Source organism: Prevotella sp. tc2-28, assembly GCF_900107705.1.
Taxonomy (GTDB): domain Bacteria; phylum Bacteroidota; class Bacteroidia; order Bacteroidales; family Bacteroidaceae; genus Prevotella.
Genome location: NZ_FNRE01000010.1, coordinates 1 through 57671, shown reverse-complemented (window position 1 = coordinate 57671; position 57671 = coordinate 1). Strand labels below are relative to the sequence as shown.

52 protein-coding genes and 1 pseudogene (1 of these 53 running past the window's edge) are annotated in these 57671 nt (G+C 43.7%); 20 read left to right on the top strand and 33 right to left on the bottom strand.

The annotated features are described in order from the left end of the window. From nusA to BLU47_RS09885, 6 genes and pseudogenes are all read right to left on the bottom strand, one after another. Positions 1–805, bottom strand: the 5' portion of a protein-coding gene (nusA, locus tag BLU47_RS09910; protein ID WP_091961912.1) for a transcription termination factor NusA. Its footprint begins 452 nt before the window's first position; the window shows 805 of its 1257 coding nt (coding positions 1–805); its start codon is at positions 803–805; its stop codon lies beyond the left edge, outside the window. Between the two features lie 32 nt (positions 806–837). After that, entirely contained in the window at positions 838–1311 is a 474-nt protein-coding gene (gene rimP, locus BLU47_RS09905) for a ribosome assembly cofactor RimP (RefSeq protein ID WP_091962127.1), read from the bottom strand. Positions 1312–1429: 118 nt separating this feature from the next. Beyond that, positions 1430–2458, bottom strand: coding sequence for an aminotransferase class I/II-fold pyridoxal phosphate-dependent enzyme (locus BLU47_RS09900; RefSeq protein WP_091961909.1), 1029 nt, complete (start codon positions 2456–2458; stop codon positions 1430–1432). Continuing rightward, positions 2455–3243, bottom strand: a complete 789-nt coding sequence (locus BLU47_RS09895; RefSeq protein WP_091961906.1) for an ABC transporter ATP-binding protein — start codon at positions 3241–3243, stop codon at positions 2455–2457. Before BLU47_RS09895 ends, BLU47_RS09900 begins: the two co-directional genes overlap by 4 nt. Positions 3244–3266: 23 nt before the next feature. Next, complete coding sequence (locus tag BLU47_RS09890) at positions 3267–5882, bottom strand: DEAD/DEAH box helicase (protein ID WP_176780539.1); 2616 nt, start codon at positions 5880–5882, stop codon at positions 3267–3269. A gap of 4 nt (positions 5883–5886) precedes the next feature. Further along, a pseudogene (locus BLU47_RS09885) lies at positions 5887–6312 on the bottom strand (hypothetical protein); the annotation flags it as partial. 97 nt (positions 6313–6409) lie between these two features. Here BLU47_RS09885 and BLU47_RS09880 point away from each other — a divergent pair. The 4 genes from BLU47_RS09880 (at position 6410) to BLU47_RS09865 (ending at position 10526) form a co-directional block, all read left to right on the top strand. Next, complete coding sequence (locus BLU47_RS09880; RefSeq protein WP_091961898.1) at positions 6410–8524, top strand: recombinase family protein; 2115 nt, start codon at positions 6410–6412, stop codon at positions 8522–8524. A gap of 661 nt (positions 8525–9185) precedes the next feature. Then, on the top strand, positions 9186–9464 hold the full coding sequence (locus tag BLU47_RS15285; protein ID WP_091961897.1) for an NUMOD3 domain-containing DNA-binding protein: 279 nt from the start codon (positions 9186–9188) through the stop codon (positions 9462–9464). Beyond that, complete coding sequence (locus tag BLU47_RS09870) at positions 9428–9640, top strand: hypothetical protein (RefSeq protein WP_143025533.1); 213 nt, start codon at positions 9428–9430, stop codon at positions 9638–9640. The genes BLU47_RS15285 and BLU47_RS09870 overlap by 37 nt, the downstream gene beginning before the upstream one ends. Positions 9641–9881: 241 nt before the next feature. Then, entirely contained in the window at positions 9882–10526 is a 645-nt protein-coding gene (locus BLU47_RS09865; RefSeq protein ID WP_176780538.1) for a recombinase family protein, read from the top strand. 515 nt (positions 10527–11041) lie between these two features. On the opposite strand, the gene BLU47_RS14565 is transcribed toward BLU47_RS09865, so the two are convergent. Further along, positions 11042–11245, bottom strand: a complete 204-nt coding sequence (locus BLU47_RS14565) for a hypothetical protein (protein WP_143025532.1) — start codon at positions 11243–11245, stop codon at positions 11042–11044. A 125-nt stretch (positions 11246–11370) separates the two neighbouring features. On the opposite strand from BLU47_RS14565, the gene BLU47_RS09855 reads away from it, so the two are divergent. Together BLU47_RS09855 and BLU47_RS09850 are read left to right on the top strand one after the other, a co-directional pair. After that, positions 11371–11793, top strand: a complete 423-nt coding sequence (locus tag BLU47_RS09855) for a hypothetical protein (protein ID WP_143025531.1) — start codon at positions 11371–11373, stop codon at positions 11791–11793. Between the two features lie 44 nt (positions 11794–11837). After that, complete coding sequence (locus BLU47_RS09850) at positions 11838–12239, top strand: hypothetical protein (RefSeq protein ID WP_143025530.1); 402 nt, start codon at positions 11838–11840, stop codon at positions 12237–12239. A gap of 243 nt (positions 12240–12482) precedes the next feature. Here the strand turns inward: BLU47_RS09850 and BLU47_RS09845 are convergent, their stop codons facing one another. The 7 genes from BLU47_RS09845 to BLU47_RS09815 form a co-directional block, all read right to left on the bottom strand. Beyond that, positions 12483–13307 carry a DUF3108 domain-containing protein gene (locus tag BLU47_RS09845; RefSeq protein WP_091961882.1) on the bottom strand — a complete coding sequence of 275 codons (825 nt, stop codon included), beginning with the start codon at positions 13305–13307 and terminating at the stop codon, positions 12483–12485. A gap of 16 nt (positions 13308–13323) precedes the next feature. Beyond that, positions 13324–15291, bottom strand: coding sequence for an Ig-like domain-containing protein (locus BLU47_RS09840; protein ID WP_255402152.1), 1968 nt, complete (start codon positions 15289–15291; stop codon positions 13324–13326). Between the two features lie 68 nt (positions 15292–15359). Next, positions 15360–16856, bottom strand: a complete 1497-nt coding sequence (locus BLU47_RS09835; RefSeq protein WP_091961880.1) for a GH3 auxin-responsive promoter family protein — start codon at positions 16854–16856, stop codon at positions 15360–15362. 117 nt (positions 16857–16973) lie between these two features. Beyond that, entirely contained in the window at positions 16974–18017 is a 1044-nt protein-coding gene (rnc, locus tag BLU47_RS09830) for a ribonuclease III (RefSeq protein ID WP_091961877.1), read from the bottom strand. Further along, positions 18007–19269 (bottom strand): beta-ketoacyl-ACP synthase II, encoded by a 1263-nt coding sequence (gene fabF, locus BLU47_RS09825; RefSeq protein ID WP_091961874.1) that lies wholly within the window; start codon positions 19267–19269, stop codon positions 18007–18009. Before fabF ends, rnc begins: the two co-directional genes overlap by 11 nt. 139 nt (positions 19270–19408) lie before the next feature. Beyond that, positions 19409–19645 (bottom strand): acyl carrier protein, encoded by a 237-nt coding sequence (locus BLU47_RS09820; protein WP_006947693.1) that lies wholly within the window; start codon positions 19643–19645, stop codon positions 19409–19411. Between the two features lie 148 nt (positions 19646–19793). Next, a complete protein-coding gene (locus BLU47_RS09815) occupies positions 19794–20798 on the bottom strand; it encodes a 4-phosphoerythronate dehydrogenase (protein ID WP_091961872.1) in 1005 nt (334 codons plus the stop codon). 777 nt (positions 20799–21575) lie between these two features. Here BLU47_RS09815 and BLU47_RS09810 point away from each other — a divergent pair. From BLU47_RS09810 to rd, 3 genes are read left to right on the top strand one after another with little or no spacing between them, the layout of a single operon-like run. Continuing rightward, positions 21576–22178, top strand: a complete 603-nt coding sequence (locus BLU47_RS09810) for a DUF4254 domain-containing protein (protein WP_091961869.1) — start codon at positions 21576–21578, stop codon at positions 22176–22178. A gap of 57 nt (positions 22179–22235) precedes the next feature. Continuing rightward, positions 22236–23300: a glycosyltransferase family 9 protein gene (locus BLU47_RS09805; protein ID WP_091961866.1), complete on the top strand. Its 1065-nt coding sequence runs from the start codon at positions 22236–22238 to the stop codon at positions 23298–23300. Positions 23301–23304: 4 nt separating this feature from the next. After that, complete coding sequence (gene rd, locus BLU47_RS09800) at positions 23305–23466, top strand: rubredoxin (protein ID WP_091962121.1); 162 nt, start codon at positions 23305–23307, stop codon at positions 23464–23466. 74 nt (positions 23467–23540) lie between these two features. On the opposite strand, the gene BLU47_RS09795 is transcribed toward rd, so the two are convergent. The 13 genes from BLU47_RS09795 to BLU47_RS14975 form a co-directional block, all read right to left on the bottom strand. Continuing rightward, positions 23541–24566, bottom strand: coding sequence for a virulence RhuM family protein (locus BLU47_RS09795; protein ID WP_091961863.1), 1026 nt, complete (start codon positions 24564–24566; stop codon positions 23541–23543). A 192-nt stretch (positions 24567–24758) separates the two neighbouring features. After that, positions 24759–25676, bottom strand: a complete 918-nt coding sequence (locus tag BLU47_RS09790; RefSeq protein ID WP_091961860.1) for a helix-turn-helix transcriptional regulator — start codon at positions 25674–25676, stop codon at positions 24759–24761. 60 nt (positions 25677–25736) lie between these two features. After that, entirely contained in the window at positions 25737–26438 is a 702-nt protein-coding gene (locus BLU47_RS09785) for a hypothetical protein (protein WP_091961857.1), read from the bottom strand. A gap of 7 nt (positions 26439–26445) precedes the next feature. Further along, the gene (locus tag BLU47_RS09780; RefSeq protein WP_176780537.1) at positions 26446–26889 is read right to left on the bottom strand and encodes a hypothetical protein; all 444 of its coding nucleotides are present in this window, start codon (positions 26887–26889) and stop codon (positions 26446–26448) included. A gap of 18 nt (positions 26890–26907) precedes the next feature. Then, positions 26908–27684, bottom strand: coding sequence for a tetratricopeptide repeat protein (locus BLU47_RS09775; protein WP_091961852.1), 777 nt, complete (start codon positions 27682–27684; stop codon positions 26908–26910). A 97-nt stretch (positions 27685–27781) separates the two neighbouring features. After that, positions 27782–28906 carry a hypothetical protein gene (locus BLU47_RS09770; RefSeq protein WP_091961849.1) on the bottom strand — a complete coding sequence of 375 codons (1125 nt, stop codon included), beginning with the start codon at positions 28904–28906 and terminating at the stop codon, positions 27782–27784. Positions 28907–28932: 26 nt separating this feature from the next. After that, on the bottom strand, positions 28933–31386 hold the full coding sequence (locus tag BLU47_RS09765) for a hypothetical protein (protein ID WP_091961846.1): 2454 nt from the start codon (positions 31384–31386) through the stop codon (positions 28933–28935). Positions 31387–31404: 18 nt separating this feature from the next. Continuing rightward, positions 31405–32349, bottom strand: coding sequence for an exonuclease/endonuclease/phosphatase family protein (locus BLU47_RS09760; RefSeq protein WP_091961843.1), 945 nt, complete (start codon positions 32347–32349; stop codon positions 31405–31407). Between the two features lie 192 nt (positions 32350–32541). Further along, positions 32542–33147, bottom strand: coding sequence for a hypothetical protein (locus BLU47_RS09755; RefSeq protein ID WP_143025529.1), 606 nt, complete (start codon positions 33145–33147; stop codon positions 32542–32544). A gap of 18 nt (positions 33148–33165) precedes the next feature. Continuing rightward, positions 33166–33402, bottom strand: a complete 237-nt coding sequence (locus BLU47_RS09750; RefSeq protein WP_091961838.1) for a hypothetical protein — start codon at positions 33400–33402, stop codon at positions 33166–33168. A 15-nt stretch (positions 33403–33417) separates the two neighbouring features. Beyond that, on the bottom strand, positions 33418–33876 hold the full coding sequence (locus BLU47_RS09745; protein ID WP_091961835.1) for a SprT-like domain-containing protein: 459 nt from the start codon (positions 33874–33876) through the stop codon (positions 33418–33420). 3 nt (positions 33877–33879) lie between these two features. Then, positions 33880–34662, bottom strand: coding sequence for a M48 family metallopeptidase (locus BLU47_RS09740; protein ID WP_091961832.1), 783 nt, complete (start codon positions 34660–34662; stop codon positions 33880–33882). A 5-nt stretch (positions 34663–34667) separates the two neighbouring features. Beyond that, on the bottom strand, positions 34668–35405 hold the full coding sequence (locus tag BLU47_RS14975; RefSeq protein WP_218131543.1) for a YaaW family protein: 738 nt from the start codon (positions 35403–35405) through the stop codon (positions 34668–34670). A 376-nt stretch (positions 35406–35781) separates the two neighbouring features. Here BLU47_RS14975 and ychF point away from each other — a divergent pair, with 376 nt between their 5' ends. From ychF to BLU47_RS09720, 3 genes are read left to right on the top strand one after another with little or no spacing between them, the layout of a single operon-like run. Beyond that, positions 35782–36882, top strand: a complete 1101-nt coding sequence (gene ychF / locus BLU47_RS09730; RefSeq protein ID WP_091961828.1) for a redox-regulated ATPase YchF — start codon at positions 35782–35784, stop codon at positions 36880–36882. 8 nt (positions 36883–36890) lie between these two features. After that, a complete protein-coding gene (gene lgt, locus BLU47_RS09725) occupies positions 36891–37745 on the top strand; it encodes a prolipoprotein diacylglyceryl transferase (protein ID WP_369796975.1) in 855 nt (284 codons plus the stop codon). A gap of 3 nt (positions 37746–37748) precedes the next feature. Continuing rightward, positions 37749–39524, top strand: coding sequence for a sensor histidine kinase (locus BLU47_RS09720; RefSeq protein WP_091961826.1), 1776 nt, complete (start codon positions 37749–37751; stop codon positions 39522–39524). On the opposite strand, the gene mutS is transcribed toward BLU47_RS09720, so the two are convergent. Beyond that, positions 39513–42137, bottom strand: coding sequence for a DNA mismatch repair protein MutS (gene mutS, locus BLU47_RS09715; RefSeq protein WP_091961824.1), 2625 nt, complete (start codon positions 42135–42137; stop codon positions 39513–39515). The genes BLU47_RS09720 and mutS overlap by 12 nt on opposite strands. A gap of 123 nt (positions 42138–42260) precedes the next feature. Here mutS and leuS point away from each other — a divergent pair, with 123 nt between their 5' ends. From leuS to BLU47_RS09695, 4 genes are read left to right on the top strand one after another with little or no spacing between them, the layout of a single operon-like run. Further along, positions 42261–45110 (top strand): leucine--tRNA ligase, encoded by a 2850-nt coding sequence (leuS, locus tag BLU47_RS09710; protein ID WP_091961821.1) that lies wholly within the window; start codon positions 42261–42263, stop codon positions 45108–45110. Positions 45111–45123: 13 nt separating this feature from the next. Then, positions 45124–46656, top strand: coding sequence for a non-canonical purine NTP diphosphatase (locus tag BLU47_RS15185; RefSeq protein WP_091961819.1), 1533 nt, complete (start codon positions 45124–45126; stop codon positions 46654–46656). Beyond that, the gene (locus tag BLU47_RS09700) at positions 46653–48542 is read left to right on the top strand and encodes a type IX secretion system anionic LPS delivery protein PorZ (RefSeq protein WP_091961816.1); all 1890 of its coding nucleotides are present in this window, start codon (positions 46653–46655) and stop codon (positions 48540–48542) included. The genes BLU47_RS15185 and BLU47_RS09700 overlap by 4 nt, the downstream gene beginning before the upstream one ends. Continuing rightward, positions 48518–49525, top strand: coding sequence for an acyltransferase family protein (locus BLU47_RS09695; protein WP_091961813.1), 1008 nt, complete (start codon positions 48518–48520; stop codon positions 49523–49525). Before BLU47_RS09700 ends, BLU47_RS09695 begins: the two co-directional genes overlap by 25 nt. On the opposite strand, the gene BLU47_RS09690 is transcribed toward BLU47_RS09695, so the two are convergent. Genes BLU47_RS09690 through nadA form a run of 3 tightly spaced genes read right to left on the bottom strand, consistent with a single transcriptional unit; the run spans position 49454 to position 52984 of the window. Further along, complete coding sequence (locus BLU47_RS09690) at positions 49454–50455, bottom strand: acyltransferase family protein (protein WP_091961811.1); 1002 nt, start codon at positions 50453–50455, stop codon at positions 49454–49456. The two genes, BLU47_RS09695 and BLU47_RS09690, sit on opposite strands and share 72 nt — an antisense overlap. 3 nt (positions 50456–50458) lie before the next feature. Then, a complete protein-coding gene (locus BLU47_RS09685; RefSeq protein ID WP_176780535.1) occupies positions 50459–51976 on the bottom strand; it encodes a phosphoethanolamine transferase in 1518 nt (505 codons plus the stop codon). Positions 51977–51994: 18 nt separating this feature from the next. Continuing rightward, complete coding sequence (nadA, locus tag BLU47_RS09680) at positions 51995–52984, bottom strand: quinolinate synthase NadA (protein WP_091962115.1); 990 nt, start codon at positions 52982–52984, stop codon at positions 51995–51997. Positions 52985–53378: 394 nt separating this feature from the next. On the opposite strand from nadA, the gene BLU47_RS09675 reads away from it, so the two are divergent. Beyond that, positions 53379–53912, top strand: a complete 534-nt coding sequence (locus BLU47_RS09675) for an RNA methyltransferase (RefSeq protein WP_091961806.1) — start codon at positions 53379–53381, stop codon at positions 53910–53912. A 599-nt stretch (positions 53913–54511) separates the two neighbouring features. Further along, on the top strand, positions 54512–54670 hold the full coding sequence (locus tag BLU47_RS14800) for a hypothetical protein (protein ID WP_176780534.1): 159 nt from the start codon (positions 54512–54514) through the stop codon (positions 54668–54670). Positions 54671–54703: 33 nt separating this feature from the next. On the opposite strand, the gene BLU47_RS09670 is transcribed toward BLU47_RS14800, so the two are convergent. Continuing rightward, positions 54704–56077, bottom strand: coding sequence for an ATP-binding protein (locus tag BLU47_RS09670; RefSeq protein ID WP_091961803.1), 1374 nt, complete (start codon positions 56075–56077; stop codon positions 54704–54706). A 537-nt stretch (positions 56078–56614) separates the two neighbouring features. Here BLU47_RS09670 and BLU47_RS15180 point away from each other — a divergent pair. Together BLU47_RS15180 and BLU47_RS14795 are read left to right on the top strand one after the other, a co-directional pair. Beyond that, the gene (locus tag BLU47_RS15180; protein ID WP_255402159.1) at positions 56615–56755 is read left to right on the top strand and encodes a hypothetical protein; all 141 of its coding nucleotides are present in this window, start codon (positions 56615–56617) and stop codon (positions 56753–56755) included. 11 nt (positions 56756–56766) lie between these two features. Further along, positions 56767–57246: a putative polyvalent protein kinase domain-containing protein gene (locus tag BLU47_RS14795; protein WP_255402158.1), complete on the top strand. Its 480-nt coding sequence runs from the start codon at positions 56767–56769 to the stop codon at positions 57244–57246. 63 nt (positions 57247–57309) lie between these two features. Here the strand turns inward: BLU47_RS14795 and BLU47_RS14790 are convergent. Then, a partial coding sequence (locus BLU47_RS14790; RefSeq protein WP_255402149.1) for a PDZ domain-containing protein occupies positions 57310–57671 on the bottom strand: 362 nt, incomplete at its 5' end.

Sequence of the window (57671 nt, the reverse complement as noted above, 5' to 3'; positions counted from 1 at the left end):
CATGAACACGGCTACCCTTGACACCTACGCAGGCTCCTACAGGATCGATGCGGTCATCATAGCTCTCTACTGCAACCTTGGCACGCTCACCCGGCATACGAGCAATGCGGCGGATGGTAATCAGACCATCGTTAATCTCAGGAACCTCAGCTTCCAAGAGGCGCTCGAGGAACTGCGGACTGGTACGGCTCAGGATGATACGAGGATTATTGTTCTCGTTCTGGACCTCTTTAACGATGGCGCGTACTGTTTCGCCTTTGTGGTAGCTGTCGGAAGGAATCTGCTCTGCTTTCGGCAGATGGAGCTCATTGCCCTCATCGTCGATGAGCAGCACCTCGCGTTTCCACATCTGGTAAACCTCAGCGCTTACAATCTGACCAACCCTATCCTTATATTTATTATATAATGAGTCATGCTCCAACTCCAAAATCTTTGAAGCCAGTGTCTGGCGCAGGTTCAGGATGGCACGACGACCAAACTTCTGGAAATCTACTTCCTCTGATACTTCCTCACCAATCTCATAGTCGGGCTCTATTTTCTGGGCCTCAGTCAGACTGATTTCCTTATTCTGATCTTTCACTTCACCATCAGCAACCACGATACGGTTGCGATGAATCTCAAAGTCACCCTTGTCAGGATTTACAATCACATCGTAGTTCTCGTCAGAACCGAACATCTTGGCTATCACGTTGCGGAAACTTTCCTCCAGCACGCTCACCAAGGTTGTGCGGTCGATGTTCTTAGTCTCTTTAAACTCTTGAAAGGTCTCAATCATTGAGGGGCCTTTCGTACTTTTTGTTGCCATATCTTGATTTTTTTTTATTTTAATTACGCTTTTTATTTGAAGTTCAGCATATACTTGCAGTATTTTACCTCACCGATGGCGAACGTCTTGTCTGCATCCACCAATACAGGGCGTTTCTTGCCCTCTACGTGTTGCTTCTCCTTGACGGTAACTACAAACTGAGTGCCGTCTTCACTGATTTCTTTCAACAGACCTTGAACCTTCTGTCCGTTCTGATCCAACACCTCAACCTCTTTACCAATATGATTGCGATACTGTTGTATCACCTTAAATGGCTGCCCAATTCCCGCTGAACCGACTTCCAGTTCATAGTCGCCAAGCTCCTCGCCCAGCTTCTCCTGCAGGAAACGGCTCAGGTCAGCACAATCCTCAATCCACACACCGTCGGTGTGGTCAATCTCAATAACAATACGGTCGTCAGGAGTCATCTCTACATCTACCAGATAGTAGTCACCCTGCTCCAACCATTCCTCCACTGTTGTCTTAATGACGTTCTTGTCTATCATAAATTGTTTGTTAATTAAAACAAGAATGAGAGGCTTCGTAAAGCCCCTCATTCCTCTGAACGCTGCAAAATTACACATTTTTCTCGAATCCTGCAAATATTTTAGCGCTTTTTCGCAATTATTCCTTATTTATTCCACTGATATACTGTTTAATAGCCGCTACGAGGCTGTCATTTTCATCAGGTAACTGTGTTGTGACACGAAACAGTCGGTTGGATAATCCATCGAAATTCTGGCAGTCGCGAATCAGCATGCCATACTCATGAACCAGGTAGTTTTTCAACTCTGTAGAGGTGCCTTTACTGATTTCGCATAACATATAATTGGTCTTGGTCTCAAAGACTCGTAGGTCCTTGATTTTGCGTAAAGCACTGCGGAAGCGATGTGTCTCAGCCAAATGGGCATCCAAATCGGTAATGGCAGGTTCGCCGTGTTCTATGAGGAACTTTCCTGCTTCAATGGCTAAAGCACTGAGAGACCAAGGACGCTGGAGATTGCGCAACAACTGGATAACATTAGGATGACCCGTGATATAGCCTAACCTTAATCCCAAGGCACCATAAGTCTTTCCTATCGAATGAAGTATCAAGAGGTTTTGCAACGACTGCACCTCCTGGGGTACCAACAGTTCTTCCTTGGTATAAGCCTCCAAGGACTGGTCCACTACAAAGTTATAGCGAGGAGAACGACGAACCACATAATCCACAAAGCCCTTCATCAGCACATTACCTGAAGGTGTGTTAGGATTACATATCCAGTAGACACGATCTTTGGGCATGGTCTGCATCTCGTCACTCGTCTCGTTGGAAACAATATGCTTGTTAAGACGACAAGCTCGGGCATATTCCGAATAAGTGGGTTGGGGAATGATAGAAGCACTATGATGAAACAGTCTGGCTATCAGGTGAATAGCCTCTGTAGCACCATTGGTCACCATCACGGCATAGGGAGAAATACCCAACTTCTTGGCTATCAGCTTTTCCAACTGCTTGGGCTGGGGTTCCGGATAGTTGTTGATGATCTGAAATCGCTCCATCAGGTATTCCTTCAGCGCAGAATGGTCAGCATGTAACCATGCAGCGGAGCTGAAATTCATCTTCACCAAGTCACAATAGCGGTATATGTCATCTCTGTGGATACTTGTCATTTTGTGATATGTATCGTTAAAGACTCTTTGTCAAAGGTAATGCCGTCATGGTCAATAAAACGGCTGAGTGCACCTTCGTCTGCCAGTTGGCGAGGCGTTCCGACACTCAGATGTCCTGGTTCCATCAGCCATATTTTATCAGCTAATTGCAGCGATAGCTCCACATCATGGGTGGAGAGAAAAATAGTTTTCTGCTCCTCCAGAGCCAGTCTGCGCAACAACTGCATCGTTTCCACCTTACTGGGAAAGTCGAGGAAGGCTGTTGGCTCGTCTAAATATATAATAGGTGTCTGCTGTGCCAGTGCCTTGGCTATCATCACCTTCTGTCGCTCACCATCGCTCAGTGTATAAACCATCCGACCTTGCAAGTTCTCGATACCCACCAACTGGATGGCCTCACCCACTATCTTTTTGTCCTCATCGTCCAAGGTTCCCCAGAAACCCGTATAGGGAGAACGACCCATTCCCACCAATTCCTCTATGGTCATGTTCTGCACATCCGGCTTTTCCGTTAGTACGATACCAATGAGACGACTCAACTGCTTGTCAGTTAAGGAGGTAATGGACGATGGAGGCTGAGTGCTGGATATGACTATTTCACCTTCCAACGCGGGCTGGAAGGCTGAAAGAGTGCGCAATAAGGTCGATTTACCAATACCATTACGTCCTAACAGACAAGTCAACTCACCATTGTTGATGGTGGCATTCAGTCCGCTGGCAACTACCTTTTCATTGCCCTTCGTGAGATAGCCGATGCTTAGGTTTTGTAATACTACGCTTTTCATAGATGGTGACAAAGTTACGTAATTTATATGGAATAACGATTCAATAACTCGTTAAAAATATCATTCCGACGTAAAACATCGGCATTTCCCGTCATCAGTAATTGCTCACGGGCACGCGTCATCGCCACGTTCAACTTGCGGTCGATGACTCTTCCGGCTTCCTCAAAGCACTGCGATGTTAGGAATTCCAGATCGGCTGCCGACTGGGCACCGATGGAGTAGATGATGACATCGCGTTGTGACCCTTGGTAGCGCTCCACGGTATCTATGCTGATATCGAGCAAGGCAGGGATACCTACCTTCTTCATCTCCTGCCGTATCTGGGCTATCTGGTAACGATAGGTCACAATGACACCGATGGAATGGTCGGCATCAAAGTGGTCGACACCTATCTGCCGATAGATGCGCCTCAACAAGTCTGCCACCATCACTGCCTCATCAGTTGACGGCAGGAATAGCACACGATGCTGCTTTAACAGGTCGTCCGTTGCATCTTCTGATGGCGTGTGATAAGCTAAGGAAGTTGCTAACTGATGGGGACAAGGCACGGGCTGCAATTGTTCGCTATGATAGAACATCTCGTTGGGAAAACTAGCGATATCCGGGTGCATGCGCCCCTGGTGGTTTAGGATACCTGTAAACTCCTGGCGTCCTGCTTCGCGCTCTTGCTGCAACAGTCGTTCGAACAACGACAGCCGGCAGGCATGCAGGTGCAGATCGTCGTCAGCTTGCTGAACGACGGCAGGCAATTGCTTGTGGTCGCCTATCAGTATGAAGCGGTCTATCCGTTCAGAGGACAGTAGTCCGATAATATTTGGCTCCAGAATCTGTGAGGCCTCATCGACTATACACAAAGAGAAATGTTTAAGCGCAAGGATAAACGGTCGAGCCTGTAAGGTGGACGTTGTAGCCACCACGATAGGCACCTGCTCTAATCGCCGTCTGATATCACTGAGTTTAGGATGGTCTGCAAAGGCTCTACTCAACAGCCTGTCAGCATAGCGTGGGTCGCAAGATGCCTCATTACCCAATCGCAGATAGTCTTGTCCGCTACCCTCCAACATGCCGCATATCTCGTCGACAGCACGATTGGTATAAGCGGTTAATAAGAGGTGAGAGGTGGGAGGCAAGAGCGGAGAGGACAGTTCTTCCTGGACCAAGAAGCGCAAGGCCATTGAGGTCTTTCCCGTTCCCGGAGGACCTTGCAACAGGAAATAGTCGCGCGATTGCTTGGCACGCAAAAGGATATCGTCATAAAAAGGATGGTAACTGTGGCTGAGCTTTAGCGACGTGTCACGACGGGGCTCACGGTGGCCGAGCAACAGGTCACGTTTGTCGGGGGATGCCTTACAAAAGGCCATCAGGCTACGCAGTGAGGTCGTCGTGGTCATGTCCGACGAGGCATGTTCGATGGCAAAGGTTCCCGTGTCAAAGAGGTTCGGATGGTGTTGCGGATCGTTCAGCCGGACGGTTATCTCGTCGTCGGTCAGTCGGGTGATGACACCTTTATATAATATATGGGCACTGACGTCGGGCTTATCCGTATAGCGATACAAATAGACGGCATCGCCACGTCGGTAGTCTATCTCGCCCCAGTCGCGCTCGTCGGGTGGAGGACATTTCAGCTCCACCGTGTCAGGCTGTTGCGTCACGGAGCCATCGGGTCTCAGACCAGTCAGGACAGGCAGTTCGCCTCTCAACGTGACAGCGGCTAGCTGTTCGCGATAGACGAAGGTGACCATTCGCTCGACATAGTCCTGCAGCTGTGGTGTCAGGTTATGCAGAGGTTGGAGCACCCGCTCCATTTCAGGACGGATATAGCGGAAGAAGAAGTCGGCTTTCTGTTCCTTTTCCAACAGCACGTCGGGTTGCAACAGGGGTAGCACACTTGCAAAGCCTTCGCGGGCAATCTTTATCTCGAGGGCTACGATGCGGTTGCGCAGGCGGATGGCTTCACGGAACAGCTCGTCGTTGTTCGGCACGTCGAGCAATCCCTGAGCAGCAGGATATTTCGAATAGAGCAAACGCACGTCAACCCCGTCGGCCTCATGCTGGAAATTGTAGCGTAGCACACCGTAATAGAGCAACACCTGCACGAAATGCGCCTCGCGATAGCTTACCCATTTCTTGCCTGACTTCTGTTCTACCAACAGTCGTAGGTCGTCAGTCATCAGGTCCACACGTCCTTTGAGTCCCAGTTGCTTGCAAACGAACGAGGGCTCTAGCAATGCCTTGTCGCGGTCATAGTTCCTAAAGAGGATGTCTACCGACTCACGGATATGCTGTACCTGCTGCTGGGCATCGCGCTTGAACTGCTCCGCGCTGAACCCCTCGCAAGTACAGAACTGCAAGGCCTGCTCGCAGAACGAAGTCTGCAGCATATTGCGGAAATCAGCATCGGGTTGGTGTATGATGTCGTCGAGTGCCGTACCGGCAAAGTTACCTAACAGGATAGGTTGCGTGTTTGTCGTGGGCTTCAAACGGTTGATAATGTAGGTCAGAGGGTGGTGTCCATAGTCCTGAAAACAGGCTGCCAGCGACGAGATATCGACCAGCACGTCAGGCTCCACCACCTCAAGTCCGTCATCCAATCTGCTAATCTCCAGTCCCTCGAACAACTGCGTTTCCTTGTCTTCCAAAGCACTAAACGATTTTAAAACGCACCCGGAACGAGTGCTCGTGTTCATCCCAGTTAGTACCCAACATCTCAAAGCGGCCTATCTGCGACGTGGAGCGCACATGCCGACCAATACACGGACAGACGTCGTAGTCGCCGATGCGCACCAGTCGGATGGTCTCTGACGCATTGGCGGGCAGTCGGTTGGCGTCGATGCCCTCGGGCAGTTCGTCGCGGGTTACAAACTCGAAGGTGACGGGCAGGTCTTCGTCGATGAGCCGCTGCATCTCCTGCTCGATGGCGCGTTCCTCCTGACGGGAGGGCTTATGGTCGAGATAGAAACTCATCTTGCTCTTCTTGCGCTCGATGTGGGCATTATACGACCGTTCGCAGCCAAAGAGCCGGATCATCGTCTGGTTCAGCAGGTGCTCCGCCGTATGTGCTGGCGGAAATGACACATCCCTTTCTTCGATTATTTCAATATTATTTTGTAACTTTGCAGCCATAAAACTGTCATTATCATTATTTCGGGGACAAAGGTACAAAAAAATGGGAAAAATAGCAATTTATTGTCGAGTTTCTACAGAACAACAGTCAACAGACAGACAAAAACAGGAATTAACGAAGTATGCAGCAGAGAAATTAGAAAGACCTGTCGCAGACGAAGACATATATACCGACGTAATCTCTGGATATAAGAAAGGTGAGTTAAGACCAGAATATTCCAAACTTAAAACAGAGGTTGAGGCTGGTAACATCGATACCATTTTATTTTCGGAGTTCACGAGAGTAAGCAGGACCGCCAATGAGTTACTAAGTGAAATTCAGTTTTTCCAGGAACATGAAGTATCCACATATTTCCAGAAGCAAGACCTATGGGTAAAATGCGCTAAGGACTTCAAAAGTCCTATTGATTCCATGAGTTCAAATGTACTACTCCATCTACTTGCAGTAATGGCAGAGTATGAGGTAGAACTGTTTAATGAGAGAAGTCTTAGCGGAAAGATAAACAAAATAAAGAATGGTAACGGTGGTGGATTAGAAAGAGCATTTGGGTATATGCATAATGAGAAAAAACAGATAGTCATCAATCCCAAAGAGGCAGAAACGGTAGTACGAATCTTCGATATGTATGCGAATGGATATAGTACCATTCAGATATGCCAAATCCTTGACTCCGAAGACAAGGAAGAGAGTCGTCCACCATATTATAATCAGATTAAACAGTTTAAAGCCAATAGGGAGAAGAAAGGTCTTGCACCTAAAGAATACAAGAGATTTGACCCAGACCATCTTACATGGAGAACGTCATCATTAAGTCGTATATTACACAATGAGTTGTATAAGGGCATTAAGGTTATCACTATGTATAAGCCAGACCCAAAGAACACGACTCCAATTCATAAGAGGACAGACAGGGGTGAACCTGTTTTGAAGTATAAGGAGGTGGATGAAAACTTACGCATTATCTCTGACGAACTGTTTGAACGAGTAAAACAAAGGCTCCTAAAAGCCCATTATAACAAGAACAATGCGATGCACCGACCCAACCTTTTAAAAGACAAAATACTGTGTGGAGAGTGCGGGTCTAACTTTTCCGTAGGAAAGCAAACAAACACCGCCACGAATTACAAGACTGACCCACGAACATATAGGTGCTATGGTGTAGTCAAGCGTAAAGACCATCCACGAATTTGTAGTGAAGGTATGGAGACTCGCCAGTGCCGTCTCGATGGACTTGTTCTACAGTTATCGTTATATATGTTCGCACAAATCGATATCGAACAGTCGAATCAGAAGCAAGTGTTACGTCTCCAAGCAGAGATAGACGATTTAATTAGGGTTAAGAGTGCAGAAGAAAAGCAATTAAACGAACTCACGACATCCTATCAGACTGCAATGGAACGTTATGCCTTTGCGAAAGGCTCTAACGACAAATTTAAGGAATTGATGAGCAAGGCAACTGCAGACTACGAACACCAGGCAACAAAGTTCACTAACGACATTATCAAATACGGAAAGGATATTGCATCGAAAAGAGTCACCATTGATAAACTAAACAAGTTATCTGCATCATATTCCAGCATCAAGAATAGGACTCATGAGATTAGGAACAACAAAGAATTGGTCAAACACATGATTGATGAGTACGTAGCCAGTATAACCTCATACAAGATACACCACCTATGGAACTTAATTATTATCAAATACACGAACGATGAAGAATTTTGGGGTACTATTAAGAATGCCAGATACAAGAACAATGAGACATTCTATGACAGCTCTGTATGTCAGTATGGAATTGAATTTAAAAGTTGGATGATAAACAATGGCGAAAAGTGTTTTTGTTATGACAAGGAGAGTCATACTGTAACATATAACGGCAAGAGTTCCATATATAAGAACCTTCCTGCTGGGACATACAAATACGAGGAGTTACAACAATTATTGGAACAGCAGGAGTGGATTGGTAGTTACCCTTTATATTTCTATGAGGGAGCCACAGATGCCACACAAACAGATGAGAGTGAATTAAACATCATGAAGCAAGAGATAACCCCCAAAGAAGAAATTGACTGGTCGAAACATAATGATGAAGTTTTGGAAAGATTGAGAAGACAAAAGGAACAAGAAGAAATGCTCCAGGCGTTCACGGAGAAATGAAGGTGGGCCGTCTATGTAAGCTTATTCATTTCCGTGAACTTGACAACTCATTAACTCATGGCATCAGATTGAAAAAAAATTCTGGTGGTCCAAATTTGATGGTTCATAGGACCACTTCCAATAAGACACAATCCACCTTTTTATCTTCCATATATCCCCACCCCTCCAGGGTAGACTCATTTGAGCAATTGAGATGATATAAGAAAGATATATGGTCACTGTTCTGATACAGTGCAGCACACTTTGTTGCCTCTTCCACCTACTTCCGTAGGCACTGAATCGGTTCCCAGCCTATCAGTCTTTAACAACACTATGAGATTCTTGTCCTTAATCGCTTACGCTCTGGAATCAAAGGACGTTAGGTGCTAAACGTTGCCCTCACATGAGACAAGACATAGCGGAGTGTACACGCTACTTTTTTGCTGGTGTAGCCTCAACCATAGTTTCTTTTAAGTTAATCAGAACTTGTTGCAGTAGATGAAACTAATAATAACTACCTGGACTATTGCAACTCTTTTCCGTCCTATATTTAAAACATATTGACAAAAGTAAAATAAACAAGAGTATCTCTAATCTTTTTTACTTCTACTGATATTTATAACAAGAGGTCATATCATATTGAGTTCATATTAATAAATATTACGATAATCATAAAAGTAAAATGAATAGTACAAATATTAGTCAAGTAAGGAAAGATAGGCATGGGTCCAATAATCCGATGTGGGGAAGAAAACACAGTGATGAAGCTCGTCGCAAACAAAGTGAGGCGGCCCAGAAAAGAAACCAGGAGTTCCAAAAATGGAAGGCCGCAAACAGACCACTAACAATGGATGAGTTTTTAAGTTCTCAGCCCATGAGAGAACATATAAACACAATAATTAAAGAAGAAATAAAGAAAGTCATATGGATAGGATTAGACAACAGTACATCGACCTTGTGACACGTTTCCAGGAAGCAAGATGGATTTCCGTACAATACTGGATGCTCCAGGACTTCAAGGAATGGTACGACAATCATCAAGACACGCTCACCGAAGAAGAAAAAATGTTTCTTAATGAGAATATTCGGCTAAAGCCAAGAAAAAAGATAATCACACGAACACACTTAACCACGTAGCGCAAACACATTGTGCAGCATCAACATTGCACTATTCCTTTGTTCAAAGGTTATTGAGCGCAAATAACATCTGTTTTTCGTCTTCATCCTTGGCAGCTGGTTCAAAAATGTTTATGGTTCAAATAATTCCATAATCGATATTTGAACCATATTAATTTTTTGGACCAAAATATTCTTTGATTTATTTGGTCTTTTTAAGTATTATTTGTAACTTTGCACCAGAAATAAAACATTTTGAATTATGACTGGTATAATTTACGCAAGAGTTTCAAGCATTGGTGACAGACAGAATACCGAGCGACAGATTGAGGATTTAACCAAGTATGCAGAAAATAACGGCATCGACCTGGTGAAGGTCTTTTCTGAGAAAATTTCTGGTGCAAAGAAAAACAATGAGCGTGCCGTATTGATGGAGTGCTTTGAGTTTGCTGAGGCTCATAGTATAGATGTTATATTGGTAAGTGAATGTAGCAGAGTTGGTAGGGCCATCTGGGAAGTGCTGGAGAGTGTAAAGTACTGTGTCGACAGGCATATTGATATGTTCTTCCAGAAAGAGAATCTACACATCTTCGATGATAATGGTGAAGTGAATCCCTTTATGGCAGTGTATATTAGTTGCCTTGGTATGTGTGCACAAATCGAAAGACAAAATATCATGTTCCGTCTTAACTCTGGTCGCAAACTTGCCATTGAGAAAGGAATCAAGATGGGAAGAAAGGTTGGGAGTACCAAGAGTCGTGAGCAGAAAGAAAGTGAGTACAAGGACATCATCAAACTCTTACGCAAGGGCTACTCTGTAGCCTCAACCTACGCCATAGCCAAAGAGAAAGGAATCAAATGCAGCATCAGCACTATCAAACGAGTTAAAAAAGAATTCATAATGTAAATTTATATTAAAAACATCTTAAATTGAGCGTTCGGCCCAGGAAAATGTGTATCTTTGTAAAACCCTTCCATATGGAAGGGTGACATATTGAGAAAGCGCATTTCGCAATTTCTGACCGTGTGAACTTGGACACTTCACCAAATGGCTACGAGCCATCGTTAAATCAGAAATGTGGGAAGAACGCTCTTCTTGGTTTGTATTCCGTATTCCACGAGATACATCCGAGTGGGGTTTGTTCATTCTCCTTATCTATTTAACGGGGAGTCCAAGCCCTACACGGTGGATAAGAGGATGAGGGCTCCACTTTCTATTTATGCCTAGGACAATAACTACTAACCGCACCAACTGAGCCAAAGGCGCACATATTGTTGTAGATGCAACATACATACAGGATTAGAATGAGTGCAACACTACAGGTAATTCTGGGAGTTGTATTCCTCACGTTTGGCTGTTTTATCTATCTTTTGTTCAGGACCAAGACACTCAACATATACCACTGGTGTACATTTCTGGGATTATCCAGTTTCATTGACCATGAAAGAGCCTGGGTTAGTGATTGGAACATACCAGATTTCGTCAGATACAGCCTGCCAGATGGTCTGTATTGTGCAGCCTATATTCTTATCATTGATGCCATCTGGAAAGACGATGACAGTCTCATCAAACACCTCGTCATTGCACTTGTACCATTGGTTACTATCACCAGTGAAATTTTCCAATACTTCGGACTGGTCAAAGGTACATTTGACTTATGTGACTTATTGTTTTATTCAACCCCCATTATTGCATATTACCTAAGCAAATATCATTCATACAAGTTAAAAAATTTTAAGCATAAATGATTATGAAAAAGTATTTTTTGACAATGACAATAATGGTAATCTTTGCAATTGGCTTCGCTGCATCTGACGAATCAAACTCGTCAAGTAGTACCAATGGCGACATTTTTAACCCATTTACACAAACTAAGCAGGAACAGGAAGTTCTAAAACATGAGACTGAAGAAGAGAAAGTAGATGAGAAACAAGAAAAAATAAAGAAAATTGCCAATATAGCATACAATAAAGGTTGGAACCGTAGAATGAAATCAAGAGAGTTTCCTGACCCAAGAGGAGAAGCCCATATGGAATATACTATGAGATATGGGGTCGAGCCAACGGAGCCTGGAGAAGAAGAAAGATGGAACATCTTCGTTGACAACTATGTCAAAGGCTACAATGATGCCTGGGAAAAAATTAGGAAGGATATGCATTCAGATGATTTATAAATAATCACAGTTCATTTAAGTTAAACATTTAAAAGTTATTATTTATGAAAAAGTATTTTTTTACAGCGGCAACAGTAGCTTTATTTGCTATTGGTTTTGCAGCTTCCGATGAGGAGACAAGTTCAAGTAATTCGAGCAGTGAAAGTTCTGTTCCCCAGACAGAGCAAAAGCAAGAAACTGAGGCTGAACGCCAAGCACGAGAAGAGAAAGAGAGAGCAGCAAAAATCAAAGAACTTGAAGAAAAAGGTTATAAAGCTGGATATAAAGCAGGATTTTCAGCAACTCCTGCCATATATAGGACAACTGATGCAAAAAAACAGGGTAAGATATACTATTCAGCAGGATTTAGCACCCCTACATCTGAAGAAGAATTAGAACTTTGTAACTTATTCGCAGAAAAATATGAAGAAGGTTTCGAAGCAGGATATAGGGCAGGACAAGAATGAATCAAGGGCATATCTGTCTCGGCATAATAAGTTTAATTCTTAAATAATCAAAAAAGTTCCTCCATGATATTGGGGGAACTTTTATTATAACTTATTGAAAGAAAACCGTTTAAGTTAAGGATATGTTATGCTCAGCGGTATGTGCTGGCGGAAACTCTTCCTTGTTATGTTCGTTTAATACAAAATCGTCGGCCATACGCTCGTCATTTTACACTGATGCTAGCACCTATATATATTAGGCGTTTAGTCTACCTTCGACTCCATCGGGTTACGCAAGCCTTTAAAACCTGTCAGGTAGGCCTTTGCTGAGCCAAACGACAGGAACATGTCGAGGCGGACGGGCAAGTGGTTCTTGTCGTCGGTGACGTAGAATCGGATAAGCTCGTGGTTCTCACCGTCCTCACGCTCGATGAAGGAGAAGACGAGACAACGGTACTTGTCGTTGGAGTTCTTCATCTTCAGCGTGGTGGTGCCTCCGAACTTCAACCATGAGTTGGCTATCTTGCTGGCATCGGCAATGGGAAGGGGTATCTTGTCACCCTCCTTGAGCTTTGAGGCATCGAAGTTGCGAGCCCGCAAGTAGATGCTCATCATGTCGTAGATGCAGTCCTTGTATTCCATCTCTTTCCAGCTATGATCTCCACTACTGGAAATGGCATGCGTCTTCAAATGACAGTTGCCCTTGGGGTAGGAATACCATAACTCGTCGACATAATAGCGGCTACCCTCACGCGCTCCTTTACGGAAATAGAGAGGCGCCAGGTCCATGTCGGTATAGCACAACAAAGTGTCGCGCATGACGAACACATTGTCAAGCTTGTCGTTGCCTCGCGTGATGAGACTGCAACGAAAGGCTGGCTGTCCTTGATGGCGCGACTTGACGGTCGACATCGAAGCGGTGCCTACCTTGACCCACACGAACTTCCAGTTGAAGTAGAGGTCGTAGCCCAAAAACTCGCCCGACTTGAAGGCGGTATTCTCTATGCCGCACTGTGCATAAAGCGGTGAGAGGTGGAAGGTGAGCGGTGTGAGCATCACCCATGCTATGATTAATAAGCGCTTTTTCATTTCTATATTGCTTGGTTTAATTCACGACTTGTTGTTTCTTAACATATTCGATGCCTAACTGACGGGCACGCTCAGCATTGCGGTTCTGCTTGCGCTTCTTCTCCTTGTCAGGCTTCTGTTGGATAATCACAGCAGGCTTCTGCTGGTTGCGCGGACGTTCTGTCAGGTTCCACTGGAACGTGAGGTCGAACTTTGCCTTGCACTCTATCTCACGAGGATAGTAATAGACTGCTTCTGCCTGCAGGTCTTCCCTGTAGTTTCCAGTATCCCAGATGCCGTTTCCGTTGCTGTCGGCGAAGGCACGCATATAATAGACACCAGGGGTGATATAGTAGAACTGGGCCGAACCGTCTTGCTCCATGTGAGCTTCCTGGACGACCTTGTCGCTCTTGTCCAGCAACTGGGCGACAACCTGTTTCTCCGTAATGCCGCTCAACTGCATCTGCAGCGTGGTGTATTCGTCGAGCGACTTGACCTTGATACCTTCCTTGTAGGGCTTGGAAGCCAATCCGTAGATGTCGACAAAGGCTGCTGAGTCTATCTCCAGACTATACTCCGTTTCCGGATGCCAGTCGACCACCATTTCATAACGTCGCAACATGGAGTCGCACCGATGAAACTCGAAAGGTGCCCTATACCATAATGAGTCTATCTTGGAATAGAGGTGGATGGCTGCTGTATCCAGTTTTTCCAACGGGCTTGGCGATTCAATGAACACACTGCGATTGGGGTCCATCGACTGTGACACTTCGTATCTCATCTCCAATGGCTTAGCGGGGAAGATGCTGTCATAAGGCTCCTCGCGTTTCTTCCGCTTTTCCTGTTCTTTCTGCCACTCGTCTATCTCCTTCTGCTTAGCTTTCAACCGTTTGGCATAGGATGTCTTGGCTACCATTTCGAGGGTGTCCAGCTGGGTGACGAGATTGCCCAGGGTGTCAGTCATCAGGTATTCCATTGACAATTGCAGGGTGTCTTGATTAACCAGCATCGTGTCGCGCAACCAGTAGGTCAGCGTGTCCTTCTTCAAACTGGTCTCCACGATGAAGGCAGAGTCGGCATTGAAGTTCAGTCCACGCAGCACGGGCAACTGTTCGTTGCCATAACTGAAAAAGACACCTATGCGGTCGGGGTCCTTGCGCTCCGTCTTCAGCAGGTAGCGGTCGGACTGTATCTCCTTGAAGGCCAGCATCACGATATCGTCAGGATAGAAGTGGGTGTAAGGCACCTGCAAGATATTGTCGATATGCAGGGTATCGCGCCAGATGGTATCTTGACGGGTATCGGGCTTCCACGAAGGGGTATAGGTCTCGTGCGAGAAAGCAATCATCTCACTCTTCTGAGAGAACTTATAGTTGGCATCCATATCCTGCAGGGCATAGACGCGATAGACACCAGGAGCCACTCCACGAATGGAGAAATGTCCTCTGCCGTCTGTTCGGGCTATGCGAAGCAACGGCTTGGTGAGAAAAGCGGAATCTGCCAAGTCGGCATAGAGCCCGACACTGATACCCTTGACGGGTTCCAGGTTGGAGGCGTCAAGCACCGTGCCAGCCACCTCAAAGGTATCTATCTGCTCACCTGTCGAGAACGTATAGGTATAGTTGCCCAACGGGTTATCCTCATTATTGTCGGTGATGGCGTCGCTGAAGTCTATGGTATAAGTGGTGTTGGGAACCAGCGAGTCCTTCAGTGCAATAACTATTTTCTTGCCCTTTGCCTGTATCTCTGGCATCTCCATTTGGGGAGGCGACACGATGACATTCTGTGTGGGATCGGCCAGTTTGATAAACTCGTCGAAGTATATGGTCATCTTCTGGTCCGTCACGTTAGTAGCCTGCTCGGCAGGGATACTGTAGAGCACGCGGGGTGGGTCGTCGTCAAACCATCCGCCATCTGGCGATCCCATGCGGGCACAGCTCGAAATGAGTAATGAGAAATGAGAAATGAGAAATGCTATACACAGCATTTTCATTAATGTTCTCATTGTCATCAACCTTTTTCTCAGGCTTATCAATTTCTCATTCTTCATTTTCATTTCTAATTTCTCATTACTCATTTCTCATTTAGTTTGAGAAGTTGTTCGATATGCTCACGGGAATTACTCAGGCGTGGTACTTTGTTCTGGCCTCCTAACTTGCCGCGCTGCTTGAGCCAATCGTTAAAAAGACCCTTTCGCGCTTGGATAATCTCCAGAGGCTGCAGGGTGATGTCCTTGTATCGCTTGGCCTCGTAGTCGCTGTTCAAGTCTTGCAACTTCATGTCCAGCAAGTGAGCAAACTGCTGGATGTCACGAGGTGGATGAGAGAACTCGATGAGCCACTGGTGACGACACTTGGCATTGGCATCCATAAAGACGGGAGCTGCCGTATATTCCAACACCTCGGCACCTGTCTGTTCGCAGGCATAGGCCAAACCACGCTCAGCATTGTCAACAATGAGTTCCTCGCCAAAGGCATTGATAAAGCTCTTGGTGCGCCCGGAGATGACAAACTTATAAGGGTTGACAGAGGTGAAGCGGACTGTGTCGCCTATCATGTAACGCCACAAGCCACACGAGGTGGATATCAGCATGGCGTAGTTCTTGTCTTTCTCCACACCCCACAACGGCACGATATCACCTCCGTCCATCGGCTGGAATTCATAGAACACGCCGTAGTCGAGCATCAGCAACATAGACTTGTCGGCAGGGTCGTCTTGCAATCCGAAGAAGCCCTCAGAAGCATTATAAGTCTCCATATAATGCATGTTAGGCGACGTGATAAGCTGCTCATACTGCTTACGGTAAGGCGTAAAGGCCACACCTCCGTGGAAGAACACTTCCAGGTTAGGCCACACCTCTTCCAGATGGGTCTTCCCCGTGATTTCCATCATGCAGTTGAGTACGGAGAGCATCCACGAAGGAACACCACTGATGTTGGTGACATTCTTGTTCATAGCCTCACGGGCTATCCGTTCACGCTTTACCTCGAAATCGCTAAGCAATGCGGTCTGCTTCTTTGGAACACGCACCAGGTTGGCTAACGGGTTGATATTCTCAATCAGGATGGCTGAGAGGTCGCCTACCAACGAACCTGGCAGGTTATAGTTGGGGGCATGACTGCCTCCCAATATCAAGGCGCGCCCGTCGAACAGGCGACTCTTTGGATTGTTCCGCAGATAGAGTGCCACCGAGTCATAGCCACCGGCATAGTGAATCTTCTGCAGACCCTCGTCGCTGACGGGAATAAACTTCGACTTGTCGTTAGTCGTTCCACTCGACTTGGCATACCACTTCACACGACCTGGCCATAGCACGTCAGCTTCACCATAGCGCATACGGTCAATCTGTCCTTTCAACTCCTCATAGGTGTTGACGGGATTATATTTCACGAAATCCTCGTAACCCTTGATGGTGGCAAAGCCGTGCTCACGCCCATATTCAGTGCCTTTGGCAGCCTTTAACAAATGGGTAAGCACCTGACGCTGCAACTGCTCGCCTTGTGTCTGGTGTTTCTCCAATTCGTGCATTCTCGGCACGAAGATATGTCTTACTAAATTTGTTAAACTCATCGGTTATGCTTCTATACAAGGCGCAAAGGTAAGCATAAACTTTGGGAATGCCCTTAATTTTACCATTTTTAATAGTCATTCCGCCTGACTTTTACACTTGAAGTCGGGCGGAATGACTCATTTTTCCATTTCCGAAAAGGCAGCAGCCTCAGCTTCAGCAATGATTTCCTCACGGGTCTTTTCGCGTGGCTTAGCACTGATGTCGTCAAGGGTGAACTCGTCGTGCAAGGCCTGATACTGGGCGGCATCAGACTGGATGACGGTTTCGTTACTGACCGCCTGTTTCTTGCTCTTCGTTTCTTCCTCTCTCTTTGTCTCGATGATAAAGTCTTCCTGTTCTTTTTCCGGATCAGGGACACTCATCACAGGTTCCTCTTCCATCTTCGTGCGGTCACCCTTTGCAGCAAAGACGGCATCAATGAACTGAGGTTCACGGCGCAGACGCTGAAGGGTATCCTTAGAGGCTTTTTGCTGACTCTCTTTCTTGGAATAGCCTGTTCCTACACATCCCTCCAAGCCTTCGATGAACACCTGGGTGGTAAAGACGGGACTCTTGTTCTCGTCGCGTTCCTGCTTGATGTCGCGGAACTCCATCTTCACACGGTTCTTCTGGCTCCATTCCAACAGCTTCGACTTGAAGTTGACCTCCTTGTAAGCTACCTTGTCGATATTGATCAGATGAGCCAGGATGCGCTTCTCCATGAATCGCATGCAGGCATCATAGCCTCGGTCCAGGTAGATGGCACCTACCAAAGCCTCGAAAGCATTGCCGTTCATATAGCTGTTGTGCGACGTGTTGTGACCAGCAAACTTAATCAGGTCGGAAATACCCATTTCCTTGGCCAACTTGCCCAGCGTGTCGCGACTGACGAGCTTCGAACGGGTGTTAGTCAGGAAACCTTCGCGTTTGCCCTCAAAATGACGGAACACGATATCACCCACTACAGCATCCAAGATGGCATCACCCAGGAATTCCAGTCGTTCGTTATTGACAGGACGCCCTTTCTCGTTGCGCTTGGAAGCACTCTTATGGAGCAGTGCTTGCTTGTAGAGGTTGATATTGCGGGGATAGAAACCCAGAATGTCGTAAAGGGCAGAAAAAAGCTCCTTCTCCTTGCGGAAAGGGAGCTTTATTCTATCAATGATGTCGTTAACCCACATACTTTTTAAATACTACGCAGGCATTGTGACCACCAAATCCGAAGGTATTGCTGAGTCCGGCACGAACCTCGCGCTTCTGGGCCTTGTTGAAGGTGAAGTTGAGGTTGTAGTCAATCTCCTCGTCCTCATCGCCATCCTCATGGTTGATGGTGGGAGGTACAATATCGTTCTGGACAGCCAGGATGGTTGCCATAGCCTCAACGGCACCGGCAGCACCCAGCAGGTGACCAGTCATTGACTTGGTTGACGAGATGTTCAACTTGAAGGCTGCATCGCCAAACACGTCCTTGATAGCCTTAGCCTCAGAGATGTCACCCACGTGAGTAGAGGTTCCGTGAACGTTGATGTAGTCAATATCCTCTGGCTTCATGCCGGCATCTTCCAAAGCATTCTGCATCACGAGCTTAGCACCAAGACCTTCTGGGTGAGAAGCGGTGATGTGGTATGCATCGGCACTCATGCCGGCTCCTACCATCTCTGCATAGATCTTGGCACCACGAGCCTTGGCGTGCTCCAGTTCCTCGAGAATCAGACAGCCGGCACCTTCGCCCATGATGAAACCATCACGAGAGGCACTGAACGGACGGCTGGCCTTCTCGGGCTCGTCGTTGCGGGTTGACAGGGCCTTCATGGCATTGAAACCACCAACACCCGTCTCGCAAACGGCTGCCTCAGCACCACCGGCAACGATGGCATTGGCCTTACCCAGACGAATCAGGTTGAAGGCATCAGCCAGTGCATTCGAAGAAGAAGCACAGGCAGAAGCCGTGATAAAGTTGGGACCGTGGAAACCGTACATGATGGAAATCTGTCCGGCTGCAATGTCTGCAATCATCTTCGGAATGAAGAATGGGTTGAACTTTGGACCATCCTCACGATGAGCACCATAGTAGGTAACCTCTTCCTCAAACGTCTTGATACCACCAATACCTACACCATAGACAACACCTATGCGGTTCTTGTCCTCTGACTCCAGATCCATTCCTGAATCTTCTACGGCCTGCTTGGCAGCAATAATAGCCAACTGGGTATAGCGGTCCATTTTACGTGCCTCCTTACGATCAATATAAGCATTGACATCCAAGTTCTTTACCTCGCAGGCAAACTGCGTCTTGAACTTAGAGGCATCGAAAAGGGTAATAGGTGCAGCACCGCTCTTACCTGCCACCATAGCCTCCCAAGTGTCCTTGGGATTGTTGCCAAGTGGAGTAACGGCACCCATACCTGTTACTACTACTCTTTTTAATTCCATATTTTTTTATGTTTATGCCCCCTAAGTTAGGGGGCTGGGGGTCTGAACAAAAAAATCCCCCTAATTATTGAGTTGAGGGTCTGAGAGGAACTTATTATGCCTTTTCAAACCCCCAACCCCCTAACTTAGGGGGCTCAAATTATTTTGCGTTCTCCTCGATGTAAGCGATAGCATCACCAACAGTACCAATCTTCTCAGCCTTGTCGTCGGGGATAGAAATACCGAACTCCTTCTCGAACTCCATGATGAGCTCTACGGTATCCAGAGAGTCTGCACCGAGATCGTTAGTGAAACTTGCTTCGGGCTTAACCTCTGCCTCATCAACACCGAGTTTGTCTACGATAATAGCCTTTACTTTGCTTTCAATTTCTGACATAATTTTCTTCTTTAAAATGTTAATAAATGATTTCTTTATTCTGAAAACTTCACAAAATGTGTCGCTTAGCGGGTGCAAAGTAACACATTTTTATTGACTTACGCAAATTTTAATGGTAAAAAAACACTCTTTCTTGCACAAACACATATTAATTGTGCAATTTTTCTCGCCTTATCGGGTAGTCATTACGTAACTTTTCAAAATCTGAGGGCGAGGTTTTCAGTCGAAAACTGTCCTCAAGGGGGTTGTAAAAATCCAAAGAACCAGCGGTTTTATCCATCACAACGGGCAGGGATGGTGGCACTATCTTTCCGGGATTAGGCAGATGGAAATGACGACACAAGGCATCAATGACCATATTGTCGGCATTTACCTTGCCATCTGCTGAATAGCCAGCAATGTGGGGAGTGCCGATAAACACGCGTTGCAACAACGTCTGGTTCAACAGGGGCTCGTGCTCCCATACGTCAATGACGGCATCGGCTACCCTACCCTCCTCCAAGGCTGACAGCAATGCATCATTGTCGACAACGCCTCCGCGACTGGTATTAATTAGATAAGGTACACGAGGCAATCGGTGGAAAAAATCCTCGTCGGCCAGATGCCAGGTAGCATAGCGTCCCTCACGCGTCAACGGAACATGAAAAGTGATGACATCACAAGCCTGTTCTATCGTTTCCATCGTGACAAAACCTGCTTTTCCCAAAGGGGGATCACACACCAAAGTGCGCATCCCTAACCGTTCTGCAACGTCTTTGACCTTTGAACCTACATGCCCACAACCGACAATACCTATCGTACTGTCTTTCAGCGAGATGCCTTTCTGTTGCTGCAACAGTAACAGCGAGCACTCCACATACTGAGCCACCGATGCGGCATTACATCCAGGACAGTTCGTCCACACAATACCTGCACGCTGCATGTAGTCGACGTCAATATGGTCGAAGCCGATGGTAGCAGTAGCCACAAACTGCACCTTACTACCTGCCAACAACTGCTCGTCACATCGGGTACGGGTCCTGACAATCAACGCATCAGCATCCTTCACGTCGTCAGCCTTGATGTCAGCACCACGCATACTGACCACCTCGTCAGCCAGCATCTCCAACTTCTCACGGATATAGGGTATCTTATCGTCTACTACTATCTTCATCTTACAAGCATATTTTTTCCCATTCTGCAAAGATACTACTTTTTTCTCAATCGTCAAACAATTATTTTCCTTTTTAGTCACCAACAACTGACGGATTAAGCAAATTCCCCTGGAAAATATGTGGTAAATAGAGGTTGTTTTTGCAAAAAATATTTTTTAAAAACAAGAAATAGCCTACATGCCTACACAGATTTTACTTAATCGGTTGATTATTAGTTGATTGTGAAAAAACAAGCCTACACAAAGCCTACACAAAGCCTACATGATTTTGAGGTTTTTCGGCAAAAAACACTCGAAATAGGAAGGGCTACTATACGAGGGAGCAGAAATGGAAACAAGGAATCGGAAGGATTAGCATGAAGAGTAGTAGTGAAATTCTCTAGAGAATTTTCAGCTTACTATACGACGTAGCTTTTGCTGGTAGGCGAGGGAATGCTCAAATTCTCTAGAGAATTTAGAAGAAAAGACTAAAGGGAGATTTTCCTGGTTTAGGATTTATATTTTGCGGGAAGCCTATGTAGGATTTGTGTAGGCTTTATGTAGGAATTGTGTAGGCTTTGTGTAGGCTTTGTGTAGGCTTGACAACCGCTACTTTCCTTTGTCTATCGGCATTTGAGTCCGATTCTGTGTAGGCATGTAGGCTGTTTTGCATTTTTCAAAAAAAAATTCTTGCAAGTTGTGTAATGAAAGTGCATTAAAAACAAAAAATATGAAAATATTTTGATATATCGGAGATTCTGCGTATCTTTGCCGCATAAATGTAAACACAAAAGTTATATGTCATTCACAAAAGAAGCAAATAAGGTCTTCAATCAGGCCATTCGTGACTATCATTTGAAGGACCATGTAGACACACCAATCAACAATCCTTATGAGCGCGACTCCATTGAGTACAGCCTCTATTTGAAATGTTGGATTGACACCGTACAATGGCACTTGGAGGACATCATCCGAGATCCCCATATAGACCCTAACGAGGCATTAGGGTTGAAGCGCCGCATCGACCGTTCGAACCAAGACCGCACCGACTTGGTGGAAGAGATTGACAGTTATTTCCGTCATCTTTATTCTGACGTCACCATACAACCAGAGGCACGCCTGAACACGGAGAGTCCCGCATGGGCCATCGACCGTCTGAGCATCCTGGCCTTGAAGATATGGCACATGAAAGAGCAGACGGAGCGCACGGATACTGACCAGGAGCACATTGACAAATGCAAGGCGAAGCTTGACGTGCTGCTGGAACAGCAAGTGGACCTGTCAACAGCCATTGACCAGCTGCTGGAGGACATTGAGGCAGGCCGCAAATACATGAAGGTATATCGCCAGATGAAGATGTATAACGACCCCAGCACGAATCCGATACTTTACAAGAAGTGAGAGGTAAGAGGTTAGAGGTAAGAGGTAAGAAATGAGAGGTAAGAGACATAAGGAGTCATGAAGAAAGAGCATATACTCGTCATCCGATTCTCGTCAATGGGCGACGTAGCCATGATGGTACCAGTGGTCTATTCACTGGCCCGTCAGTATCCGCACGTCCGCATCACGGTGCTCAGTCGCGCCTTCGCACGCCCGTTGTTTGAGGATCTGGCTCCCAACGTCAACTTCATGGTAGCTGACCTGAAACGCGAATATCGTGGTATCACAGGACTGAATGCCCTCTACCGTCGACTGGCTGCCAAGCAGTTTACTGCTGTTGCCGACCTGCACAACGTGCTACGCTCAGAGTATCTGCGCTTTCGATTCAATATCGGCCGCTACCGGGTGGCACATATCAACAAGCACCGAAACGGGCGTCGTCGCATCACATCGACACGCTCAAAACGACTGGAACAGCAACCCACATCCTTCGAAAACTACGTTGAAGTTTTCAAGAAACTGGGCTATCCCGTAAACATCCAGTTCAAGAGCATCTTCCCCTATGGTGAGGGAGGAAACCTGAACCTGCTGCCCAAGGGCATGAACGTGAAGAACGACTTCGAAGAATGGATTGGCATCGCCCCGTTTGCTGCCCATGAAGGCAAGGTCTACCCTCCCCGACTGATGCATCAGGTGATAGAACAACTCATGCAACAACACCCCAAAGCCCGCATATTCTTCTTCGGACGCGGTCAGCAGGAAGAGCAATACTTCACAGAGTGGTGCCAGCAGCATAGCCAATGCACCTATGTGTCTAAAAACGTAGACTCACTGCATCAAGAGCTCATCCTGATGAGTCATCTGGACGTGATGATTTCCATGGACTCCTCGAATATGCACCTGGCCTCGCTGACAGGAACACCCGTTGTCAGCATTTGGGGAGCGACCCATCCATATGCCGGCTTCTTAGGATGGGGACAAACCGCCGAAAACGCTATACAGATAGACCTTGAATGTCGTCCGTGCAGCATCTTCGGACAAAAGCCCTGTCGTCGCGGCGACTATGCCTGCATGAACCGCATTGCCCCAGAGACCATCATTGAGAGAACAAACAACATATTACTAACAAAAAACAATGCTTAAGCTTATGAAAAAGTACATTTGCGACACCTGTGGTTACGTGTATGACCCAGAAGTAGGCGACCCCGACAGCGGCATCGCTCCCGGAACAGCCTTTGAAGACATCCCCGAAGACTGGGTATGCCCCATCTGCGGTGTAGGAAAAGACGAATTCTCACCAGAAGAATAAATGAAAAGTGAGCCCACCCTTTGGTTGGCTCACTTTTTCTTTTAAACCTGCTCGTCGTTCATTGCCCCAATGATTTACTCGCCTTCAAAAGGTAATTCACCCAAATACTTGTCAAAGTCGCTTTGAAACAAGCGATCCTGTACGATGCGATACTTCTCAAATTCAGTCTCGGCATGTTCCTTAGCTTCTTCAGCTGTTACAGAACCTGCTGTTTGCAGCACTTCATTACCACCAGCCGACAAGATAGTATCAATCTGTTTGGCCCAGTCTTCCATTGTCATAGGAATATGGCGTTTTGCCATACGCTCTGCCAGTTCAAGAACACCATTCACCAACTGTCCCATGTCTGCCAGTTCCATCTCTTTTAGGTAGTTCTTGGCTATCGACACATCCGTCTTGACGATTTTGCCGTCAGGTGCATTTTCCCAGGTCGTTAACCCCATGTGCTCTTGTTCTGCATCAGCTCTTTCTACTATTAGTTCCGCCGCTGTACGTCCATGAACAGCATAGTGCATCTTATTTTGCATCATCTTGAAGAAGAGTCTTGTCGTTGGCGCATCACGATTGTAATCAATTGCTGTTGCATAGATGTCCGTCAGTTTCTGATAGAAACGTCGCTCAGACAGACGGATCTCACGAATCTCCGCTAACAGGTGCTCGAAGTAGTCCTCATCCAAGAACGTTCCGTTCTCCATTCGTTTCCTGTCCAGCACATAACCACGAATAGCATATTCACGAAGCACACTTGTTGCCCACTGACGGAATTGCGTTGCCCGGATAGAATTGACGCGATAGCCCACGCTGATTACGGCATCAAGGTTATAGAACTGGAGTGTACGATTGACATCCCTGTTTCCTTCGCGTCGAACTACCGAAATTTTCTCGGTAGTTGCCTCCTTTTTTAGTTCGTCTGTATCATAGATGTTCTGCAAATGCACACTTATATTGTCAGAGGTACAGTCGAATAACATCCCCATTGCCTTCTGGGTACACCACACAGTCTTGTCTTTATAGTACACCTCTACGCCTTGTTCCTTTCCTTCTATCTGAAAGATCAGGAACTCAGCCGTGCTATTTCTTATTTCTCTTCGTTTTGCCATTTCTCGTTTTGCTTGCGAAGTTAATCTTTTTATTCCGTATATCGTTATTCTCTCTGCATTTTATCGCAGTTCGTCACTTGTAGAATGTAATCCAATTAGTCCTATACTTGTAACTTGGAGCCAATTTGCTTTCAGGGAAGATTTCTTTCACCCCCACAGATGCCTTTACCGAACTCCTGCGAGACACTTTCGTTAAGGCTTTCGTTGTGTACTGTAATATTCTAACATCTTCTCTATCGTATTCTTCATTTCATCTCTGACATGAAGAGGCTCCAACACCTCCAGTTTTTCCCTGTGCCAAAGCAACTGCTGATAGAAATTAAAACAAGGAACTAGCCGATATTCAAAGATACTCCATTCGTCTGTCGCCTTTATCTCCTTTTGAGACTCATGAATAGGTAGAGCTTTTACATATTCAGCTTGTGTACCATATACCTTAATAAGGATTCTCTCTGGTTTCTGATTATCTGAATGATTCACACCAAAACTGCCGTCAAAATACTCTTCTGCAGTAATCTTCTTGGAAGGGATCATCTTCTCTTCTGTTAAACGAATGTTGTCCATTCTCTCTAAGGCAAACACAGATTGACCACGATGATGATTGTCTGGTTCTGCTACAAGATACCAACGATTTTCCCAAGTCCTCAGAAAGTAAGGAATCAACAACTGATGTTTAACAGTCTTCTTATTAAATGAATAGTAGTCACATTCTATCCCCCTTTTCTTGTCAATCGCTTCAAGGATTATCTGGACATTCTCAACTCCAGTTGGTGCTTTTGTCAGCATAATCTTATCACGATGTTTCAATGCCAGTTCTGTCATTCCCTCGATATGATAGGCTGACAGCAAATAGTCATAAAGCGAATCATCCTCACCATAAAGAGCCTGATGACGATGCAACTCATACTTACCCGTTCGTTGATTAAAATCGATATAACAAGGGAAAGTCTCTTCGATGTATTCTCTATATCTCAGGAATGTACGAGGCAGGAACTCGTCACCTTCATAAAGTGATGAATACTCATAGCAGTCATTTATCTCTTTCAGGGTCATCGCCCCCTTTCGCTCCATGAGATTGATCAGATAGAGGCATTTCTTCAGTTTCGACATATTGGTAAATTTTGTGCAAATATAGAAAGAATCCTCCAAATTACAAAATGTTCGTTCCTTTTATTTTGATTCGTTGTTTTCTTTTATTATTGATAGTAAAACCAAATCAAGCATAGTCATTAATGCTATTTCGTGTTCTGGTTTTCTATCTTTATACTCAACAGTATATGCATTAAATCTGTCCGTAACTATTCTTGCGGCAAAGTAATATTTCTCAACGTCTTGCTTGTTAACTGTTATTTCAAATTCGGTATCATAAACAACAAGTTTAATCTTTTGTCTGTTTTCGCCTTTTAATATATACATATTATACCATCTTCTCCAAAACTCACCCGCATAAAGGTCTTGCATATTGGATTCGAGTTTATCCAGTATGAATCTACTATCTACTTTTATTTCTAACGTCTTGTCATCCTTTTCCTTAAGAAAAACCCAATAATGTTTTATAAACTTAGTAAGATCTTTACTGTTTAGTTGCTTGTTACATACCTTTTCACACATAGAATAATCCTCATTATCAAGAATATCATGATAGATTATTTGTTTCCATTCAGTCTTTGGGAACCTTAAACCATCATGTAATAGGTACTCTTTCCCATCTAGCAATACACTATATTGCCCATCAGGATTCATTTTGCCCCGTACTTCTTTGTATTCATACTTGGCACATTCACCATTCTTTTTCAGAAGATACACACCAGACCTTCCATTCGTAGGTATTGGTAGAGTATCATTCTTGATTACTTTTTTTACTTTTGTCATAACTAAATCAATTATTGTATAAAGAAATCATAACCACTCTTGTATTTAGATTCTTAGCGATTTTTTGTAACTGCTCTCGATTCTTCTCAGCAAAATCATAGTCACATTTAATAATCAGCCAATCCTTCTTAACCTTTTCCCAATCCGATCGGACAGTTGCCGTTATCGATAGAATATTAACCTCATTAAGAGCATAAAAACGGTAGTCACCTTTTCTTATCCTCTCAAGATCACCCCTTGACCATCTTTTTTTTAGTACTTTTACAAATGCATCGCTACTGAAATTAGGTATGAACCAGACGCTAGACTGTTTGAGTTCTAGCGTGATGTATCTCCAAAGCTTCATCCAATTTGCTGAACTTGGCAATTCCTGAACATACCCAGGCTGAATGAATTGAAGCCAGAAGAACTGGCTAATCGGCTTATAATTTGAGTGTGGAAATTTACTCATTGTCATCTACATTTGCTTTTATATTGTATTCTTTTGACAATCGCTCTTAAGATTTGAGATTTCATCTTCAACATCTTCCCCATTCTCTTTTGCTCTCTGAAACCATTCAATTGCTTTTGCAAGATCTCTTTGACAAACTAAACCTAAACCGTTCTTATAGATGTGCCCAAGAATCGTCATTGCCCACGGATAACCTCTATTAGCCGATTCCATAATTAATTGAAATCCTTTGTTTTCATCTTTTTCCACACCACGTCCCCTTGCATATAGCATTCCTAAGTTGCACATTGCTTCCTTGCTTCCCTGTTTATATGCCAATCGATACCATTGTGCTGCAATTCTATAGTTCTGTGGTACACCTATGCCATATTCATAACAAACAGCAACATTATGTTGTGCTTCAGTTACTCCATTATAGGCTACCAACTTGAACTGATAAAAAGCCATAGTCTCATCTTTCTCCACATAATATCCATTATCGTAAAACACGCCAACCATAAAACCAGCTTCCAATTCACCATTAGTGGCAGCTTTCACAAACCACTCAAAAGCAATTTCATCATCATGCCCTTCATAATCATCATCGTGATACAAATAACCCAAAGCTGTCATTGCATACACATATCCCATTTCTGCTGCTTTTTCAAGAAGAGTACGACCTATTTCACAATTCTCATTGACTCCTTCTCCATTGCAGTAATCACACCCTAAGTTAGCAATATCCTCAGGAGTGTTAAAGCAATCAGGATGCATTCCTTTTATGACTTCCAAATCGATAGTTTCTTTCTTGGCCATAATAATGTTCTTATTTGTTACATTTCATTTTATGGCTGCAAAGATAAAGAGAGAGGCAGACATTTTGTGTCCGCCCCATTAAACTTTTCCTATGATATTATTTTTGCTTTCTCATTTTTTTTAATAAACCAATAAATTTTTTGGTGCCAACATCACCCAAGATGCCTCCTCCAATCCCTCCTACCAAAGCAAAAACTGGCGCTGCAACAGGAGCAGCAGGCCCGCACATCAAACCCAATGCTGCGCCTTTGGTCGCTCCAACCATTCCTGCTGTTACACTTCCTGCATTACATGCAGCTTTCTCGCCACATTCTTTCCAGGTCGTTTTCCCTCTTGTAGCTCTATAAATATCTGGTACTGTCACGACTACAGTAGTAACGACAGCAGTAACAACATTACCCTTAGCAGCTACCTTTGCCATAGACGAAACAGTTTTTTTTGTCCCATGTTCTACTATCTTTTTGGTTCCTGCTCTTACAACTTGCTTTGAAGCGTTTCTTGTGGTTACCCTAAGAATCTGTTTTGTTGTGGTTCCAATGACAACTTGTTCAACTGCAGACCATCCTCCCTTCTTTGCTGCCAATTTTATAGCATCAACATTACTAATGCCTTCTTTCTTTGCAATAAAGAAAGTAACTGCAGCTGTTATGCCAGCAGCACTAGCACAATTGACACTTTCTGTAGCTGCATCGTAAGTTATACTTAAAATATTCCCAGATTTTGCGACTTTTTGTGATTGCTTGTAAGTTAACAGTCCTTTTTTAACCAACTTAGTTGCATAATCAGGATTCTTAACGCCTTTAACTTTATTATCGAGAATCTTTTGACGCATTAATTCTACAGCTTGATCATATTGGTCTCTAGGTACTTCCAATTTCATTGGTTTCCCATTTTTAACCTTATACCTGAAGATTCCATCTGCATCAAAGGCTGCTTCTACTGTTCTTTTGGCGGTTTTGCAATACTTGGACTGAATTTGCTTTCCATTAACTATTCGGTCTGCCCCATTTTTTTTATTATCAGTTCCAACTTTTTCAACTTTCTTACCCTTTAATTGATCATAAGAGGCATTTACATCTTCTGCGGCAAATCCATGACCAGTATTTCCATTTGCTCCCGTATTATATTTTGAAATCTGCTGATTACTCGTTGTCTCAGAGGAATTATATGCCTTCATTCCTCCAGAAATCGTTTTATCATCTTTTTCAGAGTAATTATCCATAAAGCTATTGTTTCATATAATTGTATTCATTTCTTTGTTTCAGTTGTCGAGATATTTCTCAATTTTACTATCAGATCGAACAGTTCTCTAATATTTATTTTATTAGAATTATATATGTCCTTTTTTACACCATTCCTTTTCGTATAAATAAGTTGTTTATCTGGATCGTATTCTATAAATCTATAATTGAAGAATCCAAGAGTTCTTTTTGCCAAAGATCCATCTTCCACGCTTAGGAAACCTTCTCTAAAGAAATATAAATCTATATAGGGGTTCAACAAATCCCTATTATCATGATAGTAGGCAAGTATATTGCCTAATTGGTTGACGGACTCTAAGTCGTTGTCTGGAAATTTCTTTCTTTTGTTTCGAATGCTTACTTCATCTGTCGTAAATTCAAATTTTTGAGGGTCGATGGCATTATCTTTAAATAGTTTATTGCTCTTAATAAAACATTCTATTTCATTTCTAAGTTTTGATTCTGTTTCTTCATTTTTTTTGAAATCATTTGCTCCACTAAAATAATTAAGTACATTTACGAACTGTCTCCTATTCTCTTTAAATGTTTTGTCGACATCATTCTCACATAGTTTTTCTGGAGTGGGATAGTTGTGGGTGTTGCAGAAATCAATGAGTTCACTTTCTATCGATATTAATTCGTTAAAAGATTCACGTTTAAAAATCTCGTCGATATTATTCTTCTTGAATTCATTGGTATATTCATTCATGATAGAAGTAAATGAATTTTTTGTCAAGGATATACCGTCTTTTTCATCGAAGGTATCATTTTTAACTTTTTCCATAAGCCCACTAATTGTCTTCTGGTTCTCACTTGACTCAAAATAATAGTAAAACAAGTATGGTTTACATATCTCGTCAATGTCTGTTTTAAAAACTTTAGAAACAAACGACGATAATAACCAGAATAGTTCATTAAGCTGATTGTTGAGGACAAAAGCGATATTATTGTGTTTTAAGTGACTTGAAAAAACTTCTATCTGATTTTTGCCAATAGCAGAAATCCTCTTTATTCTTTGATTTATACTTGTTTCTGAGTCTGTGTAAAATGAGTTGTCTCCAATGTTAGAATCATCAAGAGGCAGGAACAATAATTTATTGTAATCAATCGCACAGCTCTCAATTATCTTGTCAACTACCGCATTAAGCATGTTTTGTATGCGTACCTTTTGCTTGTCTAGGAATTCCTTTAATTTGATGTTAACACCCTTTTTATTCAACATGCTAACATCTTCTGCCCAGGGGATAAGCGCACTACCATCAGTAAATTGTACCAATTTTATATATTCTGCTGTCTTTTTGTTATAAAGCTTTTTATTATAGTAAGCCGTATTAAGATATATGTAGCTCAGTAATTGCGCATTAGTTGTAGTATTAAATCCTTCCACGACTAATTTTCTCAAAAGCCTCTGCGCTACATCTATATCATTATTCCTAAGACTATACATTGCGCATATTTGTAATGCATCAAGAGCGTCAGGTGCATATTTCTCTGCATCTAGAATTAATTGTTTTACTTTGTCATGTGATGTGTCATCATTTCTCTCTAACAATAGTGCTGCATATTCAAGACAACATGAAGAACGTATATAATTTGTTCTCAATAATGAATGATCATATTCAAGATACTTTTTGAAATGTTGTTCTGCAAGGTCAAAATAGTTTGGCTGATTTTCCGAATTATCTATGGAGTTATAATAAATAGATTTTCCATACTTTTTTGCCACATTGAGTGCAGCATTTCCGAAATAATACCAAAATGGAGGATATGCTACAAAGAAATCCTTTATTGCATTCAGCCTTTCGTATTTCCTAAGCGGTTTTTCATCCATTAGGATGCTGTTATATGCAGAAATCTGTTTTTCGGTCAATCTATATTCATCATTGAACCCATATTTTTCTGACAGTCTCCATGCTGTATCAAACAATTCCCTTCTCAATCCGTGGAATTGTTCAATAGCTGATCGTTGCAGTTTCCATTCGTCCTCCTCTTTCTCAGATGATATTTTTGCTTTTTCCTTGCGATAATTCATATATCCCATCCCAACAGCAGCAATAGCAGATATTGCAAGAGCATAAGGGTTTCCACCAGCCACAAAGGTAAACGGCGGAATAGCACTCCATATTGCATTTTTCATTTTTTGTTGATACTTTTTGTCCAACATCCGCTTATCCCCTTCGTATATTCTGAAAAATGATACTGTATCCAATATTTGCTTTAGAATATGTAAAAGAGGCTTATCCTTTGGAAAGTTTTCAAGATTAAGATTATTGAGAATCATCTCATACTCTTGTTCCAGGATGTTAAGATCTTCATAATCTATGATTTGAGATACTGAAACAGTACACAAATTCAGGGCATATGCTGCTTTTCGCTTATCATGTTCTATCTGTTCGACATTCTGATTGGTGGTAGTCTTTTCATCACCTTGTGGGATTACCCCCTTTTGTACTCTTTTCATAATTATTCAAAATTGAGTTTATTTGAGATTAAGTTTTAATTCAATAGGCACATGGTCAGATACCGTTTTTCTATGTAATTCATAATCGCCATTGCAGTAATCTTTTACAGTATTAATTCTACTCGATACTGCAGAAACGGAACTGAACCTATCCATATCATATGTAAAATGGTCATAATTATTTGCCCAATATGAAAAACCATAATCTTCTTGGCTTCCAGCTTTATTCGCCTTTAGAGTTGTTAATTTATCTTGGACTGTAATCAATCTTTTAATTTTACCTTTATCTTGGACCGTTACAATTTCGTTAAGGAATGCCCCTGCTGCCCCAGATGTCCTAAGATTTAGATTATAGTCACCAAGTATTATTGTATATGCGGGCCTGTTGTTACCATAACGTTTATCAGAAATAGTATTGTATAGTGCTTGAGTTAAAATATCAAATTCTCGTTTTCTCATAATCACTGCTCCTATGTCTAACAACTGACTTGTAGAGTTCCCTTTTGAAAACATGATATGCGTGTTAATAAGTCTTATTTCACAGAAAGAGCCATCTAGTGGTTCAAATCTGGCATAATAGGGATTACGAATCAACTGGGTCTGCCCCAATCGTCTATCAACTCGATATTGATTATAAATATGTGGGCGGAAGGTCTTTTCAGTTCCATCAGGTAGTGTTGTAACAGCAAGTCGCATACATTTTTTGTTCCAAATAAAGCCATATCCTTCTGCTGCAATAGAACTGAAGGACGTTGGGCTGTCCCAAACTCCGTCCCATTCAAATCGCCCCAGATAATCAAGTAGTCTACCCAAGGCATTGGGAGAAAAAACTTCTTGAAGGGCGATAATATCGAATTTATTATCTCTGATTATTCTTGATAATACAGTAAAGTCCTTCCTTATCTCACTATCAGACTGGAAGGAAAATTTGAACATATTGAACGATCCGATTTTGTATGCCATTGTCAGTAGATATGTTGAATGTTTAAAGAATCTTAAACAATAAGGCTATTTCAAGTAAATACAATATTTGTTTAATATTCTCTTTATTCATAATTGTAAGTTTTCATTATTGCAGTGGCAAAGATAGGTAAAAAAACAGAAATGGCAAAGTATTTACTCACTTTTTCATATCACGGACTGCTATTGTTTCAATTACAAACTACCATTGCCATCCTTCAGGCGGTAGATGATGTGATTGATTATTCTGCCTACTGTATTCAGCGTACGACGATCTGCTACTGAGAGATAAATATGGTAATCGTTGTAAAGATGCTGATTCAACATGTCGAAATCAATATCCGTAAAGGCCGGATTGCTGTCAAAGCGCAACTTCTTCTGTTTGTTACAAAAGACAAACAGGTCTAAGAGTTCTTGTCTCTGTTTATCGTAGTTCTCCATCTCAACTTTCAGCATCTCTCTGTACTCTGGTTTCGTTTCTGCCTCGATATAGAGCATCAGTTCCTTCATGCTTTCGAGCGTCCAGTCTGCATCATGATTTACTCGAATGTCGAAATTGTGTCGAAGGAGGAAAAGGAATTTGTCATTGTCGAAATCATAGCCAACAAGTTCATCGAAGTTTGATTCTTCTATATAACGGCGACGGCAAAACTCAAATGTGTACAGGAAATTGCGCATGAGTGGGGTATATGGCACCTCTTCTGACTCAATCAGTTTATAAGGAATATCCTTCAAATACGGTGTTGATAGTAATTCCGCAAGTATTTCTTCTCTTTTTGACTGTATTTCTTCTTTCGTCATAATTCTTTATTCTTTAAGTTAAACACTCTGTGAAATCATAAAGCAAATTCCCAAGCCAAACAGATGTCTGTATCGCCATAAGGAGGGAAATTCCAAGTAGAACTCTTCCTCAGTGAGAGGAATTGACATGATGGCACATGCTCCCCAAATCAATGCTGTATAAGAAAAGATCCTGGGGACACCAGCAAACACCATAGCTGCAACAATAGCCATGTGAAGGAACGGAATACCTTTAGTTACAATATCTAATGCCATAATAATTACCCATTTTTAATCTTTTTCGGAGGAATACTCTACAGCATATATATTATATGCAAATACTTCATCGTTGTAATCGTATCTTCCCTGACAATTACATAACCCCAAATTATACTTCTTATTGAGGTGTTTGCGTATTTTAGAGAATAAAGGACCATGTGGAGTCTTTTCTTTTACGTTCATAACCTTGTCTATATAACAATGAATCATTTCATGTATGATAGCTTCGCGGATTACCCAATCAGGTTCATATGTTGTCATAATATCAATCCAGATTTCAGGAATGTCCTTATATCCATAATATTGGCCCAAACATCCATAATATAGAGACATCGCATTAAAACGGAATTTACATGGTGGTAATTCGCCAGCAAAATATAGCTGGTTATATTCATAGTATTTCCTTTGGACAAATTCTTCTGTTATTGCCTCATAAGGCTCTACTGGAAATTTTGTGATAGGATGTTTCATATATTATAATGTTTCTCTGTATTTCTTATACTGCCAAGAATTCTTCCAGCGGTCTATTTCCCAAGCACGATTGACCATCTGAGGATGGGTATAGAAAGCAACTCGGCAGTTCTGCTGAATACGATCTATCCATGAAGATTTTTCAAGACGATGGTACTCGCGAGCCTGCTCTACAAGTTGATAGGGGCTTCCTTTTATCTCCGTCATACCACAAGTGAGTTTCAGCATAGCCATCTGGAATGTGCGCTCACCAACTACGGCTGCTGCACAACGATCAGCAGACAATTCACTCTTGCGGCTCCAATATTGCATAGCCATCAGGGCTGGCCCTAAAGTGGCATAAGATAATAACTCCAGCCAATAGCCTAAATCATGAATGGTTCGCAGCAGCGTATTATACAAGGTATGCTGGCAAAGGATATGTCCACACTCATGAGCAATGATACAACGCAATTCATCGATGTTCATCCGCTCGACTATTGAACTGCTCATTGCTATAAACGTATTTGTTTCGCCATAAGTATAGGCATTCATCACAGGATCGTTGTAGATGTAGAGCTCTGGCTCTCGGATACCCACCTTCCTGACAACCTCCTTGAAGGCAAGAGAGAGACCTGGGTAATTCTTGGCATTGACTTTTAGAAGCATACCTAAGTTCTGACCTCGAAAAATCTGCTCATAGCCATATTCCATCGAAATGCGTATGAGTTCATCGAATCCCTTCAGGCGACGTAGTACTTGTATCGCTTTTGCATCTTCTGGATGCATAATGTCTGAGGCTTTCATTGGGTTTATATCTTTTGGGGTAACAATGCTGTCTGACGGAAACGCATAGAGGCTACCATGATAACAGCTGGAATCATCACACGATAAGCTGGAGAGGCAATGTCGCTGATTGTCCAGCCTGCCAAAAGAGTCCATCCAATAGGTCCTGCTGCCATTCCCAAATAACGGCTGACTGCACTCATTCCCATCATGCCAATCCAGCGACCTAATAGCATACTGGCAATTCGTGACGTGACATAATAGATCATCTCAGTCAGCAAATAAGTATTTCTGCGGATTGCAAACAGGATGGCAGTTACAAGCATCTGGTGGTTAAGGCTCTTGTGGGGAATGCCTGCCTTGTCAGCCAGTTTTCTCAGTTCTTCGTCAGACAGCTTGCTGGTAGTCTGTTCGCAGATTGTAGTCAGCAGTTCACGCTCCATAGTTGGGGTGCTATCATAGTCATTCACTATAACGCCCATTCTTTTACATACACGTCGTACAATGGTTTCATAACTGTCTGCTTCACCTTTACGACAGAATGTCTTAACAGTATTGCTTCCGTACTTTCGCAACTCGTCTGCAATCTCTGCCGCCATCAGGTTCATTCTGTCTGGATAGCAATTGAGATAGGCATCAGTATCTGTTAGTTGCTCACTTAACCTTATCTCACCTTTATTATTATAAGTGAGAATATCGCATAATGTGCGCAAGTCTTCGTTCTGGCAACTGGCCAAGAACACTAAATCTTTGTCTTGTTTCATATCTTTATCCTCTATTTTAAGTTTCTGGGTGCAAAGATATGGGGAGGTACGGACATAATGTGTCCGACCTTGATTTTTTTTTGCAATGCCGCAAACTGGTTCCTTAGAAGGGCGTAGCCTAATACGCACTTTTCTATGGAATGCCACACAAAGATGCTTGTCTGCTTTCTGATGAGCAAGCACGGCAGACATTAGGTTTTTGTTTCCTTGAATTGAGCGCTGTGCCTACGAGGTAATCGGCTTGCCTTTTTTTTAGGCTGAATTCTTGCTTTGGCAAGCGTTTCTTAGAAACGATTAGCGTTAATCTTCCAAAATCCGTCTTTTGTTACAGACTTTTTTCGTACCTTTGCACCCAATTATAAACGTTTATAAAAAGATGTCATTAAAATGTGGTATTGTAGGACTGCCCAACGTGGGTAAGTCTACGTTGTTTAATTGTTTGTCGAGTGCAAAGGCTCAGGCAGCAAACTTCCCTTTTTGTACGATAGAACCCAATGTGGGTGTGATTACCGTTCCCGATGAGCGACTCACCAAGTTGGCTGAGCTGGTACACCCAGGACGTATCGTGCCTGCCACCTGCGAGATTGTCGATATTGCCGGACTGGTGAAAGGTGCCTCAAAGGGTGAGGGACTGGGTAACAAATTCTTGGGAAATATTCGCGAGACGGATGCCATCATCCATGTATTACGTTGTTTTGAAGATGAGAACATCACCCATGTGGATGGTACCATCGACCCTATTCGCGACAAGGAAATCATCGATACTGAGCTGCAACTGAAAGACCTCGAGACCATCGAGAGTCGTCTGGCTAAGACGGAGAAAGCTGCAGCTGCAGGTAACAAGGAAGCCAAAGTGGAGGTTACCGTTTTGCATGCCTATAAGGAGGTTCTGGAACAAGGCAAGAATGCCCGTATCGTGGAATTTGAGAGCAAGGACGAGCAAGATTGTGCCAAGAACCTGTTCCTGCTGACAGCCAAGCCTGTGCTATATGTCTGCAATGTAGGTGAGGCAGATGCCAAGAACGGAAACGACTTCACCAAAAAGGTCGAGGCATTGGCCAAGGAGGAAGGTGCCGAAGCGATGATTATTGCTGCCAAGACAGAAGAGGACATCGCAGAGCTGGAGAGCTATGAGGACAAGCAACTCTTTTTGGAAGAACTCGGTCTGGAGGAAAGTGGTGTCAACCGCTTGATCAAGAAAGCCTATGCCCTCTTGAACCTCGAAACTTTCATCACCGCTGGTGAGATGGAGGTGAAGGCCTGGACTTATAAAAAAGGCTGGAAGGCTCCTCAGTGTGCCGGTGTCATCCATACCGATTTCGAGAAGGGCTTTATCCGTGCTGAGGTCATCAAGTATGACGACTATATCCAGTATGGCTCTGAGGCTGCTGTCCGCGAGGCAGGTAAGATGGGTATTGAAGGTAAGGAATATGTGGTGCAGGATGGCGACATCATGCATTTTAGGTTTAATGTTTAATGGGGCTTATGGGACTTATAGGGCTAATAGGGCTTATGGGTAATATGGGGCAAATGGGTTACATTCTTTGGAACCCTAGTCTCAGCTTCGGACCCTTCCGCTGGTACTCACTTTGCTGGCTGATAGGTCTGATGCTGGCCTACTTCGTGGTTAAGCGACTGTATAAAGAACAAAAGATCAAGGACGAGTTGTTCGATCCACTCTTCTTCTATTGTTTCATCGGCATTCTATTGGGTGCCCGTCTGGGACATTGCATCTTCTATCAGCCCGACTATTTCCTGACCTCTGGAAAGGGATTGGTTGAGATGTTCCTGCCCATCCATTTCCTGGCTGATGGCGGATGGAAGTTCACTGGCTACGAAGGACTGGCCTCCCACGGAGGAACACTCGGACTGATTATTGCCTTATGGCTCTATGTCAAGCACACCAAACTGAGCATCTGGCGCGTGCTGGACAATATCGCGATAGCCACAGGAACCACCGCCTGCTTCATCCGTTTGGGCAACCTCATGAACTCAGAGATTATCGGTAAGGTGACCGATGTGCCCTGGGCCTTTATCTTTGAGCGAGTAGATATGATGCCTCGCCATCCAGGACAACTCTATGAAGCCATTGCCTATGCCATCCTGTTTGGACTGATGTGGTGGCTACATAAGAAGATGCCACAAAAGATTGGCACAGGCTGGTTCTTTGGCTTCTGCCTCTTTTATATCTTCACCTTCCGCTTCTTCATTGAATACACCAAGGAGATTCAGGAAGCTTTCGAGGCATCTCTCCCACTCGATATGGGACAGATTCTCTCTATTCCCTTCATCGTTATCGGACTGGTTTGTATGTTTCGCAAACAAAAAACATATCTATAGTCAATGAAACGACTCGGCTACATCTTATTCGCACTGCTCTTGCAGTATGCTCCTGTTCAAGCTCAAGAACAAGAGGATACTGCTTATCAGCATATGCGAAAAGAGTACCTGAACTATTACAACAACCCACATGAGGAAAAAAAGTTCTATGAGTACTCTGAGAAGATGAAAGCCTACTATCTGGATCACAATAATCTGGATTCCTACTACAAGGTCAAAATCAACGAAGCCCTCTACGATACAGAACACGGCTATACCTACCGCGCTATTAAAAAAGCCAACGATATCCTGGACGAGATGAAGAAAGACGGCATCAAGCAGTATGACGTCGTCTACACCGTGTTAGGAACCATCTTTGATACGCGAGGCAGCTTCCGTATGTCTGAGAAATACTATATGAGCGCACTGGCGAGTGCCAATCCTGACGACAAGGGCACACTCATCAGCATCTATTCCAGACTGGCAGACCTTAAGTCAACACGCCAACCCAAAGAAGCCTGGGAATGGAATGAGAAATTTGGAGCACTCGCCATCGATATACCAGAGTATTACAAGGTTTATCTGGTACTGAAAGGACGAATCTGCTTCTTCCTTAACAATCATCGACTGTTCGACCAGACCTATGAGCAATTACAAAACCACCTGAAAAACTATCCGCATATCAATCACTACGGAGTAACTAGTATGGAGATGATGAAAGCGGTGTTTGACAAACACTACGAACGTGCGTTGCATATCATAAATACTGACACCATCCTCCACGATAACCTCTATCAGTATGACACTCGTATCAAGGCCTATGAAATGATGGGCCGTAGCGACCTAGCTTTGAAAGAAGTCAACAAACGGAGAGACGTCAGAGACTCACTGAATAGCGACATGATGTTCAATAACATCAATGAGATAAATGCCGAAATGGGTATTGCCAAAATCAACGAAAAAGCCGCTAAGGAGCGAGAGATGTGGTTGGCTGTTGTCATCATCTTGCTGGTGTCTGCCTTAGGATTGGTCATCTCCCGTTCACTGATGCGTCGCAAAATGGAGAAAAAGCTACGCCAACAGAACAAAGACCTGGAGGTCGCCCTGTCGAGAGCCGAGGAGTCTGACCGCATGAAGACATCCTTCATCGAACACGTCAGTCACGAGATACGAACACCGCTGAACGTCATTACAGGCTATGCCCAGATTGTTTCCAATCCAGACTATACGCTGAACCAGGAACTGCGTGACAAGATGCTCTCTGAAATCAATCACAACACGATGGAGATTACGGACATCGTGAACGAACTTTTGGAGGTAGCACAGGACGAAAGCAAGGAATACTACGTGAAAGAAGACGCTATTGCCGTCAACGAACTGGCTAAGCAACTGCTGGCATCAACAGAGAAGAAAAACCAGGGAAGACTGGAACTACGGTTCAGAACTGACCTCAGTGATGACTATACCTTTAAGTGCAACAGAGCAGCTGTCATCAAGGCCATTAACCCTGTGCTAAATAATGCCCTGAAATTTACCGACAAAGGAAGTGTGGAACTGTATGTCCATGAGAGTCCCGATCATGGCGTCGTACGATTCATTATTACCGATACAGGTATCGGCATCAGCAAAGAATACAGAAAGCATATCTTCGAGCGTTTCTTCAAGGTAGATCCCTTCAAACAAGGTTTCGGCCTGGGACTGACCGTCAGTCAGAAGATTGCCCAACTGCTGGGTGGAAGTCTGGAACTAGACAACTCCTATGAGCAAGGAGCCCGATTCATTTTTACCCTACCTGCCTGATACTATTTTCTTGATATCATTCAACTTGTTCAGCGCCTCCATAGGCGTCAGGTTATTGATGTCAAGACCAAGAATCTCATCACGTATCTGACAAAGTACAGGGTCATCCAACTGGAAGAACGAGAGTTGCATACCCTCACGGCTCTGGGCTATCTCAGCTGTCGGCTTGCCCACACTGCCCACTTGCGCATTCTCGCTCTCCAACTGTTTCAGAATAACGTTGGCACGCTTGACAATACTCTTGGGCATACCTGATATCTCTGCCACATGGATACCAAATGAGTGCTCGCTACCTCCCTTCTCCAACTTACGCAGGAAGATGACCTTGCCCTCTACCTCCTTGACGCTGACATTGTAGTTCTTGATACGCGAGAAGTTCTTCTCCATCTCGTTCAACTCATGATAGTGAGTGGCAAAGAGCGTACGAGCCTGTGCCTTCGGATGCTCATGCAGATATTCCACAATAGCCCACGCTATGGATATGCCGTCATAGGTAGAGGTACCTCGTCCAAGCTCGTCAAAGAGGACAAGTGAACGAGGAGTCACATTGTTCAAAATGTTGGAGGCCTCCGTCATTTCCACCATGAAGGTTGATTCTCCCGTGGAAATGCTGTCACTGGCTCCCACACGAGTGAAGATCTTGTCCACCAGACCGATTCTGGCACTCTCTGCAGGCACAAACGAACCAATCTGAGCCAACAGTACGATAAGTGCTGTTTGACGCAACAGCGCCGATTTACCTGCCATATTCGGACCTGTGATGATGATGATTTGCTGGCGTTCCTGATCTAACAGGATATCATTAGGCACATAATGCTCGCCAACAGGTAGCTGTGTCTCAATGACTGGGTGGCGTCCCTGCTTGATATCAATGATGTTAGACGAATCGATAATGGGACGCACATAGTGTTTCTCCTCAGCTGTCTTGGCAGCAGAGAGCAGACAGTCAAGATGTGCTATCTGATTGGCGTTCTGTTGCATCTGCTGGATGTATTTCTGGGCATCCATCACTAATGCGTTGAACAGTTGCTGCTCCAACGAGAGGATTTTATCCTCGGCACCCAGTATCTTTTCCTCGTACTCTTTCAGTTCCTGGGTGATATAGCGCTCTGCCTGAGCCAGTGTCTGCTTACGAACCCACTCCTGAGGAACTTTGTCCTTGTAGGTGTTGCGCACTTCCAGATAGTAGCCGAACACATTGTTATAGCCTATCCTCAATGAGGAGATGCCCGTTTCCTGAGCCTCACGCTCCTGAATCTGCAACAGATAGTCCTTACCACTATAAGCGATATGGCGCAGGTCGTCAAGTTCGGCATTTACCCCATCGCGGATAACACCACCCTTGGCTACAAGTTGGGGAGGATCATTCTGCACCTCCCTATTGATGCGGTCGCGAATCTCTTCACAAAGAAACAAGCGCTCCCCTACCCGTTTCAGACTATCGTTTTCTGCGTTCAGACAGGCTGTCTTGATGGGCTCTACGGCTTGCAGGGCAACCTTCAGCTGTACCATCTCACGAGGTGACACACGGCCTACAGCTATCTTGGAGACGATACGCTCCAAGTCGCCTATATGATGCAGGTGTTCGTCAATACACTCACGGAAAGCTGGTTCACGGAAGAAATAGTCCACGATATCCAGTCGCTCGTTGATGGGCTGTTCATCTTTCAGGGGAAAGACCAACCATCGGCGTAGCAGACGACTACCCATCGGTGATACGGTACGGTCAATGATATCCAATAGTGACTTACCCCCCTCCTGCATCGTACTGATGAGCTCCAGCGAGCGAACGGTAAACTTATCCAGACGCACATAGCGCTCTTCCTCGATCCGTGAAATGGAAGAGATATGGGCTATCTGCGTGTGCAATGTCTGTTCCAGGTATTGCAGGATGGCACCAGCGGCTATCACACCATTCTTCAAATGGTCCACACCAAAGCCTTTCAGCGATTTGACATTGAAGTGCTTGTATAGTTTCTGATGGGCAGTCTGCTCTGTGAACACCCAGTCGTCAAGCTCGAACGTGCAAAGACGGGTGCCGAAGTAACGCTCAAAGTCGCGACGACACTCACGGTCGTAGAGTACCTCCTTAGGTTGGAAGTTACCTATCAACTTCTCCACATAGTCGTAGGTGCCCTCACCTGTCAGGAACTCTCCTGTCGAAATGTCAAGGAAAGCCACACCACAGGCTGACTTCCCAAAATGGATGGAAGCCAGGAAGTTGTTCTCCTTATAGTTCAGTACTGTGTCGCTCATCGCCACACCTGGAGTCACCAGTTCCGTAATGCCTCGCTTCACCAGTTTTTTCGTCAGCTTTGGGTCTTCCAGCTGGTCGCAGATAGCAACGCGCTTACCAGCACGGATGAGTTTGGGAAGATAGGTGTCCAACGCATGATGGGGGAATCCAGCCATCTCGTCGCCCTTCGCCCCTGCCCCATTGTTACGATGTGTCAGTGTGATGCCCAGAATCTGAGAAGCCACTACGGCATCGTCGCAATATGTCTCATAGAAGTCACCACAACGAAACAAAAGTAACGCCTCAGGGTGTTTAGCCTTGAGGTCGAAAAACTGTTTCATCATAGGTGTCAGTTCCTTACCTTCTTTCTTTGCCATCTGCTTTTTAATTTTGACTGCAAAGATACAAAAAAATAAGCGAAGTACAAAATAATTTTGGTAGTTCTCGCATTTTTCCGTATCTTTGCAAAATAATTTAGAAAACAATAAAATACAAAGTATATGGAATACAATTTTAGAGACATTGAACAGAAATGGCAGAAGCGATGGGTGGAGATGAAGACCTATCGTGTGACGGAGGACGAGACGAAGAAGAAATTCTACGTTTTGAACATGTTCCCCTACCCCAGCGGTGCTGGTCTGCACGTTGGTCACCCCTTAGGATACATTGCTTCCGACATCTATGCCCGCTATAAGCGTCAGCAAGGCTATAACGTGCTGAATCCCATGGGTTATGATGCCTACGGACTGCCTGCCGAGCAGTATGCTATCCAGACTGGTCAGCACCCTGAGAAGACGACGTTTGAGAATATCAACCGCTATCGTCAGCAGTTGGACAAGATAGGTTTCTCGTTCGACTGGGAACGTGAGGTGCGCACTTGCGACCCCATCTATTACAAATGGACGCAATGGGCTTTCCAGCGTATGTTCAAGAGCTACTTCTCGCTCTCGTCACAGAAAGCTCAGCCTACTATCAAGCTGATTGAGCACTTCGAGCTGATGGGTACTGAGGACTGTCACGCCCTGGGTACTGAAGAACTGCATTTCACAGCTGCCGACTGGGCAGGCTTCTCAGAGAAGAAGAAGCAGGAGGTGCTGATGAACTATCGTATTGCCTATCTGGCAGATACGATGGTGAACTGGTGTCCGAAACTGGGTACTGTCCTCGCTAATGACGAGGTGGTGGATGGCGTCAGCGTTCGTGGCGGCTATCCCGTGGTTCAGAAGAAGATGCGCCAGTGGTGTCTGCGTGTTTCTGCCTATGCTCAGCGTCTGCTCGACGGACTGGAGGAAATTGACTGGACAGATTCGTTGAAGGAGACTCAGCGCAACTGGATTGGTCGTTCTGAGGGTACTGAGGTGGAATTCAAAGTGGCTGACAGCGACAAGCACTTCACTATCTTCACTACGCGTGCCGATACGATGTTCGGTGTCACCTTCATGGTATTGGCTCCTGAGAGCGAGCTTGTAGCCGAGTTGACCACTCCTGACCAGAAGGAAGAAGTAGAGAAATATCTGGACTATGTGAAGAAGCGCACGGAGCGTGACCGTCAGATGGATCACAAGGTAACGGGCGTATTCTCAGGAAGTTATGCCATCAATCCATTTACTGATGAGAAGATTCCCATCTGGATAGCAGAATATGTATTGGCAGGTTATGGTACAGGTGCCATCATGGCTGTACCTGCTCACGACTCTCGTGACTATGCCTTTGCCAAGCACTTCAACTTGCCCATCATCCCATTGATTGAAGGTGCAGATGTTTCTGAGGAGAGCTACGACGCTAAAGAGGGTATCGTTTGCAACTCAGCATCTGAAAAGTTCAGCCTCAACGGACTGACCGTCAAGGAAGCTATTGCTGCCACGAAGAAATACGTGACGGAGCAAGGATTGGGTAGGGTAAAGGTGAACTATCGTTTGCGTGATGCCATCTTCTCCCGTCAGCGTTACTGGGGTGAGCCATTCCCTGTCTATTACAAAGACGACATGCCTTATATGATTCCAAAGGAATGTCTGCCATTAGAGTTGCCTGAGATTGACGAATACAAGCCTACGGAAACTGGTGAACCCCCATTGGGACGTGCCAAGAAGTGGGCCTGGGATACAAAGACTGACAAGGTGGTCGACAAGTCGCTTATCGACAATAAGACAGTGTTCCCATTGGAGCTGAACACGATGCCTGGTTTCGCTGGAAGTTCAGCCTACTACCTGCGCTATATGGACCCCAAAAACGAGAAAGCTCTCGTCAGCCGTGATGCAGATGAATACTGGCGCAATGTAGATCTCTATGTAGGAGGTACTGAGCACGCTACTGGTCACCTTATCTACTCTCGTTTCTGGAATAAGTTCCTCTACGACTCAGGTTACTCTTGCGAGGACGAGCCCTTCAAGAAACTTGTGAATCAGGGTATGATTCAAGGTCGCTCCAACTTCGTTTATCGTATTGAAGACGAGGGAGCCGACAAGGGTAAGTTCGTCAGCTTCGGACTGAAAGACAAATACACCACCACACCTATCCATGTGGATGTCAACATTGTCAGTGCTGATGTGCTCGACATTGAGGCCTTCAAGGCTTGGCGTCCGGAGTATGAGAATGCCGAGTTTATTCTGGAGAACGGACAGTATAAGTGCGGATGGGCTATCGAGAAAATGTCTAAGTCGATGTTCAATGTGGTCAATCCTGACATGATCGTCGAAAAATATGGTGCTGATACGCTCCGTCTCTATGAAATGTTCCTGGGTCCTGTAGAGCAGTCGAAGCCCTGGGACACCAACGGTATCGACGGATGCCACCGTTTCCTGAAGAAGTTCTGGGCACTGTTCTATGGCAACACGCGTGAGAACCCTGAAGGCAAGCTTTTAATCGACTACAACCAACCTACGAAGGAGGCCTTGAAGAGTGTTCATAAACTCATCAAGAAGGTTACCCAGGATATTGAAGTATTCTCCTATAACACCTCTATCTCTGCCTTCATGATATGTGTCAACGAACTGGCTCAGCAGAAGTGCAAGAACCGAGATATTCTTCGTATTCTGGTTACGCTCATCGCTCCGTTTGCACCCCATATCGCAGAAGAGTTGTGGGAAGCACTGGGAGAGCAGGGTAGTGTATGCGACTCCAAGTGGCCTACCTACAATGAGGAATACCTGGTGGAGAACTCCGTAAAGCTGGGTGTTGCCTTCAATGGTAAGACACGCTTCGATATGGAGTTTGCTGCTGATGCTGACAACCAGACCATTCAAGATGCTGTGCTGGCTGACGAGCGTGCCACTAAGTACATCGATGGTAAACCTATTGTGAAGGTCATCATCGTACCGAAGCGTATGGTTAATATCGTACTTGGAAAGTAACCTTCTCTAAAAGATGACTATACAACACAAAATGATATGGAATGAAGCCAAGGACTATATGTTCATAGCCCTTGGCCTCGCCATTTACACCGTAGCCTTTACGGTATTCCTTATGCCCTACCAGATTGTAGCAGGCGGTGTAACGGGTCTGTCGGCTATCATCTACTATGCCACAGGCTTCCATCTTGAAAACACGTATATCATCATCAACGGACTGTTACTGATTGCAGCACTGAAAATACTGGGTGTCCGATTCTTGATGAAGACCATCTTTGCCATCTTCACCCTCTACTTCATGCTGATGTTTGCCCAGGAAATCATGCCTAAACAGGAAAATGGACTACCATTCAAACTGATGGGTGAGGGACAGGACTTTATGTCGATGATTATCGGTTGTGTAATGACAGGTATTGCTTTGGCTACCGTCTTTACCCATAATGGCTCGACAGGTGGCACCGACATCATTGCTGCCTCCATCAATAAGTTCCATCCTAACGTAACACTGGGCAATGTGCTGATAGCTGCTGACTTCTGTATCATCGGCTCTTGTATGTTCTTCCCCCAGTTTGGCACCTATATGGAGCGTGCCCATAAAGTGATGTTCGGCTTCTGTGTGATGGCATTGGAGAACTACACACTTGACTATGTGATGAACGCCCGCAGACAGTCCGTACAGTTCATGATTTTCTCCAAGAAATGGCAGGAGATAGCCAATGCTATTGGTACTACGATGAATCACGGCGTCACCATTCTCGACGGACACGGATGGTATACCGGACACCAGATGAAGGTACTTTGTATTCTGGCGAAGAAGAATGAGAGCATCAACATGTTCCGACTCATCAAGATGATAGACCCCAATGCCTTTGTCTCGCAGTCAAGCGTTATTGGTGTTTATGGTGAGGGATTCGATGAGATGCACGTTAAGATTAAGGAAGATAAGAAAATGAAAATTGTTTTTGCCACCAACAACCTCAACAAACTCACAGAGGTCCGCAAGATATTGGGCAACGCGTTTGAAGTGCTCTCGTTGAATGACATCAAATGCAACGACGACATCCCGGAAAAAGGACAGACACTGGAAGATAATGCCAGACTGAAGGCTGAATACATCTACAACAAGTACCACATCAACTGTTTTGCTGACGACACAGGACTTGAAGTAGAAGCCTTAGGAGGCGCTCCTGGCGTCTATAGTGCCCGTTATGCCTCTATGGGTGAGGAACACGCCCAGTCGCACGATTCTGGAGCAAATATGACGCGTCTGTTACGCGAATTAGAGCAAAAAGACAATCGTAAGGCACGTTTCCGTACCATCATCGCATTGATGATAGACGGCAATATCACCACCTTCGAAGGCATCGTCAACGGTGAGATTATCCGTGAGCGTAGGGGAGGGGAGGGCTTCGGCTACGATCCTATTTTCAAACCAGAAGGCTATTCACAGACTTTCGCTGAAATGGGTACAAACATCAAGAACCAAATCAGTCATCGTGCACGAGCTACTCAAAAATTGGCAAATTACCTGAAAAAAGTCAAGATATGAAGAAACTGATTGTTGCCCTGCTGTTATGCATTATCCAGCATACATTATGTATTGCCCAAATAGGTACTTGGCGCAATTATCTGGCGTATGACGACATACAGCAGATACAAGCAGCGGGCAACTATCTCTTCGTAAGAGCCTCCAATGCGCTCTACCAATACAACAAACAAGACCAGAGCATTGTCACTTACGACAAGACTAACGGACTCAATGATACCGATATCACACAGATACGTTGGTGCCAGCAAGCAAAACGCCTTATAATAGTCTACCAGAACTCGAATATCGACCTGATAGATACTGAAGGCAATGTCACCAACATCAGCGCCTTGTACAACAAAATTATGACAGGCGACAAAACGGTCAGCAGTATCCGTATAGACGGTGTCTATGCCTATCTTATTTGTGGTTTTGGCATTGTCAAGATGAACGTACAACGGGCAGAGATTGCCGACATCTATACTCCCACTCAACCTAACTATCCGCAAATTCTGCCTGACGAAGACAATAGCGACTACGACAAATACATCGACTTAGTAAAAACGCTGAAACCAGGAGGTCCGAAATATAATTCTATGGGGACACTCAAGTTTATCAACAACAGACTTTATACCTGTAATGGTGATTTGAATGGTACGCCTGCTTCCTTACAAAGACTAGAGAACGACAAATGGACAGTCTTTGGAGATGAAAGCATCAAGAATACTACTGGAGTAGAATACCTGGGTTTAGTATGTATCGAGGAAGATCCAACTGATAAAGAACATATCTTTGCCGGAGGCAGAAATGGACTCTATGAATTTAAGAACGGTAAGTTTTTAAAGTTCTATAACCATAAAAACAGCCCTATTGAATCTGTCTTTTCAACTATCGATCCTGAATACGAGTTCGTCACTGGATTGTTGTTTGACCCACAAGGCAACTTATTGGTGATGAATAGTGAAAGCCATACACACTGTATTCTAAAATTAAAAAACAATGGAGAATGGCTTAGCTTTAACCATCCTGAACTACTGAAATACAACGGTATTGGACTTCCTAATTTAAGCCAGCTGATGTATGATCATCAAGGATTAATATGGTTTGTAAACAATAACTGGACTCTACCTGCACTATACTGCTATCAGTCAGAAAACGATGCCATAAAAGCATACGAGAACTTGGTGAATCAAGACGGAACAACTATCAATGCGCAAGATGGTGTACGATGTGTAGCAGAAGACGCGGAACATAATATTTGGGTAGGTTCGAGTGGTGGACCATTCATGCTGGAACGTAAAGAGATAAACAATAACGGAGGAGTCTTTACACAAGTAAAGGTACCTCGTAATGATGGTACGGACTATGCTGACTATCTGCTGGCAGGCATTGACATCATGTGTCTGGCAATAGACGGAGGTAACAGAAAATGGTTTGGTACGAATGGTAATGGTGTCTATCTGATCAGTTCAGATAATATGAAAGAAATTCATCATTTCACCAGCGAAAACAGTAAACTGCTTTCAAATGTTGTGAAGTCAATAGCCATCAATCCAACCACAGGTGAAGTATTCTTTGGTACAGATAATGGACTTTGTTCCTACTTCAGCGACGCCACAAAGCCGAATACTGAAATGACTAAGGATAATGTATGGGCTTATCCTAATCCCGTAGAACCAAGCTATACTGGTCCTATCACTGTCACTGGACTTTCCTTTGACGCTGATGTCAAGATACTTTCTTCAAATGGTGTCGTTATCAACGAAGGTCGTAGCAATGGAGGAACCTTTGTATGGGACGGATGCGACAAAAAGGGTAGGAGAGTAAACAGTGGTGTATATATGGTTGTCACTGCTACCAATAATGGTGAAAAAGGTACAGTATGCAAAATAGCTGTTATCAGATAGAGAGAATACACTGGATAGATGTAGCACGAGGTTTCTGTATGATAGCCCTTGTACTTTATCACACAGAATCATATTATATCGATACTTATCATGTTTTCCAATACAACTGGTGTTCCAATTTCCTGAAGACATTTTTTTTCTTGTCGGGCTATCTATTGTATAAAGAAGGTATAGAATATGATGAAGATTATATAAGCCATAAAACAAAACGCATCATTAAAACGCTCCTTATCCCATACTTCGTATTTACCCTTATCCTGATTCTTCCGAAATGCTATGCCCATAGTCTGGATATCCAAGAAGCACTCATGAATATCATCGCCGGAAAAGCCTCTTGGTTTATCACTACACTCATTCTGTCAGAGCTTTTATTCATCACTATTCTACGATGGAGCAAGAACAAGGTATTGATGTTGGCGCTGACAAGCATTCTGGGACTCGCTGTTGCATTAATTTTAAGCAAGACTACAATTCATAACCCTTGGTGTTTTCAGCAGTCCTTAGCTGTTTTTTGTTTGCTCTTTTTAGGTTTTGTCTTTCATCAATACGAACAGTATTTTCGTCATCTCAACTGGACTTATGTATTACTATCAACAGCTGTATTGATTGTCATACTGAAGGTTATAGTTGAAAAGGAAAATATAGTGTTGAATATTTATCCCTTAGAAATCAGTAATCTGACGTTCTATTTTATGGATACCATAGTTGGTATATCACTTATTATCGCTATAAGCAAACTGATTGCTAAGAACAAATTGTTAGAATATACTGGCAAATTATCTATCATCATCTATTTCCTTAATGGTGGTGTTTCAGTCATTACCAGCAGAATCATGAATCAGGTAGGTTTTTCATATGATGAACAATACTTTAGAGTTATTATTCTGTTTTTCATTAACTACCTGATAGTACTATTTGTTTCTCACATGATCTATCAATACCTTCCCTTTATGATAGGTAGAAATGAGCAGACAGCAAAGTAATATTGCAACAACGGCAAAAAGCACATTGCCAATGATGGCCTGTTCTAACGATTGTAAGTTGAAATGAAACACAAAAAGTAAAATACCTTTTATCAGAGAAAATACCATTAAATGGAAACCACAAATAAGCAATGTATTCCTACCAATATAATTGATAAAAGTAGATTTTACCATTTTTGTCAGGTAAACACATAGACACATCATCATATATATACCAGACAAGGCACCCACAAAAAACAAAAGATAATGGTTGTAGTAATTGATGTGCATATATATTCGCCCATTATAACTGGCTACCAGAATGGTTATCACAAATGAAATGATAAACCCTAAAAAATGATTCTTTAATAATTGATATTGGTTACAAAGATAACCTACTCCATAAAATACAATACCTACAACAGCTGTACCAAGTGAAAAAGGCAGCAAGATAGGATTATAATGATAGTTCAGATATCCTACAAGTGCTAAGAAGCCAAGTATATAGCCTATTTTACCTACACTTGAATGTTGTATAATAAGATAGAAAACAATCTCTACGATAAACAAACACAACAGGAACCAAAGAGGCACATTATGTATCATTTCATTTCCATTACCTAGCAGAAAACCTATCATTGGCTGATACCACGTTATAGCTATTTCACTGTCTGCACCATAATGACGGAAAACGAATAACCAAAGAAAATAAGTAAACAGGTTGATGAGAAAATATGGAATGACCAGTTGATGGAAGCGTCGGACCATAAAACCATTAAATGTAGGATAACGCTTGATATCAAATAGGTATCCAGAAAGGAAAAAGAACAATGGCATATGAAAGACATATATCCAATCCGTTATTTCGCTTTTTAATGGAGTATGTGCAAGGACTACCAAGAATATTCCTATAGCCTTAGCATAGTCTATAAAATTAATTCTTTGCCCCATATCTTATCTGAAAATATTTTCAGGATGATTCAAGAAGCTGGAGTATATATCACCTGCATCTAATATAGAGTAGAATAGAAATGAGGTGTTATATGCCTTGTCTTTATTTTGCTCTAAATGACTTATCTTATCAGGATAAAGCGACTTGAACTTGTCTGAATACCACACAAAACCTCCTGGATAATGCTGTGCTGGCCAATCACCGTCACCATGTGTATAATGACCATCCTCACCTAAATTTTCTGAATGATCGGACAAATAGATAAGAATAGCATTACGATGTCGTAATTCATTGATTAACAGGTGCCAGATATAGTCAGAATACAGAATGGTATTGTCGTAAGCATTGATGATTTCTTCGTGACTATTGGATGAAACTATCTTGCTTTGGGTAACAGGATTATATTTTTTGAAACGCTCAGGATAGTGATTGTTATAATACCAATGGGAACCAACCGTGTGAACCAACAGAAACTGTTTTGCTAAACCATTGTTCAATACTTTCTTATAATGAGGCAGAATATCTTCATCAAGCCACTTGCTGAATATAAACAACGACTTTCCATTGCTTACATTTATCAACGTATCACATTCGTTCATAAAATATACGAAAGTATTGATAGACTCTTGGTTAGCTAACCATGTAGTCTTAAATCCGGCCTTCTTGAACAAACTGATAAAAGATCGCTCTTCATATCCTATATCAGGATGTTGGTGATCTGCACGTGTCAGTATGTAAGGCACGCTCTCATGTGTATATCCATATTCTGAATAGATATGTGACAAGTTGATAAGGTTCTTTTCTTTGCAAATATATGGAGTAGTATTTCTTTTATATCCATTGATTTGCATATTCTTGGCTGACAATGATTCTCCTAAGACGAACACAACGGTAATAGAGTCACTTTTACATTGTACTTTCTCTTGGAAATCCGGACGCGTTTCAGCTATAAGACGTTTGTTTTCAAAATAACTCTTAAATGAATAGTAGATAGAGTAGGGGGTATGTCGCACTAAGGGCTTCGAAATCGTGTAATTACTATCTATAAAAAACAACAAAAGGAAAAAGGCTATCAACTGTAGAAAGCCATATTTCACCTTGATATGCTTGAATCTGTATATAACCGTCAGAATAGAGAGCAATAAAATGATGATTATCAACAGTACCAGTTGCCAGGAAATGGCATCAAAGCTGGTACGGAAATCATTTATTAATGCTAAATCTATCACCATCTGAGTCAGTTCTACGTGAAAGGTAAGCTTATAATAAGACAACACACTACATAGAACAGACAATATAGGAAAAGTAACAGCAAATATATATTTATTGACAGAAAGAAAATACAGCAGAACAGCTGTCATAGCTACCATATATCCCCATCTAAGAGACACTAAAAAAATGTCTTTTATACTGCTGACAGGGGTATCTATAAAGTCTATTAAAATAAAAGTGAAACCATAGAATAGTGTCAATAAGAATACAAACACTATCAATGATTTCACTTTTGTTTTCTGCATCATCATTTCTTGCAAAGTCATTTAACTCAGCTCCAGCATTCTCTCTATAGGTTTCACAGCTTCTTTGGCTATCTCTGGATCAACCTCTACGCTGGGCCATTCGTATTTCAGACAGTTGTAAATCTTCAAGAGGGTATTCATCTTCATGTAATTGCATTCGTTACAGCTGCATTCCAGGCCGCTCTCGCTGATTTCAGGAGGCACAGGGATAAATTCCTTGTCTGGACAAGTTCGTTGCATCTCGTGCAGAATACCGGCCTCTGTGGCGACGATAAACTGACGTTTGTCACTCTGCTGGGCGTAGTTCAGCATCGTTGCGGTGCTACCTTTCACATCTGCCAACGCCAACACAGGACCCTTACACTCCAGATGAGCCATTACTACTGCTTCAGGATACTGCTTCTTCAGTTCTGCCACCTTGCTTACTGAGAAGCGCTCATGAACGTGGCATCCGCCATTCCATAACAGCATCTGGCGACCTGTCACCTCATTAATATAATTTCCCAGGTTATAGTCAGGACCGAATATCAGCTTCGCATCCTTAGGCAACTGGTCGACTACTTTCTTCGCATTACCACTGGTCACCACCACATCCGTCAAAGCCTTGACAGCTGCTGTGGTGTTGACGTAAGACACTACTTGGTAGCCTGGATGTTCTTCCTTGTATTTCTTCAGATCTTCTGCCTTGCAGGAGTCAGCCAGTGAACAACCTGCATTCAGGTCAGGACAAAGCACTGTCTTGTCAGGAGAAAGCAGCTTACAGGTCTCAGCCATGAAGTGTACACCACACATCACCATTACCTTGGCATTTGTCTCTGCTGCCTTGCGTGCCAAAGCCAGCGAGTCGCCAACGAAGTCGGCTACATCCTGTATATCGCCTATTGTATAGTAGTGAGCCAGAATAATGGCATCTTTCTCTTTACACAAACGACGAATCTCTGCTTTTAAGTCAGTTCCTTCTGCTACAGGCTCATCAATGAATCCCTGCTCTTTCCACTCAGTTTTCAACATCATTTTATTATTTTATTTTCTTTCTTTTTTCTTTTCTTTTGAAAAATGATAAGGATGATACGGTGTTGATATGTGCAAAACTTTTCAGGCTTTTTCTTGCCAGATTGTTTATTCACTCATAATTCGGCGTTTTAAACATCCATTGTGGATACTTACTTTCTGATTATTAGATTGATAAGTAGTTTATCCACATTTATCGTTTTCGGTGCAAAATTAATAAGTTTATATCTTTTTCGGGCGAAAATTGGTGGAAAAGTGTGTGATAAGCCTGTATTTTATGCTTTTTATTCACACATAAGCGGGTGCTGTTGGTATTGTTTTCAGGTTATGCACGCGTTTTCCACGAGTTATGCACACGTTATCCACAATTTTTTCGTACCTTTGTAGACGAATTATGAGAAAGGTCAGAACAATAGAAATGCAGCGCCTCACGGTTGAGGAGTTCCGCGAGGCTGAGAAACTACCTTTGGTAGTGGTGTTGGACGATGTGCGCTCCATGTATAATATAGGTAGTGTGTTTCGTACCAGTGATGCGTTTCGTGTAGAGTCAGTTTATCTCTGTGGTATTTGTCAGACGCCACCTTCTACGGAAATTCACAAAACGGCATTGGGTGCTGAGGAGAGTGTTGACTGGAAATACTTTAATTCGGCATTGGAAGCTGTCGACGAACTGAAAAAAGCGGGCTATACGGTCTTTTCAGTCGAACAGGTGGAACATAGTACCAAACTGCAGACGTTCGTGCCTCAGCGGGGCTTAAAATATGCCGTAGTGCTTGGAAACGAAGTGAAAGGTGTCCACCAGGAAGTAGTAGATGCCTCAGATGGTTGCTTGGAGATTCCCCAGCTGGGTACGAAACACTCCATGAATGTCTCCGTTACTGCCGGCATTATCATCTATAAGTTTGCCGAATCGCTCATCCTCCGATAATTTGTCTTTAGTCCGTCCCGACGGACTGCCAGTCCGCTCGGCTCGGACTGAGCGTCCGAAGCCTACGGACTCGCGGCTACTATTAATACACAAGGTTATGGGAAAATAACCTTGGGTTATTTCGTAATAAGGGTACCTTATTGGAGAATAAGCGTTCCTTATTTGCATCAGAAAAAAAGTTTTTTCGATTTTACCCTCACACCCTAACGTCATCCCTCTCAAATGCCGATGTACAGGGCGTTTGAACCACGTTACCCTTTTTCATTCTCCCTCACGTCTCCCTCACATTCTGGGTAACCTATTACATTTTGAGCCTCAGAATTGCAAAATGTGACCCTCCAGAGGCAAAAACGTTAGGGAGACGTGAGGGAGAATCCTTTGTCCCTAACGTGCTCAAACGCCCTGTATATCGTGGTTTGACGCAAAAACGTTAGGATGTAAGGGTAAAATCGCAATTCCTATTTCTCCGAAAGTAATTTTCGTTACTTTCGGAGAAATTAATTTTCTATTCGGAGTATTTAAAATTCTATTCGGAGTAATTCAAGTAGAAAGATAGCCCTAAAACATCTAATATATTATTTTTTTTCGGTAATTTTTTTTTGGTAATAATAATTGCTATCCATGCTGAAGGTCAAGTGCAGAGCATCACCTCGTCAACTTTTAATAGGAAGCATCGTCTGCGCTCACCAAGTTCTACACAGTCAGCAGCCTTCAAACTATTGGAGTACGACCTTATAACACGCAAGGAGAAAACCTAAGTACACAGTGGAACCGACCCCGTTGTGCACTAGTTATTCAGATATAACCCACTTGCCATCATTGTCCTTACCTTCACGTTTCAGGACACCAAGCTTCTGCATTGCAGAAAGATCGCGTTCGATGGTGCGCTGGCTCACCGACAAAGTCTCCGACATTTGTTTGCCGGTGATTGTCGGAGACTCTTTGATGAGATTGAGGATTTTCTGCTGACGCTCAGTGAGTTTCGTCTCCGACATGTCTCCGTCATGGTCTCCGACATTCGGGGTGTCGGAAGAGGCAAAGATGATGGTCTGAAATTGGGTTGGAGTAGATTTGAACACAGGCTTCAGTTCGTCTTTATAACCTTCCAAAGCTTTAGTCTCATTACAAATGCGTGTGAGTCCGCTACCTCGTTTCTCCATATAGTCAAGTTGAGCCATCACGTTTGCAAGAATGGGATTGCGCCTTTCAGAAGACACATCTTTGATGTCCAAATCCTGTATCAGCATTCCATTGTACATTCCTCCAGGTGATGTAACGGTGAGTCGGTCATCGTAAATGTCAAGATGCACTTCACTCCCCATCACTGTGTAGTCACGATGGATGAAATGGTTTACCATTGCTTCAAGAATTGCACGTTCCGCATATTCTGGTTTGTTCTTTCTTCCATCAGGCAGTTTCTCCCAACCTTTCTTTGTGTTGGATTTCACAAAGTTCATGGCTTCACGGAGCAGCATGAGGACATTGCCTGTAAACTCCGCATCGTTGATGGCGTCGTTCTTTTCCTTTCCATCCCATCGTGTGCAGTATAGGCGAGATTGCCACAATGGGCAGTCATCAGCAAACAATGCACCCGCATTCGTTAGGTTCCCTGTGCCAGTTACCAGTCCAAACGACAAGAGATATTTCTTGTCCCATTCTTGTTTGGTGCGATCTTTGAACGAGTTCGCCAATATCGTAAAGGAATAGTCCTCTGCTTTATAGTCTGTGTGAAGGGAATCGTAAGTTTTGTTGGAACCTTTCAGTACCAAGCGTACCATTTGCTCTGCCGTGGCAGGAAGACTCTCATCACCGACACGGACAAATGCAATACGCTGACCATCCCCAACATAGTAATATGGGGTATAATGCCCTGCATCGACTTTGAGTTGCAAGATATGTAAACCATCTATATTATGGGGAATCATCTCTACCTCTGGCAGAGGATCCATATAGTCACGAATCTTACTACTGATAGCTTCGCAAACATGCTGCACATCATCAAGTCCTTTGATGATGCCATCATTATCAATGCCAAAGAAAAGGGAACCGCCCAAGCCATTGGCAAAAGCGCTTACACTTTTCAGCCAACTCTTAGGTTTCTTCTCTTCAAGCATCACCTTGAAATCGTATGCCGTACATTCCGCTATCAGACTATTCAAATTCATTTGGCAGCTAATCTTACATTTTGGTTGCAAAGGTACATATTTTAATCGATAATGAGGCATCTGTTTACTATTTCGTGCGTAGTTTAAGCAAAATTTGTCTAAAACAAGGCCGTGGTATAACAAAAAGAAACGATCTGTGTTGAAAAATGACTACCAGCGTCTCGTGAATGTTATAGTGTTACCCCAAAAAATCACTATCTTTTAATGGAAGGCAGGTTATTGGTATCAGATGACAAAGCATCCCTGCTCGAAATAGAAACGGGCGGGGATGCTCCTGAGTGATAATAAAAACTATTTCACTACGACCTTCTGGCCATTTATGATATTAATACCCTTCTTGGGCTCGGACAGGCGCGTGACAGTGTACCTGTCCCTAGTGTCCTAGTGTCACGGTTGCAACGAGGGCAAGCAGGATGGTGATGATGGTTTTCTTGTTCATTGTTTTACTTCTCCTATTAATTTTGTTGTTGTTTTGATGATACATTTTCAAATTATTTACGTACCTTTGCTTCCGAAAACAATAAAACGTTATGGACTATGACATTCTTAAATCAGTTTCACAAGGAAGTGACGGAGCGCAAGATGCGGAAAATAGCCGAATCGCAGCAATCGCCGATGAACTCCGTCGACGCAGCAAACTATATGAAGCGCAACATGGAGATGGCCAGCCACATGTAAGCCCTTTCGAAATCGAACAGCGCATCACCGAATCGTTTGCCAAGGAGCACGGTCTGTGGATACCAATAGATGCCGTGTTCGATTTGGGAACACCGGGACCGAGTGGGAACGAGAATGACACATACGTTTCTAATGACATAATCTACAAGGTCAATAATCTTTTAAACAGCGGTAGTATCCTTCGGCTTTTAGATAAGGTTAGGATGCACAATGAGATATTCCCTGACACTTACTATCGACTCCATGCCTTTACGGGTTTCGACGGCCGGACCGTTATGCCTATTATGAAACAAGATCTCGTAAAGAATGCCGAACCTGCGCCACAGATATCCATCGACACGTATATGGCAGCCCTTGGCTTCAACCATGAGAATGCTGTTGGTCGCTATTCCAACGGTACCTTTATCGTCTGGGACTTGATTCCCCGTAATGTCCTTGTTGACCGCGATGGCGACATCTTTGTGGTCGATGCAGAAATCAAGCGCATTTGATGTACCTACCACTATAGCGAGTGCGAGCAGGATGGTGATGATGGTTTTCTTCATAAAGAGTGCTTAATTTGTTCTTTTCAGTCTTACTATCTTATCTATACCCTTAGGGCTGCGGAACTTAAACAGCGCTTCCTCGTCTTTACGCTCCATCAGCATGTAAGTACAAATATCCTTTATAGAGATTCCATTTACTTCTATCAGGTAATCACCTGTACGGATACCTTTCTTATAAGCTATTGACCCCTTACGAATGACGGCTTTGAGAACTCCGAGTGTGTCGCCTGCCTCTGAAGGGATAAATGAGGCGCTGCCAGTCTCGCTATTACCGACCGTGATATCCTGTCCGTTATGAGGCATAAATACGAACTGCTTTTTGGGAGCGTCAATAATCAATGAGGCATGTTTCAATACTGCGCTCCCTACTC

Coding starts and splice junctions, on each gene's coding strand:
- rimP (WP_091962127.1), bottom strand. CDS start 1,311: ATGATAGACAAGAACGTCATTAAGACAACAGTGGAGGAATGGTTGGAG.
- BLU47_RS09900 (WP_091961909.1), bottom strand. CDS start 2,458: ATGACAAGTATCCACAGAGATGACATATACCGCTATTGTGACTTGGTG.
- BLU47_RS09895 (WP_091961906.1), bottom strand. CDS start 3,243: ATGAAAAGCGTAGTATTACAAAACCTAAGCATCGGCTATCTCACGAAG.
- BLU47_RS09880 (WP_091961898.1), top strand. CDS start 6,410: ATGGGAAAAATAGCAATTTATTGTCGAGTTTCTACAGAACAACAGTCA.
- BLU47_RS15285 (WP_091961897.1), top strand. CDS start 9,186: ATGAATAGTACAAATATTAGTCAAGTAAGGAAAGATAGGCATGGGTCC.
- BLU47_RS09870 (WP_143025533.1), top strand. CDS start 9,428: ATGGATAGGATTAGACAACAGTACATCGACCTTGTGACACGTTTCCAG.
- BLU47_RS09865 (WP_176780538.1), top strand. CDS start 9,882: ATGACTGGTATAATTTACGCAAGAGTTTCAAGCATTGGTGACAGACAG.
- BLU47_RS09855 (WP_143025531.1), top strand. CDS start 11,371: ATGAAAAAGTATTTTTTGACAATGACAATAATGGTAATCTTTGCAATT.
- BLU47_RS09850 (WP_143025530.1), top strand. CDS start 11,838: ATGAAAAAGTATTTTTTTACAGCGGCAACAGTAGCTTTATTTGCTATT.
- BLU47_RS09845 (WP_091961882.1), bottom strand. CDS start 13,307: ATGAAAAAGCGCTTATTAATCATAGCATGGGTGATGCTCACACCGCTC.
- BLU47_RS09840 (WP_255402152.1), bottom strand. CDS start 15,291: ATGAGAACATTAATGAAAATGCTGTGTATAGCATTTCTCATTTCTCAT.
- BLU47_RS09835 (WP_091961880.1), bottom strand. CDS start 16,856: ATGAGTTTAACAAATTTAGTAAGACATATCTTCGTGCCGAGAATGCAC.
- rnc (WP_091961877.1), bottom strand. CDS start 18,017: ATGTGGGTTAACGACATCATTGATAGAATAAAGCTCCCTTTCCGCAAG.
- fabF (WP_091961874.1), bottom strand. CDS start 19,269: ATGGAATTAAAAAGAGTAGTAGTAACAGGTATGGGTGCCGTTACTCCA.
- BLU47_RS09820 (WP_006947693.1), bottom strand. CDS start 19,645: ATGTCAGAAATTGAAAGCAAAGTAAAGGCTATTATCGTAGACAAACTC.
- BLU47_RS09815 (WP_091961872.1), bottom strand. CDS start 20,798: ATGAAGATAGTAGTAGACGATAAGATACCCTATATCCGTGAGAAGTTG.
- BLU47_RS09810 (WP_091961869.1), top strand. CDS start 21,576: ATGTCATTCACAAAAGAAGCAAATAAGGTCTTCAATCAGGCCATTCGT.
- BLU47_RS09805 (WP_091961866.1), top strand. CDS start 22,236: ATGAAGAAAGAGCATATACTCGTCATCCGATTCTCGTCAATGGGCGAC.
- rd (WP_091962121.1), top strand. CDS start 23,305: ATGAAAAAGTACATTTGCGACACCTGTGGTTACGTGTATGACCCAGAA.
- BLU47_RS09795 (WP_091961863.1), bottom strand. CDS start 24,566: ATGGCAAAACGAAGAGAAATAAGAAATAGCACGGCTGAGTTCCTGATC.
- BLU47_RS09790 (WP_091961860.1), bottom strand. CDS start 25,676: ATGTCGAAACTGAAGAAATGCCTCTATCTGATCAATCTCATGGAGCGA.
- BLU47_RS09785 (WP_091961857.1), bottom strand. CDS start 26,438: ATGACAAAAGTAAAAAAAGTAATCAAGAATGATACTCTACCAATACCT.
- BLU47_RS09780 (WP_176780537.1), bottom strand. CDS start 26,889: ATGAGTAAATTTCCACACTCAAATTATAAGCCGATTAGCCAGTTCTTC.
- BLU47_RS09775 (WP_091961852.1), bottom strand. CDS start 27,684: ATGGCCAAGAAAGAAACTATCGATTTGGAAGTCATAAAAGGAATGCAT.
- BLU47_RS09770 (WP_091961849.1), bottom strand. CDS start 28,906: ATGGATAATTACTCTGAAAAAGATGATAAAACGATTTCTGGAGGAATG.
- BLU47_RS09765 (WP_091961846.1), bottom strand. CDS start 31,386: ATGAAAAGAGTACAAAAGGGGGTAATCCCACAAGGTGATGAAAAGACT.
- BLU47_RS09760 (WP_091961843.1), bottom strand. CDS start 32,349: ATGGCATACAAAATCGGATCGTTCAATATGTTCAAATTTTCCTTCCAG.
- BLU47_RS09755 (WP_143025529.1), bottom strand. CDS start 33,147: ATGACGAAAGAAGAAATACAGTCAAAAAGAGAAGAAATACTTGCGGAA.
- BLU47_RS09750 (WP_091961838.1), bottom strand. CDS start 33,402: ATGGCATTAGATATTGTAACTAAAGGTATTCCGTTCCTTCACATGGCT.
- BLU47_RS09745 (WP_091961835.1), bottom strand. CDS start 33,876: ATGAAACATCCTATCACAAAATTTCCAGTAGAGCCTTATGAGGCAATA.
- BLU47_RS09740 (WP_091961832.1), bottom strand. CDS start 34,662: ATGAAAGCCTCAGACATTATGCATCCAGAAGATGCAAAAGCGATACAA.
- BLU47_RS14975 (WP_218131543.1), bottom strand. CDS start 35,405: ATGAAACAAGACAAAGATTTAGTGTTCTTGGCCAGTTGCCAGAACGAA.
- ychF (WP_091961828.1), top strand. CDS start 35,782: ATGTCATTAAAATGTGGTATTGTAGGACTGCCCAACGTGGGTAAGTCT.
- lgt (WP_369796975.1), top strand. CDS start 36,891: ATGGGACTTATAGGGCTAATAGGGCTTATGGGTAATATGGGGCAAATG.
- BLU47_RS09720 (WP_091961826.1), top strand. CDS start 37,749: ATGAAACGACTCGGCTACATCTTATTCGCACTGCTCTTGCAGTATGCT.
- mutS (WP_091961824.1), bottom strand. CDS start 42,137: ATGGCAAAGAAAGAAGGTAAGGAACTGACACCTATGATGAAACAGTTT.
- leuS (WP_091961821.1), top strand. CDS start 42,261: ATGGAATACAATTTTAGAGACATTGAACAGAAATGGCAGAAGCGATGG.
- BLU47_RS15185 (WP_091961819.1), top strand. CDS start 45,124: ATGACTATACAACACAAAATGATATGGAATGAAGCCAAGGACTATATG.
- BLU47_RS09700 (WP_091961816.1), top strand. CDS start 46,653: ATGAAGAAACTGATTGTTGCCCTGCTGTTATGCATTATCCAGCATACA.
- BLU47_RS09695 (WP_091961813.1), top strand. CDS start 48,518: ATGCAAAATAGCTGTTATCAGATAGAGAGAATACACTGGATAGATGTA.
- BLU47_RS09690 (WP_091961811.1), bottom strand. CDS start 50,455: ATGGGGCAAAGAATTAATTTTATAGACTATGCTAAGGCTATAGGAATA.
- BLU47_RS09685 (WP_176780535.1), bottom strand. CDS start 51,976: ATGATGCAGAAAACAAAAGTGAAATCATTGATAGTGTTTGTATTCTTA.
- nadA (WP_091962115.1), bottom strand. CDS start 52,984: ATGTTGAAAACTGAGTGGAAAGAGCAGGGATTCATTGATGAGCCTGTA.
- BLU47_RS09675 (WP_091961806.1), top strand. CDS start 53,379: ATGAGAAAGGTCAGAACAATAGAAATGCAGCGCCTCACGGTTGAGGAG.
- BLU47_RS09670 (WP_091961803.1), bottom strand. CDS start 56,077: ATGAATTTGAATAGTCTGATAGCGGAATGTACGGCATACGATTTCAAG.
- BLU47_RS15180 (WP_255402159.1), top strand. CDS start 56,615: ATGACATTCTTAAATCAGTTTCACAAGGAAGTGACGGAGCGCAAGATG.